The 57,671-nt window shown below is 39.5% G+C and carries 51 protein-coding genes (1 of these 51 running past the window's edge); 27 read left to right on the forward strand and 24 right to left on the reverse strand.

The genetic code is table 11. The annotated features are described in order from the left end of the window. Nucleotides 1–15: 15 nt before the first annotated feature. Nucleotides 16–465: an SRPBCC family protein gene (locus IQ236_RS11360; RefSeq protein ID WP_193869350.1), complete on the reverse strand. Its 450-nt coding sequence runs from the start codon at nt 463–465 to the stop codon at nt 16–18. 695 nt (nt 466–1,160) lie between these two features. Here IQ236_RS11360 and IQ236_RS11365 point away from each other — a divergent pair. Both IQ236_RS11365 and IQ236_RS11370 read left to right on the forward strand, forming a co-directional pair. Then, nucleotides 1,161–2,819 (forward strand): mechanosensitive ion channel, encoded by a 1,659-nt coding sequence (locus IQ236_RS11365; RefSeq protein WP_193869351.1) that lies wholly within the window; start codon nt 1,161–1,163, stop codon nt 2,817–2,819. Nucleotides 2,820–2,904: 85 nt separating this feature from the next. Then, nucleotides 2,905–3,192, forward strand: coding sequence for a hypothetical protein (locus IQ236_RS11370; protein WP_193869352.1), 288 nt, complete (start codon nt 2,905–2,907; stop codon nt 3,190–3,192). Here the strand turns inward: IQ236_RS11370 and IQ236_RS11375 are convergent. After that, nucleotides 3,189–4,175, reverse strand: a complete 987-nt coding sequence (locus IQ236_RS11375; protein WP_193869353.1) for a YdcF family protein — start codon at nt 4,173–4,175, stop codon at nt 3,189–3,191. The genes IQ236_RS11370 and IQ236_RS11375 overlap by 4 nt on opposite strands. A gap of 212 nt (nt 4,176–4,387) precedes the next feature. After that, a complete protein-coding gene (gene pap / locus IQ236_RS11380) occupies nt 4,388–5,875 on the reverse strand; it encodes a polyphosphate:AMP phosphotransferase (RefSeq protein ID WP_193869354.1) in 1,488 nt (495 codons plus the stop codon). Nucleotides 5,876–6,047: 172 nt separating this feature from the next. On the opposite strand from pap, the gene IQ236_RS11385 reads away from it, so the two are divergent. Together IQ236_RS11385 and IQ236_RS11390 are read left to right on the forward strand one after the other, a co-directional pair. After that, a complete protein-coding gene (locus tag IQ236_RS11385; RefSeq protein WP_193869355.1) occupies nt 6,048–6,716 on the forward strand; it encodes a phosphatase PAP2 family protein in 669 nt (222 codons plus the stop codon). A gap of 14 nt (nt 6,717–6,730) precedes the next feature. Next, nucleotides 6,731–8,512, forward strand: a complete 1,782-nt coding sequence (locus IQ236_RS11390) for an ArnT family glycosyltransferase (RefSeq protein WP_193869356.1) — start codon at nt 6,731–6,733, stop codon at nt 8,510–8,512. 47 nt (nt 8,513–8,559) lie between these two features. Here the strand turns inward: IQ236_RS11390 and IQ236_RS11395 are convergent, their stop codons facing one another. Further along, entirely contained in the window at nt 8,560–8,973 is a 414-nt protein-coding gene (locus tag IQ236_RS11395; protein ID WP_072719485.1) for a thiol-disulfide oxidoreductase DCC family protein, read from the reverse strand. Between the two features lie 394 nt (nt 8,974–9,367). On the opposite strand from IQ236_RS11395, the gene IQ236_RS11400 reads away from it, so the two are divergent. Further along, the gene (locus IQ236_RS11400; protein ID WP_193869357.1) at nt 9,368–12,763 is read left to right on the forward strand and encodes a diguanylate cyclase domain-containing protein; all 3,396 of its coding nucleotides are present in this window, start codon (nt 9,368–9,370) and stop codon (nt 12,761–12,763) included. Between the two features lie 213 nt (nt 12,764–12,976). Here the strand turns inward: IQ236_RS11400 and IQ236_RS11405 are convergent, their stop codons facing one another. Both IQ236_RS11405 and IQ236_RS11410 read right to left on the reverse strand, forming a co-directional pair. After that, a complete protein-coding gene (locus IQ236_RS11405) occupies nt 12,977–13,228 on the reverse strand; it encodes a MoaD/ThiS family protein (protein ID WP_228041568.1) in 252 nt (83 codons plus the stop codon). Nucleotides 13,229–13,437: 209 nt separating this feature from the next. Beyond that, a complete protein-coding gene (locus tag IQ236_RS11410; protein WP_072719488.1) occupies nt 13,438–13,560 on the reverse strand; it encodes a photosystem II protein Y in 123 nt (40 codons plus the stop codon). 447 nt (nt 13,561–14,007) lie between these two features. Here IQ236_RS11410 and IQ236_RS11415 point away from each other — a divergent pair, with 447 nt between their 5' ends. Both IQ236_RS11415 and IQ236_RS11420 read left to right on the forward strand, forming a co-directional pair. After that, nucleotides 14,008–15,843 (forward strand): vWA domain-containing protein, encoded by a 1,836-nt coding sequence (locus IQ236_RS11415; protein WP_228041569.1) that lies wholly within the window; start codon nt 14,008–14,010, stop codon nt 15,841–15,843. A gap of 201 nt (nt 15,844–16,044) precedes the next feature. Further along, nucleotides 16,045–17,949: an iron uptake porin gene (locus tag IQ236_RS11420; RefSeq protein WP_193869358.1), complete on the forward strand. Its 1,905-nt coding sequence runs from the start codon at nt 16,045–16,047 to the stop codon at nt 17,947–17,949. A 74-nt stretch (nt 17,950–18,023) separates the two neighbouring features. On the opposite strand, the gene IQ236_RS11425 is transcribed toward IQ236_RS11420, so the two are convergent. From IQ236_RS11425 to IQ236_RS11435, 3 genes are all read right to left on the reverse strand, one after another. Further along, nucleotides 18,024–19,547, reverse strand: coding sequence for a hypothetical protein (locus tag IQ236_RS11425; RefSeq protein ID WP_193869359.1), 1,524 nt, complete (start codon nt 19,545–19,547; stop codon nt 18,024–18,026). 88 nt (nt 19,548–19,635) lie between these two features. Next, nucleotides 19,636–20,292: a nitroreductase family protein gene (locus IQ236_RS11430; RefSeq protein ID WP_193869360.1), complete on the reverse strand. Its 657-nt coding sequence runs from the start codon at nt 20,290–20,292 to the stop codon at nt 19,636–19,638. Nucleotides 20,293–20,369: 77 nt separating this feature from the next. Continuing rightward, nucleotides 20,370–21,353, reverse strand: coding sequence for a GntR family transcriptional regulator (locus tag IQ236_RS11435; protein ID WP_190519437.1), 984 nt, complete (start codon nt 21,351–21,353; stop codon nt 20,370–20,372). A gap of 311 nt (nt 21,354–21,664) precedes the next feature. Between IQ236_RS11435 and IQ236_RS11440 the strand changes: the two genes are divergently transcribed. From IQ236_RS11440 to IQ236_RS28315, 9 genes are all read left to right on the forward strand, one after another. After that, entirely contained in the window at nt 21,665–22,405 is a 741-nt protein-coding gene (locus IQ236_RS11440; protein ID WP_193869361.1) for a dienelactone hydrolase family protein, read from the forward strand. Between the two features lie 211 nt (nt 22,406–22,616). After that, the gene (locus tag IQ236_RS11445; protein ID WP_072717726.1) at nt 22,617–23,501 is read left to right on the forward strand and encodes a S1 RNA-binding domain-containing protein; all 885 of its coding nucleotides are present in this window, start codon (nt 22,617–22,619) and stop codon (nt 23,499–23,501) included. Nucleotides 23,502–23,593: 92 nt separating this feature from the next. Next, a complete protein-coding gene (locus IQ236_RS11450; protein WP_193869362.1) occupies nt 23,594–24,568 on the forward strand; it encodes a BadF/BadG/BcrA/BcrD ATPase family protein in 975 nt (324 codons plus the stop codon). Between the two features lie 28 nt (nt 24,569–24,596). Continuing rightward, on the forward strand, nt 24,597–25,163 hold the full coding sequence (locus IQ236_RS11455; RefSeq protein WP_193869363.1) for a Uma2 family endonuclease: 567 nt from the start codon (nt 24,597–24,599) through the stop codon (nt 25,161–25,163). 72 nt (nt 25,164–25,235) lie between these two features. Next, complete coding sequence (locus IQ236_RS11460) at nt 25,236–25,745, forward strand: GNAT family N-acetyltransferase (protein WP_193869364.1); 510 nt, start codon at nt 25,236–25,238, stop codon at nt 25,743–25,745. A gap of 166 nt (nt 25,746–25,911) precedes the next feature. Then, nucleotides 25,912–26,649: a hypothetical protein gene (locus tag IQ236_RS11465; RefSeq protein WP_193869365.1), complete on the forward strand. Its 738-nt coding sequence runs from the start codon at nt 25,912–25,914 to the stop codon at nt 26,647–26,649. A 131-nt stretch (nt 26,650–26,780) separates the two neighbouring features. Next, nucleotides 26,781–27,551, forward strand: a complete 771-nt coding sequence (locus IQ236_RS11470; protein ID WP_193869366.1) for a HepT-like ribonuclease domain-containing protein — start codon at nt 26,781–26,783, stop codon at nt 27,549–27,551. 99 nt (nt 27,552–27,650) lie between these two features. After that, nucleotides 27,651–28,079 (forward strand): DUF2281 domain-containing protein, encoded by a 429-nt coding sequence (locus IQ236_RS11475; protein WP_193869367.1) that lies wholly within the window; start codon nt 27,651–27,653, stop codon nt 28,077–28,079. Nucleotides 28,080–28,084: 5 nt separating this feature from the next. Then, nucleotides 28,085–28,240, forward strand: coding sequence for an N-acetyltransferase (locus IQ236_RS28315; protein ID WP_407676151.1), 156 nt, complete (start codon nt 28,085–28,087; stop codon nt 28,238–28,240). Nucleotides 28,241–28,371: 131 nt separating this feature from the next. Here IQ236_RS28315 and IQ236_RS11485 read toward each other — a convergent pair whose 3' ends face one another. Next, nucleotides 28,372–29,658 carry a GH25 family lysozyme gene (locus tag IQ236_RS11485; protein WP_193869368.1) on the reverse strand — a complete coding sequence of 429 codons (1,287 nt, stop codon included), beginning with the start codon at nt 29,656–29,658 and terminating at the stop codon, nt 28,372–28,374. Nucleotides 29,659–30,100: 442 nt separating this feature from the next. Between IQ236_RS11485 and IQ236_RS11490 the strand changes: the two genes are divergently transcribed. Then, nucleotides 30,101–30,769: a leucine-rich repeat domain-containing protein gene (locus tag IQ236_RS11490; RefSeq protein WP_193869369.1), complete on the forward strand. Its 669-nt coding sequence runs from the start codon at nt 30,101–30,103 to the stop codon at nt 30,767–30,769. A 63-nt stretch (nt 30,770–30,832) separates the two neighbouring features. Here the strand turns inward: IQ236_RS11490 and IQ236_RS11495 are convergent, their stop codons facing one another. Then, on the reverse strand, nt 30,833–31,492 hold the full coding sequence (locus IQ236_RS11495; RefSeq protein WP_193869370.1) for a DUF1361 domain-containing protein: 660 nt from the start codon (nt 31,490–31,492) through the stop codon (nt 30,833–30,835). Nucleotides 31,493–31,667: 175 nt separating this feature from the next. On the opposite strand from IQ236_RS11495, the gene IQ236_RS11500 reads away from it, so the two are divergent. Continuing rightward, a complete protein-coding gene (locus IQ236_RS11500; protein WP_228041570.1) occupies nt 31,668–32,516 on the forward strand; it encodes a zinc metalloprotease HtpX in 849 nt (282 codons plus the stop codon). A 124-nt stretch (nt 32,517–32,640) separates the two neighbouring features. On the opposite strand, the gene IQ236_RS11505 is transcribed toward IQ236_RS11500, so the two are convergent. Beyond that, nucleotides 32,641–34,005, reverse strand: a complete 1,365-nt coding sequence (locus IQ236_RS11505) for a hypothetical protein (protein ID WP_193869372.1) — start codon at nt 34,003–34,005, stop codon at nt 32,641–32,643. Between the two features lie 23 nt (nt 34,006–34,028). Here IQ236_RS11505 and IQ236_RS11510 point away from each other — a divergent pair, with 23 nt between their 5' ends. Next, the gene (locus tag IQ236_RS11510; RefSeq protein ID WP_193869373.1) at nt 34,029–34,292 is read left to right on the forward strand and encodes a hypothetical protein; all 264 of its coding nucleotides are present in this window, start codon (nt 34,029–34,031) and stop codon (nt 34,290–34,292) included. Nucleotides 34,293–34,348: 56 nt separating this feature from the next. Here IQ236_RS11510 and IQ236_RS11515 read toward each other — a convergent pair whose 3' ends face one another. The 4 genes from IQ236_RS11515 to IQ236_RS11530 form a co-directional block, all read right to left on the reverse strand. Continuing rightward, nucleotides 34,349–34,786: a hypothetical protein gene (locus IQ236_RS11515; protein WP_193869374.1), complete on the reverse strand. Its 438-nt coding sequence runs from the start codon at nt 34,784–34,786 to the stop codon at nt 34,349–34,351. Further along, on the reverse strand, nt 34,773–37,817 hold the full coding sequence (locus tag IQ236_RS11520) for a CHAT domain-containing protein (protein ID WP_193869375.1): 3,045 nt from the start codon (nt 37,815–37,817) through the stop codon (nt 34,773–34,775). Before IQ236_RS11520 ends, IQ236_RS11515 begins: the two co-directional genes overlap by 14 nt. Nucleotides 37,818–38,154: 337 nt before the next feature. Continuing rightward, nucleotides 38,155–39,000 carry a M28 family peptidase gene (locus IQ236_RS11525; RefSeq protein WP_193869376.1) on the reverse strand — a complete coding sequence of 282 codons (846 nt, stop codon included), beginning with the start codon at nt 38,998–39,000 and terminating at the stop codon, nt 38,155–38,157. 171 nt (nt 39,001–39,171) lie between these two features. Continuing rightward, entirely contained in the window at nt 39,172–39,405 is a 234-nt protein-coding gene (locus tag IQ236_RS11530) for a hypothetical protein (protein ID WP_193869377.1), read from the reverse strand. 483 nt (nt 39,406–39,888) lie between these two features. On the opposite strand from IQ236_RS11530, the gene scpB reads away from it, so the two are divergent. Further along, nucleotides 39,889–40,416 carry an SMC-Scp complex subunit ScpB gene (gene scpB / locus IQ236_RS11535; protein WP_193869378.1) on the forward strand — a complete coding sequence of 176 codons (528 nt, stop codon included), beginning with the start codon at nt 39,889–39,891 and terminating at the stop codon, nt 40,414–40,416. A gap of 112 nt (nt 40,417–40,528) precedes the next feature. Then, a complete protein-coding gene (locus tag IQ236_RS11540; RefSeq protein ID WP_193869379.1) occupies nt 40,529–41,497 on the forward strand; it encodes a glycosyltransferase family 4 protein in 969 nt (322 codons plus the stop codon). Nucleotides 41,498–41,615: 118 nt separating this feature from the next. Here IQ236_RS11540 and IQ236_RS11545 read toward each other — a convergent pair whose 3' ends face one another. Further along, complete coding sequence (locus IQ236_RS11545) at nt 41,616–42,389, reverse strand: putative sugar O-methyltransferase (protein WP_193869380.1); 774 nt, start codon at nt 42,387–42,389, stop codon at nt 41,616–41,618. A 213-nt stretch (nt 42,390–42,602) separates the two neighbouring features. Between IQ236_RS11545 and IQ236_RS11550 the strand changes: the two genes are divergently transcribed. Together IQ236_RS11550 and IQ236_RS11555 are read left to right on the forward strand one after the other, a co-directional pair. Next, entirely contained in the window at nt 42,603–43,877 is a 1,275-nt protein-coding gene (locus tag IQ236_RS11550; RefSeq protein ID WP_193869381.1) for an ABC transporter substrate-binding protein, read from the forward strand. A 256-nt stretch (nt 43,878–44,133) separates the two neighbouring features. Further along, a complete protein-coding gene (locus IQ236_RS11555) occupies nt 44,134–44,466 on the forward strand; it encodes a DUF760 domain-containing protein (RefSeq protein ID WP_193869382.1) in 333 nt (110 codons plus the stop codon). A 68-nt stretch (nt 44,467–44,534) separates the two neighbouring features. Here the strand turns inward: IQ236_RS11555 and IQ236_RS11560 are convergent, their stop codons facing one another. Next, a complete protein-coding gene (locus IQ236_RS11560) occupies nt 44,535–45,755 on the reverse strand; it encodes an HhoA/HhoB/HtrA family serine endopeptidase (protein ID WP_193869383.1) in 1,221 nt (406 codons plus the stop codon). A gap of 480 nt (nt 45,756–46,235) precedes the next feature. On the opposite strand from IQ236_RS11560, the gene iscB reads away from it, so the two are divergent. Continuing rightward, a complete protein-coding gene (gene iscB / locus IQ236_RS11565; RefSeq protein WP_193869384.1) occupies nt 46,236–47,513 on the forward strand; it encodes an RNA-guided endonuclease IscB in 1,278 nt (425 codons plus the stop codon). 80 nt (nt 47,514–47,593) lie between these two features. Continuing rightward, entirely contained in the window at nt 47,594–48,481 is an 888-nt protein-coding gene (locus IQ236_RS11570; protein ID WP_228041571.1) for a LysM peptidoglycan-binding domain-containing M23 family metallopeptidase, read from the forward strand. A gap of 10 nt (nt 48,482–48,491) precedes the next feature. Here the strand turns inward: IQ236_RS11570 and IQ236_RS11575 are convergent, their stop codons facing one another. The 3 genes from IQ236_RS11575 to IQ236_RS11585 all read right to left on the reverse strand — a co-directional run bounded on the left by IQ236_RS11575 (nt 48,492) and on the right by IQ236_RS11585 (nt 51,530). Further along, on the reverse strand, nt 48,492–48,755 hold the full coding sequence (locus IQ236_RS11575; RefSeq protein ID WP_190519400.1) for an MDR/zinc-dependent alcohol dehydrogenase-like family protein: 264 nt from the start codon (nt 48,753–48,755) through the stop codon (nt 48,492–48,494). Between the two features lie 341 nt (nt 48,756–49,096). Next, complete coding sequence (locus IQ236_RS11580) at nt 49,097–49,888, reverse strand: calcium-binding protein (protein ID WP_193869385.1); 792 nt, start codon at nt 49,886–49,888, stop codon at nt 49,097–49,099. A gap of 511 nt (nt 49,889–50,399) precedes the next feature. After that, the gene (locus IQ236_RS11585) at nt 50,400–51,530 is read right to left on the reverse strand and encodes a class I SAM-dependent methyltransferase (RefSeq protein ID WP_193869386.1); all 1,131 of its coding nucleotides are present in this window, start codon (nt 51,528–51,530) and stop codon (nt 50,400–50,402) included. 146 nt (nt 51,531–51,676) lie between these two features. Here IQ236_RS11585 and IQ236_RS11590 point away from each other — a divergent pair, with 146 nt between their 5' ends. Then, complete coding sequence (locus tag IQ236_RS11590) at nt 51,677–52,057, forward strand: DUF3110 domain-containing protein (protein WP_193869387.1); 381 nt, start codon at nt 51,677–51,679, stop codon at nt 52,055–52,057. A gap of 463 nt (nt 52,058–52,520) precedes the next feature. Continuing rightward, nucleotides 52,521–53,408, forward strand: coding sequence for an XDD3 family exosortase-dependent surface protein (locus IQ236_RS11595; RefSeq protein ID WP_322744126.1), 888 nt, complete (start codon nt 52,521–52,523; stop codon nt 53,406–53,408). 476 nt (nt 53,409–53,884) lie between these two features. Here the strand turns inward: IQ236_RS11595 and IQ236_RS11600 are convergent, their stop codons facing one another. The 3 genes from IQ236_RS11600 to IQ236_RS28320 form a co-directional block, all read right to left on the reverse strand. Then, the gene (locus tag IQ236_RS11600; RefSeq protein WP_193869389.1) at nt 53,885–54,598 is read right to left on the reverse strand and encodes a hypothetical protein; all 714 of its coding nucleotides are present in this window, start codon (nt 54,596–54,598) and stop codon (nt 53,885–53,887) included. Nucleotides 54,599–54,867: 269 nt separating this feature from the next. After that, a complete protein-coding gene (locus IQ236_RS11605) occupies nt 54,868–57,042 on the reverse strand; it encodes a molybdopterin oxidoreductase family protein (protein WP_193869390.1) in 2,175 nt (724 codons plus the stop codon). Between the two features lie 177 nt (nt 57,043–57,219). After that, nucleotides 57,220–57,671: the final stretch of a nitrate ABC transporter ATP-binding protein gene (locus IQ236_RS28320; protein ID WP_193869391.1), read on the reverse strand. The gene runs 1,474 nt beyond the window's last position; 452 of the gene's 1,926 nt are visible here — the last part of the coding sequence; the start codon falls outside the window, past its right edge — the gene reads right to left on this strand; it ends in the stop codon at nt 57,220–57,222.

Below are 57,671 nucleotides of genomic sequence, written 5' to 3' on the forward strand. Positions count from 1 at the left end.
CCCTTGTCCCCCTGCTCAATTTTTAACTTGTTCAGCGACTTGTTTTAAACGTCTTAATTGAGCTTCCATGTCTGATTTTGTCAGACCAGCGGCGAAACGGTTAAACCCAAATTCAATCAGAGGATTAGGGATTTCAAATTCAAATCGATTTAATAAGTAAGTTCCTGCAAGTTCCGGCACACATTCCCAGCGATCGCAGCCTTGAAAATACCCTTCAAATCCCCAAACAATTAACCCCGGTTCCCGTTCTAAAACCACCGTTTTTAATGTAGGTTGAAACAGAGGAAGTTTAATCACAAATCGACAACGACCCCCTACATTTGTATCCCAGACCTCAAGGGGTTCACAACGTAACATAGGATTCAACCATTGGTGCATGAGTTCCAAATCGGTAAAACATCGTTCTACAACCGTTGCACTGGCCCGAATTAAAATGGATTGTTCAAAAACTTGACGAGATGGCATGATAACCTTCAAGCTATAGGCAGATTTTTTTCATGTTAAACGTGAAAAAGCCACGCTATTAACGAGGGAATGAGTGGAAAACCCCTAATAACGTTCAAAAATTCCCCTGTTTTCCGCTATTATAACCAGACTTTAAGATGCACCCTCGTTAAAACAGGAGAGCCAGGACTTTGCGAAGAACGGTTCATGTTCCTGTGAGACCAAAAACCTCCACTTTAGGAATTGACAACCGTTCAACTCTACAGAAAGGTCGGGAGAATCACAACCTTGCCGACGTTTGGACATCCAATAAGTAACTGGAACTATTGTCAGCACCCCGCTCTAAAGAGACGGGGCTTCATGCCTCTCCTTTGGATAGCTGACCAGCCTAAGCCTTAACTGGCTACGTTATCGGGAAGCGTTAAAGTTCTTACCTTGGGATGCGTAGCTAGTCCCAAGCTCTAAAACTCGGGCATTTAAACAGTTTTACGAGGGGTAAGACAGTGATGATCGAGATAGTTACCGACCGATAACATTGGCGAAGCTAACATTACCTGAGAAATCAGTGGGGTAGAAATACCAAAAAACCGGGAATCGGCAAATACAACAATTTTTGTCGGTTCCCAATCTAGTATTCACGGAGAATAAATTCTCCTGAGTCGTTTTTCCTCCGCGCTCTGAACAGACGCGGTTTCCAAACTTCCCATTTTTTTATTATGAATGGAACATTTTACCAAATAGCACCCTTGGGAACGGAATTATCTTCCTTATCCCCGCTTTATTTCGCTCAGGACAATCCCCTAGCGGTTCCCTTAGACTTAAATAACCTCAAGTTAGGTCAAACTTCCGTAGTGGATATTGCTTTAGCTTGTGGGATTTTATTGGTTGGCTACCTCATCGCCTTATTTGCTCAATCTTTAGTGAAAAGCCTGTTTAAAAAAACAGACTTAGATAACCGAATTGCCGCTTGGGTTTCGGGTTCAACGGCACCAGAAGATAAACTTCCGGTAGAAGATTGGTTGGGGACTACCATATTCTGGATTATTTTTATCTTTGCAATTGTTGCGTTTTTAGATAAGCTTCAGCTAACCGCAGCATCGACACCCTTAACCAGTTTACTGAACCAAGTTACCAACTATTTACCCCGAATGTTTGGGGCGGCAGTTTTAATTGCTATTGCTTGGATTTTAGCAACCATTGCCCGAACTTTATTAATTCGAGTCTTCCGAGCCTTTCGTTTGGATGAACGCTTAAATCAACAAGTGAATGATGCAGCTACGGATCAATTTTCCCTGAGTGAAACTTTAGGAAATGCTCTGTATTGGTTCATCATTCTGTTATTTTTGCCTGCCATTCTGAGTACGCTTCAGTTACAAGGATTATTAGAGCCCGTCCAACAAATGCTCTATCAAATCCTTTCGATTCTCCCGAATATTGTTGCGGCTTTAGTCATTGCAGGTGCGGGTTGGTTAGTGGCTCAAGTTGTTAGTCGAATTGTGACCAATCTTTTGGCGGCGGTTGGGATTGATCAATTTGGCAGTCGTTTAGGTTTAAATCGGCTCACGGGAAATCAAAGATTATCATCCCTGATTGGATTGATTGTCTACATTTTAATTCTGATTCCTACGGCAATTTCTGCCTTACAAACCCTGAAAGTCGAGGCGATTTCTGGGCCAGCCATTTTAATGTTGACGGAAATCTTTAACGCCTTACCCCAAATCTTTTTAGCAATTTCAGTTTTAATTGTTGCTTATTTGATTGGGCGTTTTGTAGCGGATTTAGTCACTAATATTCTAACCAGTATTGGGTTTGATAATATCTTTCGCTGGTTAGGGATTCATTCTCCCCAAACTCCTCTGGTTGAGGAACGTATTATTACGGAAGAAACCATTCCAACGGAACCCACCGTTTCTCCGGTTTCTACCCGCTTACCCCAAAACACACCGTCTGAATTAGTCGGAATTATTGTGTTAGTGGGGATTATGTTGTTTGCGGCCGTCACCGCAACGGATATTTTAGGGTTAGCCGCCTTAACTTTAATTATCAATCAAATTATCGTGATTGCGGGTAAAGTTTTGATTGGTATTATTGTATTTGCCATTGGTTTGTATTTTGCCAATTTAGCTCATGATTTAATCGTGAGTTCTGGAACTCGTCAATCCAATCTTTTAGCACAAGCGGCTCGAATTGCGATTATTATCTTTGTCGGTGCAATGGCGTTACAACAAATGGGAATTGCCAGCGATATTGTCAATTTAGCCTTTGGTTTGTTGTTAGGGGCTGTTGCGGTAGCAATTGCGATCGCTTTTGGTTTAGGGGGACGAGATGTTGCGGGGGAACAACTTCGCAATTTCCTCTCTAAATTCCGGGAATAAATCTTAATTTTGATCCCGAATTCAGGTGAACCGAGTTGTAGTTGATTAGCGAATTGCTCTAAGACTAACAATTCAGGAAAGCACCATGTCTAATCAAGATAATATCGCGGATCAAATTACCTGCAACAGTATTAAACTGCATGGCCCTTTACAGGGGAAAAAGATAGAAGTTAAAGTGGATGTTAAATCCGTTAAAGAGGAACAGAAACCAAAACCTGAGAAAAATTCCGATTGGGAAACTCTAGGATTTTTATTTCTGCTCCTCTTTTTCTTAGTGGCTATGGTGGGAAATTCTGTCGGGTTAGGTTCCTCTTCCAGTCCTGTTTCACATCCGAGTTCTGCTGTTTATCGCTTTCAAAATGCTCGATTTTAAATACTGGGAGCTAACCAACCGCGAATAAAATAATAGAAGGTTAAGAAATATTCATCTAAAACCCGTGTTGTTAATAATAAGGCTTCTGCACTGGGCGCGAAATCTGCCCCAGTAATATGACGAACATATTTTTTCTGATGAATAAAGGTATAAAAATTAGTGGGGGCGGGAATAACTTTAAACCCAACTCGGGCAAAGGTTAAACTCGCCCGACGCATTTCTAAGGCAGACGTGACGAGAATAATCGTTCGACCTAAATGATGTTTCTGCATAATTTGATAAATTTCAACAGCATTATTATAAGTGGTTCCTCCATGAGATTCGAGTAGAATTCGTTCTGCGGGAATTCCCATATAAATTAAAAGTTGTTTAATATCATTGCCTTCAATAATTGGATTAATTAACTCCTGACGAGGCCCTGCACTGACAATAATAAACGGCCCTCGATCTTGTCGAAAAAGTTGGGCTGCGTAGGGAATGCGATCGCCTGTATCGGTTAATTGAATTTGCTTGCGATAGGGTAATTTGGGTTCTGTGGTTCCCCGTCCTAATAAAACAATAGCCCCCGCCCGTTCTCCACAACATAAATCCGTTTGTACGGTTTTTAAGGCGACTTTTTCCACTTGTTGAGCCAGCCAATTCGCAAAGACGGGGGTACTGGCTACAATTAAAATTAATAAAGCGACTAAAATTAAGGTTGGCCCTGGTTTATCGATTTTACCATTTTTAATAAAAATAGAGGCAATTAATAAAAGTAAAATTGATAATCCCAAGGGACGAAAAAAAATTGATAAAATTCCTAATACCACTAAACCGACTTGACTATCGGGTGAAATCAAGGCAGAAACAATTAAGACTAAAACCAGGATAAATAATAACCGACTAATTAAGCTATTATCCTTACCTCCCAAAATTTGCCAGACTTTAAATGCAATGGCTCCTACCAGTAACAGAAATAAAAGTTGAGTCAGGATAATAAACATAGCATTAGAGGAATTTTTATGATAATATCGCTTAACTTGAATCAATCCTTATTAGAACACAGGTTGAGCGTAAAGAGGGTTTGGAAACCAAACCCCTACAGAACTTTTTCATAAATCATTTAGGATTGCTATAGTCCTACGGATTACAAGTTCCAATTTAACATTCTCCCTCGTCATCAGTTAACGGGGGAGTGTCAAAAATCTTTCGGAAATTAGTCCTGTTTTAACCGACGGCGAATTGCCTCAACAACGGTTTCCATGACTTTCACACGGGCATAATATTTATTATTAGCCGCCACTAACGTCCAAGGCGCATGGGGGGTATGGGTGCGTTGAATCATTTGATTCGCGGCTACTTCATACAACGGCCATTTTTCACGGTTGCGCCAATCTTCTTCCGTAAGTTTATGTAATTTATAAGGGTTGTCTTTTCGTTCCTGAAACCGTTTTAATTGTTCTTCTTGATCAATATGTAACCAGAATTTAACTAACACATAGCCCGCACTGGTTAACTGTTCTTCAAATTCATTAATTTCTTGATAAGCTCGTCGCCATTCTAATTCAGTCGCAAAGCCTTCAACTCGTTCGACTAACACTCGACCATACCAACTGCGGTCAAAGACTCCTAATTTACCCCCAGGCGGCAACCCTCGCCAAAACCGCCATAAATAATGATGGACTTTTTCTTCATCTGTGGGTGCAGCAAAGGTATTCACTTCATAACTACGGGGATCTAAAATATCCGTTAATCGTTTAATCGCCCCGCCTTTACCCGCCGCATCCCAACCTTCAAATAAAGCTAAAACGGGAATTTGTTGGTGATGAAGAGTTTGTTGCAATTGACTTAAATTAACTTGTTGTTGACGTAACTGGATTTTGTAGTTTTCCGAGGATAAGGTAGCATTCAGATTAACCGTAGCTAGGGGGTTAGGTTCTGTGGGTTGTAAACGGTCTTGGGGCGTTGTAAAGGCGGGAGGTAACTGAATATACAAACGGTCTAAGGCTTCTTTAATGGAGGCCACCATTGTTGATAACACCTTCACCCTGGCCCAGCGTTTACAGTCTCCTTCGACTAATATCCAAGGGGCTGAACCTGTCCCGGTATGAATCACCATTTCTTCTGCTAGGGTGCTATAGGTATCATAATTTTTAGCCTGTTTCCAATCTTCAGGACGCACCCGCCAAGCTTCTAACTCATCTTCTGAAGCTGTTTTTAGACGTTTTTTCAGTTCTTTTTTACTCAAATGTATCCAAAATTTGGCCATCACCGCCCCATCATCCACAAGCTGACGTTCAAAGGCGTTAATTTGTCGCATGGCCATGGGGACATCCGGTTCTTCCAGTCGCCCAAACAACCGATCTTCTAAAAGATGGGTATACCAACTATGATAAAAAATGCCAATACTGCCTTGAGAAGGTAATTTTTGCCAAAACCGCCACAGAAACGGATAACGGGATTCTTCATGGGTTGGGGGCCAGATGGGATGAACCGTAAACCCCCTGGGGTCCATGTATCCTACCATTTTCTTCACGAGTCCACCTTTTCCCGCCGCTGCCCATCCTTCTAATACAATAATAATCGGTAATTTTTTATCTCGGCAGGTTTGCTGAAGCGATCGCAACTCCTTCATTAAAGCTTCTATCTGAGTTTTATAGCTTTCTTTATCCAGCGATAACGTCAGGTCAAGGGTATCTAACATTGACTCTTTGATCCTCATGAAGTCCTGATTCAATATTCTAATTCTGATTAGGGCATGACTGAAAAACCTAAATAACTTTTTTAACTTTTGGTTTGAGAACATTCACCGGATTGGGATCACATATTGTATAATCAAAACTCACTCAACTACGGATTAGTAAACGTGGGAGATAATGCGTTTAACTTTCAATCGTCGATTTATTTCGTTTAAAAAAGCAATTCCTCAACAGCAAGCTTGGATTTGTCTGGTAATTTTAGTTTCTTTTATCTTACTTTCTGTTCGATTTAATTTTAAAGAAGATTTATTACTAGATCAAATTTTAATTCAAGTCCCCCATCAAATCTTTCCCCAGAGTTGGGATGATGTTTTTCGGTTTTTTTATTTATTAACCGGGGTTAAAGGAACAGCCGTTATTATTGCTTTAACCCTAGGGTTACTCGTTTGGAAACGCTATTGGATTGAAGCCAAAGTTTTAGCGTTTTCCACCTTGGGTATTTTAATTGTAGTTGATGATATCCTGAAACCGCTAATTTCTCGCAGTCGTCCCCCAGATCGATTAGTTGAATCTGTCGGAAGAAGCTTTCCTAGTGGTCATGCGACGGGGAATGTTTTGTTTTATTTTTATATAGCTTATCTCCTCGCAGAACGTTATCCCAAATCAACCCCCTATATCTATGGATTTGCTACCCTCTGGGTATTGATTATTGGTTTTAGTAGTGTTTATTTAAGATGTCATTGGCCGAGTGATATTCTCGCCGGGTATGGTTTAGGCTATATTAGTTTAACCCTGAGCTTGGCGTGGTTAAAAATATCGCGTGAACATCATAAAATCAGAAAATAGTCAACCGTCAACCGATGTTATTGAATCAATCTTTTAAAACCATCTGGAAATCCTGGGAAAATTATCCGAAATTCCTTTGGGGGATTTCGATTCTAGGATTATTATGCCTGAGTGCGATCGCATTTTTAAGTCATTTAGGCGATATTGGGTTAATTGATAAAACCGAACCCATGTTTGTTGAAGCCGCCCGACAAATGCACCTCACAGGCGATTGGATTACGCCCTACTGGAATGGGGAAACTCGTTTTGATAAACCGCCCTTAATTTATTGGTTAATGGTGATCGCTTTTCAAGCTGTAGGAGTCAATGAATGGGGGGCACGATTACCTTCAGCTATAACCGCAATTTTATCAACTTTTTTGGTATTTTATACCCTGCGTTACTTTGGAAAGCCAGCCTCTTTACTAGGGGAAATTAAATCTTCTAGCCTTCGTCAACAGTGGATTGGAGCCTGGTGGGGAATGGCAATGATGGTGTTAAATCCGGCTTGGATTGCTTGGGGACGCACGGGGGTTTCCGATATGCTTTTAGCCAGTTGTTTAACGATTTCATTATTAGCATTTTTCTTAGGCTATGCTCAACCCAAAACTCGCCAACAAAAAGCTTTGTATTTTACATTTTATACCTTTTCTGCTTTAGCGGTTTTAGCCAAGGGGCCGATTGGAATTGTATTCCCTATTTTAATTATTGGTGCATTTTTAATTTATACCCAACAATGGCAAAGAGTGATTTGGGAAATGCAGTTATTCCCCGGAATTTTAATTTTTCTAATCATAGCAATTCCCTGGTTTATTTTAGTCACCCTTGCCAATGGTCAAGCTTATTTAGACACATTTTTTGGACATCATAATTTAGAACGATTTACCAGTGTGGTTAGTAATCATCCTGGCCCTTGGTTTTATTATTTCCCTGTAATTTTAGTAGCGTTATTACCTTGGTCTGTCTATTTACCGATCGCAATTTATCAAGTCAAATTTTGGCAACTTCCAGAGTGGCGTTCTCAAGATCGTTCTCAACAGTTAGGTGTATTTGCTTTATTGTGGTTTGTGATTATTTTCGCTTTTTTTAGTGTATCTGCAACCAAACTACCCAGTTATGTTTTACCCTGTATTCCCGCCGGAGTGATTTTAATTAGTTTATGGGGAAATCAACAGAATAATATTGAGTCAAATCAAACTAAAATATCTCTCCCTTTTTTGATTACAGGCAGTATCAATATTCTAATATTATTAATATTAGCAATTGCCAGTTTTTTAAGTCCGAAACTGGTGGGAGAAGATACTCCTAATTTTGATCAATTATTACAAACCAGTCATTTACCAATAATATCAGGAATTATCTGGTTAATCGCCAGTGGAATTACTGTTTATTGCCTTTTTCAACCTCGATGGAGACGAACAGTTTGGATCGGAAATGTTTTAGGATTTTTAGCATTTATGAGTTTAGTCGCCTTACCAGTGGGTCAATTATTAGATACTCAAAGACACTTACCTCTGCGACAATTATCCCTACGAGTTCAACAAGTTCATCAACCCAATGAACCCCTGATTACCATTGGTGTCTTTAAACCCAGTTTGGTATTTTATACCCAACGCCGGATCTATTTCATGACCTACGATATTAAACAACGATTATTAGAATTATTTCCTTTAAATCGTCCCATTGATACCATTTTAATGATTACAAAACCTAAAGAAATCGCCAAATTAGGATTAAATTCTTCGGAATATCAAGTTTTAGAAAATCAAGGCGGTTATCAATTAATTAGAATTAAGCGAGATGTGCTATTAAAATAATAGAGGTGGAGAAACCCCACCTCAAATAGTTCAGCCAGAATTTGGTGTTAAAGATTACATTTACCCTTTGTACAACAACTGGGATAAGTAGACTGATAAGGAGTTGAGCGTTTACCAAATAATAGATATCGATGATCCCGAACTTGTTCATAAAGGCGATCGCCGATCCATTTTAACCCAGGTAAGGCTCGATAAGTAGCGACAAAAATTCCTCCTGCGGGTAAAAGTCTGCCAATTTCTTCCGCCGCGTCACTTCCTTGCCAACGGTGGTTCGGTTGATTTCCATCAATTAAAATCATCCCTAAGTTACACTCGCCGGGAGTAATGGCAAAATGGCTTAACCCTTGCTCATCCTGCATAGGAATATAGGTAAACTGGTGTCCTTGATCTAAAATTTCTAACAGTTGCACCAAGGTAACACATAAGTTGCAATTTCCGTCGTAGATTACATGATATGTCATTAAATTAGCCCAGAGTCACAATCCGATAGTGTTACCATGCTCTTATAGGATAAAACATTTCTAACCATCCAGGGAATTAAGAAGTGATATTGATTCAAGAATCACCTCTATCTAAAGAAATAGGGGAATTCATCAGTATTTTTGTACCAGTACCGTATCAAGCCTAATCTGTACAACGCTTAAAGTTCCGTAATATCACTGTTTCCGACAGATATTTTTTTGAGTAAACTAATAAGTTTATCTCGAAAAATTTTTGTGAGTTAGGATCGTTTAAATCCTCATCTTAAAATCCTTTTTTTTCTGTATAAGCCAGTTTTCTTAGCTATAGATAGAGGGAAATACCGAAAGATTGAGGTTAAAATTGATAGCCATCTCAAAAACTGGAATTGTCAATATGAATCAGAATGGAAGCCATCACTCTTGGCAACTCAAAACTCATCTACAACAATCTTTTTTTGAGAAGAAAAAGACGGATTTTGAGCGTTTTTCCCGGTCAATGGGTTTAGACTTAATCAGTTTAGTGCTAAGTGTGCTGTTAGGTTTGTATTTGAACAGTTCGGTTTTGAATATTGTCTTACGAGATTTTTTCAATATTCAACTTGATAGGGCGTTTTGTCTGGTTTTAGCGGGAATCAGTTTATGGCTATGGTATCAAAACTCTTCATTTGTTTTTCAGAAATTTACACTATTTTGGCTTAAATTTCAGGGCGTGTATCAACTCGCCTGTCACATCCTCCAACAGTTTTTACCCAGAATATTTTTAATGGGGTTATTCCTACGAGGATTAATCTTTTTAGGGTTCCATTATCCCCTCTACAGTCGTGAACCTCAAGAGATGATCCAAAATCTGACGAATTGGGTTTTGTTTCTAATCTTTATTGGGTGGATCATCCATCACGTTAATTATATGTCCTACGGCCATTCTCAAGCTGAAGACTCAAACCCTCTGGAACTAAAACAGAACTTACCACCGGGGGAAAATGACACCTCCCAACCCCAAGAAAAGCTTTATCAAGCTCTTTTATCTGCCCCCCATCCCCTGATGCTACACACCGAAGATGGCGAAGTCATTGAAATTAATCAGAGTTGGGCAGAAATTACAGGCTATACTGTGGCTCAATTACCCACCATTTCAGCCTGGAGCCAACGGTTAACCAACCCAGAACCTCTTCCCAGCACTAAAAATTTAGTCGGGGGATCTCGTTTACCTGAACTTTACCGAGATTATCTGATTACAAATCATCAAGGCTATCTGAGAATTTGGGAATGGAGTTCCCTGACCTTGGGACAATTGACCGATGGTAGAGCATTACTGCTGAGTACAATCGTAGATATTACAGAAGATCAACCCACCCAAACTTTCATTCAACAATCTCAACAATCTAATGAACAACTACAACTTTCTTTATTACAATGGACAGCCGAATTAACTCAGGCGAATGATGGGTTACAAGAAGAACTCCAACGTCGTCAACAAATGACATCGGAACTTTATCAAGTGAGTGAACGCCTTAAACAATTACTTCGCAGTAGTCCGGCGGTGATTTTTAGTTGTCAACCCCAACCCCACTATCAAATTACATTTATTAGTGACAATGTATATACGCTTTTAGGATATGAGGTTACTACTTTTTTAAAGGAAGAAAATATTTGGCACAACTATGTTCCAGAGGAAGAAAAATCTCAATGGCAGGATGCTTTTATTCAGGTGTTAACAACTGGAACCTATATTCATGAAGCTCGTTTTTTACACGCTCAAGGTCATTGGCGTTGGTTACGGTTAGAAATGCGATTGATTAAAGATGGGCGCGGAAATCCCTTAGAAATTGTGGGTTATTTCGTTGATATTACTGATCGCAAAGAAGCTGAAATGCAACTTTTAACAACACAAAATCGGTTAAAAACAGTGATTGAAACTGTGGGCAATGGAATTATGCTCAGTGATGAACAGGGGAATTTTTATCTGTTTAATCCTCAAATGACAGAAATTACCGGATATACCTTAGAAGAAGCTCAATCTCATTCCGATTTTCTGGCTTTATTATATCCAACATCTGAAGGTTATCTGAAGGCGCAAGAGCGATTAAAAAGGGTGGTTGCAACGGGTTCAATTTTTAATTTAGAAACCACAATTCAAGCAAAAAATGGGCAGTTAAAAACCTTACTGTTATCAACGGTGATGATGCAAGATCAGCAACATCGGTTATTTTTATCGACGTTTCAAGATATTACACCCCTCAAACGCGCCGAAAAAGCATTGTGTCAACTGATTGTTCAAGAACATTTAATTTGGGAAATTACCCATCAAATTCGTCAATCCTTGAATTTAGATGATATTTTAAATGCAACGGTTAAAGAAGTGCAACAGTTACTCGAATGTGATCAAGTTTTAATTTATCGAATTTTTCCGGATCGGCGAGGTAAAATTATTGCTGAAACAGAACCCGATGAATCGTTAAAATTCTTGAGAAACCGACAATCTGAAACCCCTTTAATTCCGGTGGAATGCTATGAGAATTTTAATCAAGGTCGGATGCGAGTGATTAATGATATTAATCATGATCCGATTCATTCAGGAATGTTAAAGGTCTTAAAATATTGGGGAATTTGTTCGGCGATTATGGTTCCTTTATTTGAACAAAATCAACTTTGGGGACTCTTAATAATTTGTCAAAATCATGGCTTACGCCATTGGTTACAGTGGGAAGCAACGTTACTGCGACAAATTTCCGAACAAGTTGGAATTGCCCTACAACAAAGTCAACTTTATCAACAAACTCAATATCAAGCTCGTCGTGCCCAAACGTTAAATCATGTGATTCAATTTATTCGTCAATCCTTGGATTTGGATACCATTTTTTCCACGGCCGTTGCTGAAATTGTCACCTTATTACGGGTGGATCGCGCTTGTATTTTACAACATCTTCCCCAAGAAGAACAATGGAAAGAGGTGGCTTCCTATAGTTATGATCGCAATACAACTCCTGCAATTCTTTCCCCTATTCAGCAACTCAATCACTCAGAAAATGAAGATCTAACTGTTCCAAATTCTCAAGAAATTCAACATTTAACCGGAATTTCTGGAACTTGGTTGCCGATTCCTTTGCGGGTGGGTTCTCAAGTTTGGGGCTGTTTGGGGTTACTTAAACATCAACATTTAAGGGGGTGGAAAGAATCGGAAATCGAGTTAACTTGTGCCATTGCTGATCAATTAGCGATCGCCATTCAACAATCTGAACTTTATCAAGAATTACAAGTTGCTAACCAACAATTAAAACGCCAAGCCACCGTTGATGGTTTAACTCAAGTCGCCAACCGTCGCCGCTTTGATGAATATTTGGAACAGGAATGGCAACGCTTACAACGAGAACAAGGTTCTTTAGCTTTAATTATGTGTGATATTGACTATTTCAAACAATATAATGATTACTATGGACATCCGGCTGGAGATAGTTGTTTGAAACAAGTTGCTCAAGCAATTGAGAATACGTTACGACGCCCTGCGGATTTAGTCGCTCGTTATGGTGGAGAAGAGTTTGCCATTATTTTACCCAATACCAATCAGGATGGAGCGATTCATGTCGCACAACACATTCAAGCGGCGGTTTTACAACTAGAAATACCCCACGATAAATCAACAATAAGTCAGTGGTTAACTTTAAGTTTAGGGGTGGCTTGTACCCTTCCCTCTCCTTTAACGTCTTTCTCTGTGTTAATTGAGGCTGCTGATCAAGCCTTATATCAAGCCAAACAACAAGGACGGGCCCGTTATTGTGTTCAACCTGTGTAGAATTTACTATTTTGGAGAAATATCGATTCCCAATGAGAATGTAGGGTATAAAATTTTATGCCTAAAAGGGGTTTCGTTTTTAAAACAGGTGTGATAATATACTATTGTGATGAAATTTTGGGGACTGAGCGCTCTGTTGAACTGAAAGGGGGAGAGCGCTCTTCATTAATTCCAACAAATCAATAGCGGTGAATCACCTCAATTCCCTTAAAATTAACCGCCACTAACCGGGGGAATTAAAACAACTTCATCTCCATTTTTTAGAGGTGTCTCAGCACTGGCAAATTCTAAGTTAATGCCAAATTGCGTTAGATTTCGCCATTTCACCAGTTCAGGATGCTCCTGAATACAGTGGTCTAAAATTGCAGATACAGGTGTTTGAGGCGGAAGGTGTAACACTAATTCGGAAACACTGTAGGCTTCTTGAAAGGCTGCAAAGAGTTTAACCGTAACGGTGATTGACATATTGAGAATCAAGACTTAAAAAATATTATGATAACAAAAAAAGCAGCTGATCGTGGCTGGGAATGAAAAATCAAATTGTTATTTTTTTCCCTAGAGAAAACTTTAAAAATTAGCTGATCTTAACGTTAATTTGAACCTTTTTAAAGCTAATAAAAACCCTACCCTGTAGAATTCCAGGATAGGGTAAAGCATCGCTTAAGAGTTAATATTTAACTTTTATTTAAAAATCCTTGAACTTGTCTGAGGGCGATGGCACCAATATTATAGACAGCCCATCCCGCCGCAGCCAGCAAGGGTAACAGAACAATGAGAATCCGAAAATCGAAATCCATAGATTTTCCTCCTAAAATTTTTTAAACGTCTGTCATCTTTTTATTGTGATCGTATTTTTGTCTTGACTGGTCTTAAATTTCCTCTCCGAGCAGAAGTTGGGGTTCCCAAGACCCAAGACCCAAAAAACTGATCTTTGACTTTTTACCGATTAGCTAAGGTTTCGCTAATAGCCTAAAGTCAAGCATGATAAGGAGATTCTATCAGATTTCCAGGGGGATGGAATGAGAACTCTCCTTAAAAATGTGAAGTTTTGTTAATTATCTTCAGGGAAAGTCCCCAAAACCGAGCCCAAAAAAGCAAATCTTAAATTTTGAGGGATTTGAACCTTGACTGGGCACAATAGAAACCAGAGCAATTGGGAGATAGCCTATGTTAACCCGATCACACTTGTGATGACAGCTTTTGATAAATTTTGAAGTTTTGGCTGATCTTTAGGAGTTTAAATCATGATTCAGGTTAACTATTCGCTTTCTCATTCATTAATTGCGACGAATACGGCTGCTACTGTTGATTTAATTCTAAATTTTAATGGAGAAAAAACAGCGAGTGTTTCTTCTCGACGACCGTTGAATTTAAGTTTAGTCATTGATCGTTCGGCTTCAATGGCGGGCCAACCTTTACGTTATGCTATTCAAGCCGCCCAAAAATTAGTTGAATCCTTAACAGATCAAGATATTGTTTCTGTTGTCATTTATGATGATAATGCTGATTTAATTTTACCTCCTCAACAAGTTAAAAATCCATCGGAAATTTGTAAAATCCTGGGCAAAATTAAAGCCGGAGGTTGTACCAATTTAAGTGGGGGTTGGTTATTGGGTTGCGAACAAGTGAAATCTTGTCTTAATCGTGAATATTTAAACCGGGTTTTATTATTAACTGATGGACAAGCCAATGAGGGAATTACCGATCCTCAAATCTTGACAAAAACGGCTTATAAACAATCAGAACAGGGTATTATCACAACTACATTGGGATTTGGAACCTATTTTAATGAAGATTTATTGATGGGGATGGCTAAGGCGGCGGGAGGAAATTTTTATTTTATTCAATCTCCCGATGAAGCCACGGATGTGTTTCGGATTGAATTAGAAAGTTTAACCTCCGTAGTCGGCCAAAATTTAACGGTAACATTACACCCCGAATCCTTGATTGAACTCCGAGAAATCTTAAATAATTATCGAACAACTTCCACTGAAAAAAGCTTAGAAATTTTTGTCGGGGATGTTTATGAAATAGAAGCCAAACAGTTAGCCGTACAATTAGTAATTCCGGCTCAAAATACTATCGGTCAACTCCCACTGATCTCGATTCATTATCAATACCAAACCCTTGTTAATGACAGTATTGAGCAGCTTTCGGGAGAATTACCCATTACCATTAATATTGGTTCTGAAGCAGACGCTCAACAAGTTCAACCCGATCAATCCGTTTTTGAACAAACCAGTAAATTGAGAATTGCTCAAGTTAAAGAACAAGCGATCGCCTTAACCGATAAAGGAGAGTACCAAAAAGCGGCGGAAACCTTACGATCTGCGATTCAAGACATTCAACAAAAACTCTTAAACGAAATCTTTGAAATTGCTGAAGAAATTGAACAATTAGAATATTATGCTCAACGGATTGAAACCCAAAATTTTGATTCCGTCAGCCGGAAAGAAATGCGAGATCAATCCTATCAAACCCGAACTCGCAACCGAGAAGACTTAAATTTACGAGGAATTGCAGCCGGAGATGCTGATAGTTTAGAGGCCATTTCCAGTTTTGAACAAGGGGTATTAGTCGAATGTATCCGACAGGGCGGAAAATTAAGAGTTCGAGTCATTTCAGACGGGTATAATCCAGAGTTTAATGTGCAGTTTCCCCGCCATCTTCGAGAAGAAGGAGTTACTTATATTGTCGAAGAAATTAAACTTTCAGCCAATGGAGATTTTTATCGAGCTTCGGGAACCATTAAACGGTTAGTCAAACCCGGAGAAGAACGTAAAGCTGGAACACAGAAAACCCCAAAAACGACTAATTTACAAGCCGCTAAAGCCCCTAAATCCTTTGCTGATTTAGAAACCACAGATACCGTCGGAAATGGCGTGATTATTCAATGTGTGAAAGCAGGCAGTAAACTTCGGGCGCGAGTCGTTTCCGATGGTTATAATCCTAATTATAATATTCGCTTTCCCCGTGATATTCGCGCTGAAGGCGTACTCTATGTAGTTGATGAAGTTCGGGAGTCTTCCGATGGCAAATCCTATGTTGCTTATGGCAAAATTCGCCGTCTGATTCAATAGAATTGGAGGCTAACCGTTAACCGTCAGTCATTAACTCTGTAACTCTTGACTATCAACCAAATAGTGATACTCTCTGAATGGGTATTGCTAGAACTGCCATCAAGTTCTGAATCCATTGAGTCGCCTGGAAAAAATTCAGGTAGAATGGGGGCAGACTTGATAAAATTTATCAAACCTAGACCCGTGTGAGGAGCAAATAGAGTGTCGAAAATACTACTGAAAGCATGGCTACTCAGTCCTGCCGTCCTAGGAGCGAGTCTAGTCGCTCCAACAGCAGCATTTGCCGAGTTACCCGTGACTGAGGCTCAACCCAGTGCAATTGCAGCAGCAACCGCAGCACCTGTCTCGGCAGAAACCGCCCTGGAGCCCACCCAAACCGAGTTAAAAATTAGTGAGCAAGTCTCTGTGACTCCTCTGGACACATTGACCCTCACCCCACCACAACAGTTAGCTCAGGTTCCCGTGAATCCTCATGCTGGAGTTGGGCCAAGTAGAGGCATCGAAACTCCTGCTAACGCGGAAATTCCCATGGCGGATCTCGACGCAGCACCTCAAGCCGATACGGTCACCAATGCCGAGGTGATGCAACAACTGAATCAGTATGGACGTGAGGGAAGAGGCAGCAAACGTCAAGCTCAAGTCACATCCGTATCCCAACTGTCTGACGTCGAACCCACAGCTTGGGCCTTCCAAGCTCTACAATCCTTAGTAGAACGCTACGGTTGTATTGCCGGATATCCTGATGGCACCTTCAAAGGAAATCGGGCTTTAACTCGTTTTGAATTTGCCGCCGGGGTCAATGCCTGTTTAGAGCGGATCAATGAACTGATTAATGCCTCTACAAAAGATTTAGTCACCCGTGAAGACTTGGCCAAACTGCAACGCCTGATGGAAGAGTTTGCAGCCGAATTAGCCAGCTTACGGGGACGGGTCGCTGTATTAGAAGCTCGTAGCGCAGAACTTGAAGCCAATCAATTCTCCACCACCACTAAACTGCGGGGAGAAGCAGTGTTTTGGGCAGGCGAGGGTGAAGGAAATCGGGCGAGTCGCAACGTTGTAGGTCAGTTTGCTGATGATAGCGATGATCCCACCCAAGCGTATTTAGGCTACCGCGCTCGTTTAAACTTTGATACCAGCTTCACGGGTCAAGATTTACTGAGAACCCGTTTACAAGCCCAATCAATACCAACGTTGAGTGATTATGATCTCTTCAACACTCAAATGGCTCGGACTGCGATTGATGGCAGTTCTAGTAATGTAACTTTGGATCTCCTAGCCTATCGTTTCCCCTTCTCTCAAGGAAAAGGTTTGGTTTGGATCGGTGCAACAGGGTTAGCCTTAGATGATATTCAAGATGTTCTGACTCCCTTTGGGGATGATGCCAGTGGCGCAATTTCCCGGTTTGGACGGTTCAACCCGACAACCTTCCAAGGCCCTGCGGGTACAGGCGTCGGTGTGGAATATGCCTTTAGTCATGCCTTTAAAGCCAATGTTGGCTATATGGCGGATGGCGCTTTTGCTTCTAGCGCCAGAGAAGGTGACGGTTTATTCAATGGCAATTACAGCGCCATGGCGCAGTTAGTCTTTGCACCAAGAAGTAATGTAGCTTTCTCTTTAGATTACAACCACCGTTACTTCAGCAACGATAACGTATACGTCACAGGCAATACGGGAAGTTGGGGCGCCAATAAACCCTTTGGTGAAAATGCCACAACCACCGATAACTTAGGCTTCCAAATGAACTGGAGGGTCGCCCGCAGTTTCTCCATCGGGGGCTGGTTTGGTGCAACTTGGGCTGATCAGAAACGCGGTGGTAATGCCGATGCGACGATTATCAACTGGGCTGCGGTGTTAGGGTTCCCCGATCTTCTCCGTGAAGGAGATAGTGGTGCTTTAATTGTGGGGATGCCCCCTAAAGTGACCAGTCATGATATTAGCGCTTTAGAAGATGAAGATACTTCTATTCATATTGAAGGTTTCTATCGCTTCCCCTTCAGCGAATACGTTTCGATTACACCCGGTTTCTATGTTGTGACCAATCCTGATCACAATAGCAACAACGACACCATTTTTGTGGGGACTCTGCGGACAACCTTCCGCTTCTAAATTCCCCTTGAATTTAACCTGTCAAAAAACCCAGTTTCCTTGAGAAGCTGGGTTTTTTTAAGGGGTAATTGGGTTTATGGTAACGGAATGTGGGTGGCCATTTTTTCGTTATTCGCTCCATAAACTTCTAGGGGAATTTGGGCATTTTGACTAATCGTTTCTAAAGCAACTGTCAGGACTTGAACATGATTTTCAGCTTCAGAACGTTTTTTAGAATCTCCCGTTTGATCTGCGGTTTTAGCCGTAGATTGGATTTGATTCACATAATCCGATGTTAAACGAACTGTGATGACATTTTCATTGATACTGTAGTTACAAACTTTGGGATTTCCACTACATAATTTACTTAAATCTTGACGCGCTTTAGTTAAACGAGAGGCAACGCGATTTTGAACATCCGCCCGTTTCCACGAATCATTATAGGTAGTTAAAAGCGGTTTAATTTTAGCAGCATAAGAACTACTGGCCGGAACTTGTTTGCCATAACTCACCGCCCGACTCCAATAGGTAACGGCCTCTGACCAAGCCCCCCGTTGTTCTAAAAGTTTGGCTTGTTCGGCATTATTAACCGCTTGATTATAAGCATCTAAACCCACTTGTTCAATGGTTTTGCGATCGCGGGCTTGCTCTAATTTGGGTTGATACCGGGCTAATAAAACCTGTGCAGATTGGTAAGCGGTTGTCCCATAGGGAATGGTTGATAAGGTATTAGCAGCCGTTTGCCAAGTCTCAAACACCTGTTGCCAACTTTCTGCATATTTTGCCACCCCTTGTCGGGCCTCTGCCACTTGGGCTGCTTTTTTAGCTGTGGTTAAAATTTGTTCTCCATCCCGTTCTAATTTTAAGCGACCTCTGACCTCGGCTAAATTCCCTCGATATTGTTGCCATCGAGCTTGAGCAAAGGGATAAACAATACTTTCACTCGGAACTTGTTCTAATAGAGCGATCGCTTCTTCCCATAACGATTGCATTTTCACCCAATCTTCGATGGGATGGGGAGGATTTTGACTCACGGCTGAAGCTTGGGCTGCGGTTTTTAAAGCTTTAACCACCGCGTTAAACTCATTAGATTCTTTCTGATAAATCGATAAAAGGGCTTTCGCTTCAGGATAGTGGGGCGACCAAAAGGGAATGGTTTTTAAGAGTTTAATTCCTGATTGTAAATCCTGTTGAGCAATTATAGGAGCTTGAGCAGAACTAACCGTTTCAATGGTTTGTTTAGATCTTTGACTCAACTCTCTGGCTGCATCAACTTCCTGACATTCTCCCATCACACAGGGGCGAGTTACTGTATAAACACATCCAAAAACTACGACTAAAACCGCCGCCACTTGAGTGAGAAAAACAGGATTAAATCGTTGACTCAGGGGGTGTTTTTGTTCTTCTTCTGTTTCTTCAGAAATTGAAGGTTCTGAATCAGCAGATGAACTTAAATTCTCTAAATCCTGGGGATCAAACGGATTATCGTCTAAGATTTGTTCGTTTTCTTCCTCTTCTAAAAAAGGATTTTTAGCTTCTCCCTCAGAAGAATTTTGCAGATCTTGTTCTTGTTCGAGGTTGTGTTGTTTTTGCTTGGGTTCTAAAATTGCTGTTTTCATAATTTTGCCTGGAGTCTAGGAAAGATTCTACAACTTGAAATTTTAGATGATAAATTTTATAAGGGTCTTCTGGAAAACAAATGAAAAACTAGCTTTTCCAGTCTTCCCCATAGGATTCTGCATAACAGAGTTGTTCAACGGAAAACCTTCCCCCATATTTTTTAAAAGGTTTTGCTGCATATCCTAAAGCCAGGAGACAACAAACATCAACTGCTTCTGGGATATTAAATTCAGCTTTGACTTGAGAGGCGATAAATCCCTCCATCGGACAACTATCGACACCGTAGGCTTGTGCCACAATCATAATATGAGCAACGGCTAACATGGCTTGGCGGTTTGTCCAGGCTTCGATCCCTTCAAAGGAAGGATGTTTCTCAAAGGTATTGGAAATGGCGGTACGAATATGATCGGCATAGGTATCGTTAATCGCGTCTTGATCTCGACCGAGTTGAATTACCGATTCAATATAATCCGGTTCTGTAACACGGCGATCGCTACAACAAATTAACACAATAGGGGCTTCTGTTACTTGTCGCTGATTAAAGGCACAAGCCTGGAGCTTTTCTTTACTATCGAGATGGCGTAAAATAATAAACCGCCAGGGTTGTAGGTTAAATCCAGAGGGCGATCGCATTCCCAAACGTAAAATTTCTGAGAGAATTACTGAAGGAATCAAGGTCGGTTCAAATGACCTCACAGCCCGACGTTGCTCAATCGCGTGTCTCAAATTAATCGATGGTTCCATAGGATCGTTTGATGAGTGGTTCAATTTTATCTCAAATGTTGCTCATCGCAGGAGACTAGAGAACAAGGAAGAGGATGTCAATTTAAACCTAACTCCCGTTTCAGTAAATTAATTGACTCTGCGCCAATATAATTGGGACAGTAGACTAATTGGGGTTGACGAATCAGTTCCTCGCGGTTGGTATGAACCAGATCTTTAACTATGCCATAACTGGCTTGATCACAAACAACAACCCGGGCTGTGCGAATAATAGAATTAATTTTATAGTTATCCGTTAATTGGGCTGTCATTACCAAAATATCTTCTCCTCGGAGACTGTGAATAATCACTTCTGTTGCGCGTAATAACCCGGAACTGAGGCTGACAATTCCTAAATAAGTTCCTTTCGGTAAATCTCGAACTAATTCAATTTCTTTGGCAAAATTATAAATATCAACGGGGATGACTCGCACGGATCTTGGAGCCGCGATCGCTTCAGCTTGTCCAATAAAATAGCGACTGGTAACAACAGTTCCCGATGGCACTTTTTCTAAAAGATTGGTTAACTGTTCAATGGGTACTAACTGCACGGGAATTTTTAAGGCTTCTTCTAACTCCTGAGCCATTAATTGTCCAATGCCAATATCTTGAGTCGGGGCGGTAACTAGGACTCTCGCACTACACCGTAATCTCCAATCAATTTCCCCTAAAAACATTTCTCTGGCTTCATTTAAGCTGCATCCCTGAGACAGCAATTCATCTAAGCTACGTTGAATAATTTTATTAGCTTCGGGATACTGGTCTAAAATTGGTGAATTTAACCGAGATCCGCCTTCATGACCTAATGCTCGGACATAAATTCCTGATCCCGCCTGGGCGTCAACTAAGCCATGCTCTTCTAACTGTCGATACACTTTGCTAATAGTGTTGCGGTGTAATCCTGTTTCCATCGCCAATTGACGAGTGCTGGGTAAACGGTGTCCAGGGGGAAATTGACGAGATGCGATCGCAAACCGAATTTGATTAAATAGTTGATTAGATGCGGGAATATCGCTATCCGGCTGAATATAAAATCGAACCATCTTTACATCTCCAAGGCAATTCCAATAAAATCAACAAACACTAGCATTTCTTCCCAAGACTGCTATATTTAGATTTATTTCCTAACTCGCATTAATTGATCTCCTCATTATTCCTCACTGTTTGGATAACAAAAGCTTAATATAATGGGATTCAGGTTTAACCTCTTTGTTTTTGATGTTTAATTTCTAAGATATTAGAGTTATTATCTCCTAACTAAACTATTAACATTGATAATAATAGTTTCTATATTACCTGATTTTGGTATATCTGGGTATAGGATTAACAATTATTGATAACGCCGTGAAAAGTTATGACAAATCAACCCATTCGTGCCACTCAAATTCAGGTTCCTAACGGAGAATTACAGATTGATGCCTATCTGGCTGAACCCACCGCAGAGGGTCAATTTCCAGCTATTGTGGTCATTCAAGAAATTTTTGGGGTAAATTCCCATATTCGAGATGTCACCGAACGCATCGCCAAAGAAGGATATATTGCGATCGCACCCGCCATTTATCAGCGTCAAGTGTCCGGTTTTGAAATCGGTTATACTCCAGCCGATATGACATTAGGTCGAACCTACAAAGCTAAAACCACCGCCCCAGAACTATTAAGCGATATTCAAGCCACCCTGAACTATTTGAAAACCCTCCCCAACCTTAACCCAAAATTCGGTGCCATTGGGTTTTGTTTTGGCGGTCATGTTGTTTATTTAGCCGCTACCTTACCCGATATTCGAGCTACCGCTTGTTTCTATGGCGGTGAAATAGCCACAATGACTCCAGGTGGGGGTGCGCCAACCCTGACTCGCACAAAAGATATTAAGGGGGTTCTCTATGGCTTTTTTGGTACAGAAGATCCCCTCATTCCCAACGAACAAGTTGATCAAATCGAAACAGCCCTGCAAGATTATCAAATTCCCCATAAAATTTTCCGCTATAAAGCTGATCACGGCTTTTTCTGCGATCAACGCAGTACCTACAACGCCGAAGCAGCCCAAGATTCCTGGACACAGGTTAAAGAACTGTTTGATCAGCAGTTAAGAGGTTAGGGAAGCAGGGGAGTGGGGGGAGCAGGGGAAGCAGGGATAACTGATGACTGATGACTGATAACTGATGACTGATGACTGATAACTGATAACTGATTACAGTCAACCCGTCCAACTATGTTATGCTCAAAGGATTGCCGTGTTGTTGAAGACGAAAGCAACGTTATAAGCAGGTTCCTAACAGATTAATTTTTGTTTTTCTTTACTTTTTGCTATGGCTACTAAAAACCCGTCCTTTTCTCTTGATGATTTTGCCAAAGCCCTAGATCAACACAGTTATGATTTACATAAAGGGCAAATCGTTAAGGGTCAGGTAGATTCATATACCAGCGATGGTGCATACATTGACATTAAAGGTGCTAAATCTCCCGGCTTTATTCCCAAAAAAGAAATTTCCGTTGTAGACGTTGAAGATATTTCCGAAATTCTTCCCTTAAAAGAAGAACGGGATTTTCTGATTATTCGGGAGCAAAATGCAGATGGTCAAATATTACTTTCTATCCGACAATTAGAAATTAAACAAGTGTGGGATGATCTGATTGAGATTCAAAATAAAGGTCAATCTTTACAAGCAAGAGTCACGGGAGTAAATCGAGGGGGTGTTACCGTGGAAGTTCATTCCTTACGAGGGTTTATTCCGCGATCGCATCTGTTAGAAAAAGACAATTTAGAATCGTTAATTGAACAATCCTTAAGCGTCACCATTTTAGAATTAGATGTTGAACGGAATAAAATTGTTTTATCCCAACGGTTAGCCTCTCAATCCCTGGGTTTTAGTCAATTAGAAGTCGGTCAACTGGTAGAAGGGAAAGTCATGGGTGTTAAACCCTTCGGTGTTTTTGTGGATATTGAAGGAGTGACGGGACTAATTCATATTAAAGAAGTCAGTCAAAAATATGTTGAATCTTTAGCAGAACTTTTTCCGATTGGTCAAATGATTAAAGCAATGGTCATTAGTTTAGATGAAGGTCGCCATCGGATTTCTCTATCCACCCGAATTTTAGAAAATTATCCGGGTGAAGCCGTTGAGAAATTATCCGAGGTCATGGAATCTGCTGAAGCTCGTGCAGAACGTGCTAAAAAGTTAATTAATCTGTAATTCAACTTTCGGGTTCGTGGAACAGGCATCTTGCCTGTTCCACACAGCCAACACTTGGCTTACCCTATTCGACCTTTTAAATTACAACTTTCATGATTCATGTATTAGGAATTGATGGTGGCGGTTCTAAAACGGTTTGTGTGTTAATGAGTGCTGATGGCAAAATCTTAGGACACGGACAAGCTGGGCCATCGAATTATCAAACCATTGGAATTGAGGCTGCTAAAATAGCCATTATTTCAGCGATTCAACAAGCCGTTGAACATAGTTTTTTAGCCTTAGAAAGGTTCGTTCCCATTCAAGGGATTAGTTTAGGATTAGCCGGGGTAGGTCGTTCAGAAGATATTGAATTAATCCGCAATTTAATTGCAGAGATTCAAACCTCCTCAGAATTACCGATTGACTGGAAATTAACCCCAGAAAATATTATAATTAATAGTGATAGTGTGATTGCCTTAGTAGGTGGTTTAGGTCACTTTGTTGGTATTGTTGTAATAGCAGGAACAGGTTCCCATATCTTCGGAAAAAATCATCACCGAATCAGTAAACGAGTCGGGGGTTGGGGATATCTGTTAGGAGATGAAGGTAGTGGTTATGATATTGCGATTCAAGGGTTAAAATCGGCGTTACGTTCTTATGATGGTCGATTAGAATCAACCCAACTAATTCCTGCCTTTCAAGACGCTTTAAACTTAAATTCCATTGAAGAATTAATTCCCGTTGTTTACCGTCAAGGATGGGGAGTTAAAGATATTGCCAGTTTAGCACCAATTGTGGATCAAGTTGCGGCTTCCGGTGATCCGATTGCTGAAAATATTATTAAAAATGCAGCCCATGAATTAGCCTTAGCTACAGAAGTCGCCATTAACCATTTATTTGAACCCACAGACTCCTTTGAAATTGTGGTTATGGGAGGGGTTTGGAAAGGATTAGCGAATTTTCGCCGTCAATTTGAAGCAGAAATTAATGCGATCGCACCTTTAGCAACGATTATCTCTCCCCGTCATGAACCTGCCTATGGTGCAGGATTGTTAGCATTAGAAAGTAGCAGCGTTAAATTAAAATAAACGGAACCTGCAAAGTTGAGGTGAGAACATGACAAAAACCCATGTAAAGCTAACATTTGAGGAGTATCTGACTTACCAGGACGGAACAGATCAGCGATATGAATTTGTTGAGGGAGAATTAGTTGAGATGCCGCCAGCAACGGGTAAACATGAGGCTATTATTACCTTATTATTAGTGTCTCTATTTTTAGAAATTAAACGTCAGCAATATCCTTATCATGCCAGACCCAATGGAATTGAATTTTTCACGGGGATGAGAACCCGTCGTCCTGATGTTTCTGTGATTAGCGAACAACAGAAAATTGAAATTGAACAAACATCAGCGATACTTTATACCCCCCCTTTGTTAGCAATTGAAGTGATTAGTCCTGACTATCGAGATGTACATATTAAGGATAAACTGGCTGAATATCAATCCCTAGGAGTTCCCGAATATTGGACAGTAGACTGGAATTGTCCAACGCCCAATGTGACGGTGCGAGTTTTGAGTCTTGAAGGTTTTTATACAGAACAAGTATTTACTGGATTAGAGAAAATTATCTCCCCAATCTTCCCAAAATTAGTATTGACAGTTCAGGATATTCTCAATGCTTGATCGACAGACTGGCTTAATTCTTCAAACTCAGGTTAAACCGGAAACAACTTTAATTTTATATTCAAACACGTTATGATTTATCTACGATCGGCTACTCCCGATGATTTGGATTTGTTGCGACACTGGGATGAGCAACCTCACATAATTTCCTCAGATCCTAACGATGACTGGGGTTGGGAAGTGGAACTTCACCGCAGCCCCGACTGGCGGGAACAATTGATTGCGGAAATGGATGGTCGTCCTATTGGATTTGTTGAAATCATCGATCCAGCCCGTGAGGATGACCATTATTGGGGTGATATTGCAACGGATCTTCGGGCTATTGATATTTGGATTGGAGAAAAACAGGATTTAGGTAAAGGTTATGGAACACAAATGATGCAGCTTGCCATTACTCGCTGTTTTGCAGCATCAACTGTAACGGCTGTCCTTGTCGATCCCCTAGCTAATAATACTCGCGCTCACCGCTTCTATGAACGTCTTGGCTTTAAATTTGTCGAGCCACGGCGGTTTGGTGACGATGACTGTTTTGTGTATTGTCTAAATCGGGAAGATTGGCAGTCTAACACCAATTTAGCTTAACTGTAGTTGCAGACTCAATTTATTTCAAAGGGATTGAAATTTTGATAAAATTTGGAAGAGGATTTTTAGATAGATTCCCAAATGGGGCTAGAAGAAGCTTCCAAAAGGCTAAAAAACCCTTAGTCAAGTTAATCAGTGAGAAAAAATTAATATAAGTTACCGTACTATGCTTAAAAAGTTTAGAAAAATTAACTATCAACTTCTAAATTTATTTATTTTATCTATAGGAGTTATATTTACATTAGCATCTTTAATGTTTGATAAAAATAATAACGAAGATTTAAAAACAATACTTATCAGTATTGGAACTTCTATAATTTCTAGTTCTATAATAGTTTTTTTATCTTCTCGTTATCTTATTAAAGAAAGTGAAACTAATGAACTGATTAATGAATGGAGGCTTTCTGGAATGTATTTAACCAGGGCGGAAATGAATAGAGAAACAGATGATATTTTAGACAAATGCCAAAAACAAATTGATATTATTGCGTTTGGATTAAAAAGCTTGAGAGAGGAGAAGTCTTCTTTAATTAAGAAAAAAGTAAAAGCTGGTATACACATAAGAATTTTAACGATAAATCCGAAGTCAAAGTATCTGGCTCAGAGAGAAAAAGATGAACAGGAGATCGAAGGTCAAATTAAAAACACAATATATGAACTCGAAAACTGGGTAGCTCAGCTTAAAGCAATAGCATCTCACCCAAGTAATATTGAATTAAAATATTATAATTGTCTTCCGTTAGACTTTTACTGTAGAGTTGATGATAACGTTTTTTTGGGGCCTTATATGTATGGCAAATCCAGCCAAAAAACATTTTCCTATGAATTTAGATATGGGGGCTTAGGTTTTGATTATTGGACTCGATATTTTGAAGAGCTTTGGTCAAAAAATGACTGGGAATAAAATACAGAATAATCATTCTGATTCTTATCATAAGCAAATAGGGCTTCTAGCTAATGGGGTGTCTACACACTTTATTACCTAAATTAATGAGTGGTCAAATTCGAGTAAAAAACTAAACAAAGGAGAACAACATGACACATTCCACCCTTCTTCAATACGCCAAGAAATATGTTAATAAACTAGAAAAGCTGATCCAACAGGGGAATGCTTTATATATATCTTTGATGAAAAATGAAGAACGCATAATTTATGGAAGATTAAACAGCATTGATAATTATGATGATGATAGTGTTTATATGACCAGTAAGCTAGATCAAAATAAAGCAGCTTTGTGGAAGTGGCAGAAACAATGCTGCAATATACTTGAACAGTTACCCATTAAGGGGACTATTTATGAACACATACTTAATGAAATGCTAGAGATTGATTTCAAGAATGTTAGAGGCGTTGAAATCCAAGAATTAACTCTTGATTTAGAAGCTTTAAAAGAAGATTATCAGGAAGGATTTCTCGATAGTTTAATGTTACAAGCAGAAGGCGAGGTTCTATCTGATTATTTATTACAGGCGAAACAATTTTTTGACGACAAATATTATGTCGCAGCAGTTTTAATAGCAAGTTCGACTTTAGAATGTGCTATTAAAAAGGTTTGTGAAACGAAATTTGGCAAAGAAACACAAGGTTTATCTACAAAAAAATTGGTAGAGATTAGTAATTTTGCAAAAGGTAAGGGATTAATAGATAAGAAAGCACATGAAGAAATAAAAAAAATAGCTGATTTAAGAAATAAGGCTGCACATGGAAATTTTGAAATCTTTAATCCTGAATTTGAAGAAATAAAAGAAACAGTTCGAGAATTAATTTTTAAAATAGAGGTATATATTGAAAAATATATGCGTTAAATTTATGAAATTTATCACAGAAACGGTTTGGATGGTGCTATTTGATGAAGATATTGCTAGGTTTGTCACAGCAGTACCCGATAGATTAGGAGGATTGTAATGGTTCAATTTCAGCTATTTGATGGGGTTAAACTTATTGAAGATATTCCCTTAACCGATGGGGGAGCGGCTAATGAGGGAACCATCGGTACAATTGTGGAAGTTCTGGGAGAGGGAAAGGCGTATATTGTTGAATTGTTTGGGGGTTGGGTTAAGTACGATGAGAATGGTAAATTTATGTCAGCGACTCAGGATGAAGCTGAATCATTTATGGAGACAATCGGGGTAGAAACCGTTTATCCGCATCAATTAGTTTTAACAATTCCTGCTCGTGAAACGATGGGAGTACGCGAACACTTAACAGCAGTTTTAGATAATTTATCGGATGATTTAGTTGCTGAAGTTCGGGACTTTGCGGAATTTTTACAGCAGAAACAGCAACAAAAGCAAGTCAGTCCATTGCTCGCTGTTTTGCAGCATCAACTGTAACGGCTATCCTTGTCGATCCCCTAGCTAATAATACTCGCGCTCACCGCTTCTATGAACGTCTTGGCTTTAAATTTGTCGAGTCACGGCGGTTTGGTGACGATGACTGTTTTGTGTATTGTCTAAATCGGGAAGATTGGCAGTCTAACACCAATTTAGCCTAAGTGTAGTTGCAGATTCAGTTGATTTCCAAGGGATTCAAAAAATGTTCCCTGCTATAGCAGAATGATAATTAATTTTAGTTGCGGGGGTGGGTGCGCTTCTGCTGACGCACCCGACGATAGGGAGTGAGCGGTTATTTTTTGGGTGCAGGTTGTCGCCACTTCTTCCCAAATTCATCTAAAGTAGCAGGAGGAATTTGACTTTGTAACCAATCTAAAGCCGCTGCTTGGTTGGGTAAACCTTTGTAATATTTACAGACATCTTGTAATTTAATACTGGGTGTTGGTAAGGTTTGTTGATTCCATTGTTGAGCTAATTCACTTAAAATTGAGGGGGCAATTTTTTCCTGTAACCAACGCAAGGCTTGATCTTGACTCGGTAAACCCCGATAATATTTACAAACATCAATTAACTTAACGGAAGTGGTTTGAGCTTTGGGTTGATTTCGCCAGAGTTTAGAAAATTCTAATAACGTGGCTGAGGGAATTTGTTGTTGTAACCATGTTAATACTTGATCTTGACCTGGATTTCCTTTGTAAATTTTACAAATATCAATCAATTCAATACTAGGAACAGGTGCAGGTGTGGGTGTGGGTGCAGGTGTGGGTTCTGGAGTCGGTTCAACGTTCCCTACAGGTAATACAAAAGAATCTGAACGTCCCATTAATGCTGTCCAGGTTTTTAACCCAGCAATTCCATCTGCTCCTAACTGTTTAGCTTGTTGAAATTTGATTAAAGCTGTTTCAGTTCCAGTCCCAAAAGATCCATCAATCACCCCTGGATCATAACCTCGATTTTTCAGTAAGTTTTGAATTTTTTCAACTTTTGCTCCCTTATCTCCTTTGCGAACACTTTCAAATAAATTAACATCTACACCGCCACTAATTCCTTCTATTTGACCTTGATCGGTAAATTGCCAAAAAACCCAACTTTTCCAACCGCCAGGAATCATCGGTTGTTCGGCTGTGGTATAGTGAGCAATCCAGAGGGGATAATCAGAAAAACGAGTGGTATTGAGTTTTTGCCAAAATCCAGGATAAGTGTAGATAATAGGACGAAAACCGGTTTCTTTTTCCATCACATCTATCCATTGTCCTAGCCGATCACACAACGTTTTGGCGTCTAATGTTCCCATGGTTTCAATATCTAAAACTGGAGGCAGATCACCCTCTTGAAGTTTAACAATTTTCAGGAAATGATAGGCTTGTTTAATCGGATCTGTATCCGGTCTAAAGAAATGATAAGCACCCCGAATTAAACCATTGGCTTTTGATTGTTCCCAATAGCGCTTAAAAACCTCACAAACAAAGGTTTCTCCTTCCGTTGATTTGATAATAGCAAAGGCAATACCAGAACGGGCAACGGCTTGCCAATCTACGTTAGGCTGGTAATCAGAAACGTCAATCCCGCGAATACTCATTGGTTTAGATGTTTAGGAATTAGGAAAGTTAGCGATCGCTGTGTCAATTGTTATTTTAATCGCAATATTTTACAATACAGTTTCTATTTTAAACGATCATTCTCAAAATTAAAATTATCGGGTTCGGACTTTTTGCCTCGACCCAAGTGGCTGACTCACCGCAGTGATCGTGATGGCGCTAGGAGATCCGCAAAAATTGCCCCAGACCCAATATTGAAACTGTTGCTTGTTCGTCAGTTACAGCTTTTGAAGCTATTCCTGGAACAGGAGAGCCATGATCTGACAGACAACGGGAATCAATGATTATTGAAAAATATCCTAACTTCGGTGATATGCTACCCTAACAATAGGACAACTCAATGGAGTTCTAAAACGCTCTATAAACTCCATTAAAACGTCACTTTCCAGACTTGAATTCAACCTTTTAGCAGGATTTAAACCCATGAATCAATTATTAGAGAAAAGGACATTTAAACAGAAGCTAGGGGGGCTTTTATTATTGTTCAGCGTTGTGGGTTTTCCGGCTGCAAGTTTAGCACAATCACAACCGGATACACCTAGTTTTAAAACCTTTCAAGATTGGTGTTCTAATCGTCAACAGTTGTCACGTGAAGCTAGGAGAACTGTGGATGTTTTATTACAACAGGTGGGAACTTCCGATTGCGATCGCGCGAATCAAATGCTTTCTCAACAAGAACGGTTAGATTTAAGTACCTTTCTGATTTCTAATTTAAGTCCCTTAAAAGGATTAACTCATTTAACGTCATTGAAGCTTAATAATAACCAAATTTCTGATCTCACTCCCTTACAAAGTTTGAATAACTTACAAGAATTGGATTTAAGTTTTAATCGAATTACGGATATTAGTCCATTGCAACCTTTAACCCAATTAACCCGAATCAATTTAAGTTATAATCAGATTTCTGATATTTCCCCCCTTCAGAGCTTAACAAGTTTAATTGAAATCTATCTCAACCATAATAAAATTGTTGATATTAGCGATTTAAAAGATTTAACAAAACTTCGTTTCTTATTTATTCAAGATAATCCCCTCACCTCTACTCAATGTCCAATTAATCCCAAATATGTTTGTCGCTTTGATCGGGAATAATCTAGGCGTTGTCCAAGCCATTAAGAGATTCAAAATGGCTTTCATCCTGTCTCCTATTTGAATTTATCGCTTGATAATTTCTTCAGGATCTAATTCATCTAACCCTAAATAAAGTCGTCGAAACTGAAGCATTAATCCAAACGTAACCTGCTTCATTAAAGTATAGAAGATTGTAATCGCAACAAAAGTAATAAAAATGACAAATAAAGGCTTTTTAGTCGTTAAATCATCTAAGGTTTTAATGAAAACCACATCCGGCTGAGTGACTAAATCCCAACTATTAAAGCGCCGAAAGCGTCCCATGAATACTCCAATAGCACACAAAATATGGGTCAAGATTTCCGACAGAAAAATATATTGTTTTGCTCCTTCCTTTCTGAGATAATGATTTTGATTAATTAACGAGACAACATAAGCTTCTAACCCACTCAGAATGGCAAAAACATGAAGGGGAATAAAAATTAGAGTAATAATCCAAATCGAATATCCCGCACGAGTGGCGCGAATTAAATGAATAATATCCGTCAGTAAATAAGGCGCGTTAGGTAAAAAAGCAATAAAAATGACATAAATAATCCACCAAAACCAAGTTCGAGAAATATTTCTCCTCCGAAACAGCCAAAAACTTAAGACTAAAGGAATAAACGCCAAAAACAGATTCCAAATAATCCAACCACTGTGTCGATCAAAGACCTCTACGGCATCCGCTAACAGTTCTCTCATAGATTTCTGCGTTTATGGTAAAATTATGTTTGTTTAGTATAACAACTCCGTTCTCAGGAATTCCGTAAACCCGTATTATTTGGGGCTGTATTCCCTCCTAGTGTTAGCAACTTTCAGGTTAAAATAGAACTGAAAATAAACGGTTACAGCGAATCCTTAACCAAAAGAAGTGGGTATGAACCAATTTAAAACAGTTGCTTTACTAGGATTATTAACTGCTCTTTTAGTCAGCATTAGCTATTGGGTCATTGGGGGAACTAATGGCTTATTGGTGGGTATTCTGTTCGCCGCCGTAACGAACTTAGGGAGTTGGTATTTTTCCGATCAAATAGCCCTTAAAGCTTATAATGCTCAACCCGTTACCCCCGAACAAGCACCCGGTTTATATGCAATGGTACAACAATTATGCGATCGCGCTAATTTACCGATGCCTGGAGTGTATATTGTTCCCAGTGCGGCTGCTAATGCTTTCGCCACAGGTCGAGATCCTCAACACGCCGCCGTCGCTGTCACCCAAGGCATTATGAGTTTGTTACCCGAAGATGAATTAGAGGCCGTTATTGCCCATGAATTAAGCCATATCTATAATCGAGATACCCTCACCCAAGCGGTGGCTGCAACCGTTGCTGGCGCTATTTCTGGGTTAGCACAATTTGCGAGTTATGGGATGTGGTTTGGGGGGTCACGGGATAATAATCGCGGAGGAAATCCCATTGGATTATTATTAACAATAATACTAGCTCCGATGGCGGCAACGGTGATTCAATTAGCAATTTCTCGAACACGGGAATTTTCCGCCGATGCAGGTGCGGCTAAATTAACTGGAAATCCTAAAGCTTTAGCGAGAGCTTTGCAACGGTTAGATTTAACGGCCAGACAAATTCCCATTGCCGGAAATCCAGCCTTTGAACCTTTATTAATTATGAATAGTTTTTCGGGAAAAACAATGGCAAATTTATTTTCCACTCACCCGTCTACAGAAGCTCGAATTCAAGCATTAATGAAGTTAGAAGAAAAAATCTGATTCCTCTATAGCAAGTCTAAATAATTTGTGATCAAAACCCGTAGGGGTGGCGTCCCTCCCAACCCAGGTGACAAGAGGGTTGGAAGACCCAACCCCTACACGGATTATTATAAATCTTCATTAATTATCGAAAAAAACGAGATAATCCTAAAATTATTAATGAAATTAATACAGGTAAACTACTAATAAAAAAAGCCGGAGAAGTCATAAAGGAAAAATCGCCATGAGATTTAGGACGTTCGGGTTGGGTAGATAAAACACTCGCGGTAACGCCACTCATGGCTAATGCTGTACCAACGACACCAATCGTTAAATTGAGATTGCGATCGCTTTTTGTTTGTTCAATACTAATAATTCCTTCTATCGTTTTAATCGCATTTTCTAATAGTTTAAACCCACTATTTAAACTTCTTAAATCCGATTTGGTTTGTTCTAAATATTTTTCTTCAACATAATCACTAAAAAAACTTAAAAATTTTCGCGTTGCTTCTGGATTAGAATTAAAGTCTAATTCAGCAATACTGTTAACTCGTTTTTGATAATTCTTTAAATTCGTTTTAATCGTTGATTCTTGTTGCTCTAAACTAATTAATTTTTCAGAATAACTCCATAATACTTTCAATATCTTCGCTAATTCTTTCTGTAACTGGTTTAAATCTAACTGAGGTTGATCAACTTGTTTCTGTAGATCCTTAACCCTTTTTAGAATAATAGGATTGGCTTTTTTGAGTTCAATTTTTAATTGACGACTTTGACAATATGACCAAACAACCTTATTTCGATAGCAAAATAATCGCATCAGTTGAGGATAAATCTGTTCAACTTTTTTTGAAAGCTCTGACCAAGAACTATTGAGTTGAGCATCAAATAAACAAATGATTAAATGCACAGAATCACAAGTTTGATGTTGATGGGATGGCGGTTTCCAAAGTTCATAAAAATGCGCGCCTAAAAATTTACCTCTTTCTTTTAAATCTCGTTCCCAATTACCATCAGGAAATAAGTTGATTTGTTGATAACAATTTTTGGCTGTTTCTAAAGAATTTTGTTCATCAGAGGTTAACAAACCCCAGACAAACCAACTTTGTCCAATTGTTCCTTCACAGGAATTGAGTTGATTTTTAATCAGGGTTTTGATTTCTGATAAACTTTTTAAAGGTTTAGGAAAAAGCTTTTGAGGGTCATTTTGTTTTTCTCCAGAACAGTCTATTTGTAACCCATAGGTATCTCCTAATTTAACCGGGTAATAATAACCATCCCCCTGCTTTAACGGTTGTACACCAGACAATAAGGGTAAATAATCCCCATCTTTTTCCTCAACACGTTTAATTTTATTTAAAATTTCTGTATCAAGTTTCTCTCCATAAATTCGGGTGAAAAAATTACTCCTATTTTCCTCAATTTGGGTGTCTAATTCCCCCAACCCCTCCCCTAAATCATACAGAAATAAATCCACAGTCGGATAAATTAACTGCTCATTATCAACCATAATTAACTCTCCCCAATCGTAGGGTGCGTAAGCAAAGCGCACGCACCAAACCCAAATCTAAAAAGCAAAGCGCACGCACCAAACCCAAATCTAAAAAGCAAAGCGCACGCACCAAACCCAAATCTAAAAAGCAAAGCGCACGCACCAAACCCAAATCTAAAAAAATCCACAGATTAACCTCAAAAAAAATTTACACCTCAACCCTGGAAAAACCACACGCATCAAAACCCATAATAAAACACGCACCCAATAAAAAATTAAACACCCAACAATTTATTTTAAATTAATATGATTATTGATTATAAACTGTGGGTTGGTGCGTGCGCTTTGCTTACGCACCCTACTAGATACCGGAGGTTAAGAATAAGAGGGTTTTTGCGGCTTCAATTGGGTTAATATCCCCTAAGATTTTTTTTCCTAAAGATTCATTTTCATGAAGTCTGGTTTCAATCTGATGCAGAATTTTATCTAAATTTTGTTCGGGAATACGACTGGCTAAATTCTCAACTTCTGTACAAGTTGTGTTTTCAACCTCAGATTTATGATTCGGAATTACATCTAATCCTAAATTGCGAAAACTTGATTTAGACCCTAACCGTTTATAAGCAATGTGATAATTTTCTCGTAAACTAGAATTAGTAATTAACTTATATAATTGGCTTATATTTAAAGTTTCACTAATTTCATTTAACTGAACAACGAAATCCGCAGGTAACGGTTCAGATTGTTGAGTTAAGACGGCAAAAAACGCCGTTAATATTTCAACTTCAGAATCTTTCATAACCGCTTAAAATAAATGCAGCCCAATAGTAGGGATGCTGTAAAGGTGGATTTTGTTCTATTTTAGCAAGTAGGCCATCGACTTTGGATTTAAGCAATTCCCCGAAATGGGGTAACTCCGCTATTCTCGCTTCACACCAGTCTTTTAACTCCTGATGGGTTGCTGTTTTTAACCAGGTTTGGGTTTGGGTAAAAGCCTCAGTTTTTGATAACTTCAAAACTTGCCAACGATAATAAAATTCTATCACAAATAACGAACAAGTGAGGGACTCAACGGCCCATAATGTCCCTAGAACATGGTCAACTTGCTGCATTAAAAACCCGCTTGCGAGTCCCACATATTCACTCAAAATGGTTTGGTTTCCAGCAACGGCCGTTTCACAGGCTGCTAAACAAACTAATTGATAGGAATTGAGACAATAATTGGGTTGAATAATTTCTTCTAGGGTTAAGCGATCGCTCCCTTTTAAAAATAACATTGATGATTTAGGATCGTTCGTGTTATAATTACCATGACCTGCAAAGTGCAGAACTTGGTAATTTTGTTTTAACCCTTGGCTAACTTTTTCTAAGGTCGTTTCTTCTTCAGATAATCGAGTGGGATGATCAAATCTGAGACTAACAAATTCCGATTCAATATCCGCCACAGGTAAAGGCATTAATCGTTTTTTATTTCCTTCTCCCGCTTGAATAATACTAGGGGGATTTTCAATATTGAGTAAAGTTTGATTCGCCGGAATTCGAGGTGTTGATTGTAAGTTTTGACCAATTTTTAAACTCGGTAAACGGGTTAAACTGAAAGAAGGAGGAGCAGAATTACCCAAGGAAAATAGAGATTCTAGGGGTAAATAGTGTAAATCTCGATGGGGAACTAAAATAACATGATTAATTTTATCGAGTTTTTCGATAATTTCATCAATTCTGAGAATTTCTTTTAACGCTCTCAGGTTAGGAATCATATTTTGTCGCCAGTCACGGGATAAACGGTCATTATCAGGTGTTTTTTCTCGATATTCTTGATAACTTTTATTCCAATCTGTTAACCAATCTTCAAAATCATTTAAAGTTTGAATACTCGGTTGTTGAATCACTTCTAATTCGGGGTTATCCGGTTTTAAAATAAAGGTTGTTAAAGCAATAGGGCTAAGATGCCAATAGACAATAGCGGTTTTCTTCCCAGAATGACAGGTTTGCAAAAATTGTCGCATTTCCCCATAACTAAACTTGGGAATATCATCACTCCACCCCAACAACATCCAACCCAAACAGGTATTTTTCCCTGCTTCTGCTAACTCCAACCCTTTAATAAAATCCCCAGATTTCACCGCTAAATCAACAGTTAATTGATTAAATCCAAAAAACTCTAGGGACAGTTGTTGTTTTTTATAATTAGAAGGCGTTTCTTCAATCAACCGACGCAACCCATCCGTTGCTTCTCGTTGTAATTCCTCCGCTTTTTCAGTTTTTCCTGACTCCCATAAGACTTTAATATAATCTCGTAAAACCTTTAAATAGCTTTCAAGAAAATTGTTTGCTGTCAAGACCGTTAGGGCAGTATCATAACTCTTAATCGCTTTATTATAGTAATCCCTTACCTTTTGTCTCCGACCTTCAAAATAGTGCGCCCGACCCATTACATAATGCAACAGTCCCCAACCTTCCGGCTGTTTATCCTTTTTAACATAAGTTAATCCGATTTCACAACAAGTTATTTCTCCCAGATAACCTCGTTGATTCAGTTCACGATGTTTAGCAACAATTTGACTGAAAGAAGTTAAGAATGGATTAGGATGGGAAGATATTCCAGCAGCAATGCCTCGGTTTAACCAGGCTTCGTGTAAGTCCGGTTTAAATTCTAAAGCCTTGTCATAAGAATTAATCGCTTCCTCAAACCTTCCTAATTTATATAAAGCAGTGCCTCGGTTGCACCAGGCTTCGTGTAAGTCCGGTTTAAATTCTAAAGCCTTGTCATAAGAATCAATCGCTTCCTCTAACCTTCCTAAATCTCTTAAAGCATTGCCTCGGCTGTACCAGGCTTCGTGATAGTCCGGTTTAAATTCTAAAGCCTTGTCATGAGAATCAATCGCTTCCTCTAACCTTCCTAATTCAGCTAAAGCAATGCCTCGGCCGAACCAGGCTTCGTGATAGTCCGGTTTAAATTCTAAAGCCTTTTTATAAGAATTAATCGCTTCCTTAAACCTTCCTAAATGCTTTAAAGCAACGCCTCGGTTGTGCCAGGCTTCGTGTAAGTCCGGTTTAAATTCCAAGGCTTTTTCAAATGAATAAATCGCTTCCTGATACTTCCCTAATCTATCACATAAAATCGCGCCTCGGTTTAACCAGGCTTCGTATCCGTCCGGTTTAAATTTTAAAGCCTTGTTATAACAATCAATCGCTTCCTCAAACCTTCCTAAATCAGCTAAATCAACGCCTCTGTTGTTCCAGGCTTCGTATCCGTCCGGTTTAAATTCTAAAGTAGGACTCAAAATAACTTCTGTAGTGTTAGTATCGTCTGGTTGCAATTGAATGGCTTTTTTAAAATAAGAAAGAGCCTTATTAAAGTCTCCTAATCTAACTTGTTCAAGACTTTGATCAAGCCAAAAGTTATTAGAATCTTGTTCTAAAGAATTAACCGTTAACTCACTATCTGATCTTGAACTAATTCCCTCTAAAATTTCTCTCCCAATTCTTCCCGCAACAATTCCTAATTCTCCGCTCTCCAAATTCCCCAATAAAACCATCCGCCGTGCTAATTCTTCCTGGGGAGTTGGGTTATCTGCGATGCGTTGTCCAAACCCTTCCAACCAGGCGACAAACTCCCCCTGTTTCAGTTGATTTCCCATTAACCATCCCTTCACCTCACCCCGACTTGCACCTTGATGCACCCTCTCCAACAATTGCAAAAATAACCCCTCATATTCCGTATCGCTACGGTTAGGATGAACAGGGTTTGAGGGTGGCGGAGGCGGTGGTTGTCGGTTCAGGAGTCGTTGCAGTAATTGTTTAAAAAACCGAATAATTCGTTGCAACATACACCCAATCCCCTCCGCACATTCATTATTATTATGACTATAGCAAATCTGAATAATTTGTGATTAAAACCCGTAGGGGTGGCGTCCCTCCCATCAGTGTTAACTTAACGCCAAAACCCTTGAAATAAATTTCAGGCGTAGGGGCGAGGTTACCTCGCCCCTACAAACCCGTTAAAACGGGTTAAGAAAAACAGGTATTTAGTTATCTTTAGATAACGTAGAGACGTTGAATGCAACGTCTCTACAGCCCGAAATGCAAGTTCAGGGCATTATGACTTGCTATATACTAATCATAACAACCCAATTTTTCTATATTTTTTTAGCTTATTCCTCCAATTTAAACTCGCCGTAAACCTGCCATTAAACCTTGACAAACTCTCGTGAGAAAATCTAAATCTAAAGTTTCTAGGGTATCTGTTGGTTGATGGTAATGGGGATTTCTTAAATTTGCCGTATCTGTCACCATAATTGCTGAATATCCTAAATCCCAAAAAGGAACATGATCACTGCGTCGGGTATCAGGAACTATCATCCCTCGGTTGGGAACCGGAAGCCATTCACAAGGGGTTTTTGTTTGGCGAATTCCGCGACTAATCTTAATTAAATCAGGAATGGTTTTTAAATTACCAATTAATGCAATATAGTCGCCAGAATTCGGATAAAAATATTTTAATCCAGGGGGATAAATTTGAGAATTCGGGTTAGAATTACAATACCCTAACATTTCCAACGATAGCATCAAGCGAATCGGTTGGTTTTGCTCTTTTAAACGTTGAGCATAATGTTGACTTCCGACAAAACCATATTCTTCTAAATCAAACGCTACACACTGAACCGGATATTTGAGGGGATGTTCCGCAATGGATCTCGCTAATTCTAATAAAACCGCAACACCTGTAGCATTATCATCAGCACCCGGACACCCTGGAACAGCATCATAATGGGCACCAATTAGAATAATAGAATCTTTTGATTTTGATAAAGCGGGTAAATTTAGAATTAAATTTTGATGGGTTCTTCCAGTTTGTTGAAACTCATCTGTAATTACCGTTCCCCATGGTTGGAGTTGCTGACGAATATATTCTCGGACATAAAAATGACCCTCAGAAGCTAGGTAAGGGTCACGTTCCCGAATCATCTGTTGTAGATGTTGAGTTAATTGGGCTTTTAAAGGAAACTGCATTCAATCATCTTAAAGAAAGTTTTTCTTTAGATTTATTTTAACATGAATTGGAAAAAATGAGCTTGAGCAACTTACTAAAAACGAATTGATTTTAAGAGACAATCATAAACAATTTTTATCAAAGTTTCCTCTCCGATCCCAGAAATTATTGATTAGGATGAGAGATAGGAATTATCCGATATTATCTCTTAAACGAACTCTGGGATCTTTGCCATCTTGTACCCCCTGAAATTCAGTATCCACTTGATCCCATAAGTAAATAAAAGGTAAAGTTGCTAAGGTACAGGATTTCCAATGACTTTGAACGGGAGCATGAAACATTTGACAAATTCCCCCCCGTCGCCCCTCTGGCTTATAATACCGACAATTGCGACAATTTGAGGGAACTGTATTTTCCCTGGTCATGTTGAACTCTCCCAAATCCTATATAAATTCAATTGTCTATGATTAATAGGTTTTACTTTGTTGTCTAACTTACAATTACTCTATATTTTTGTTAAGTTTAATGAAGCTTAGTCTTGAAGGAAAAATCTTTATTAAGACGGTTGACAAAAATGCCCTTTTCTACAGGGAAGGGATCTAATAGAATTTCGTTAAAAAAGATACAAAAATTCTCTCATGACCCGCCGATCTTCGTCAACCTTAACCAGAAATTAAAGTTCTGCCCTGATACCTGTCGAGGTTTGCGGTAAAATTGTCAAAAGTTTCCTGAAGTTAAAATTAAAAATTACCCAGTTTTGAATCAGATTGATTTGATTGAATTTTTCTGGAGTCAATAAAAATTAAAAACCCTCAAAGCCAAGCCCTTAAAAGTTGACGGTTTACAGATAACTGTGTACAGTCAACAGTTAGGGACTCCAAACCGTGATCTGTCATCTGTTTTTGAACATGAGTTTATTGGCAAAAATTGAAGCAATTTTGTACTTAAAAGGTCAACCCCTTTCCATTGGAGGACTAGCAGAATTAGCCCGGTGCGATCGCAAAGAAGTTGAAGAAGCATTAATTCAACTTATGTCTGACTATGCCCATCGAGATAGTGCCTTAGAAGTGGTAGAAACCGACTCTGGATATACCCTGCAACTCCGAGAAGCCTATATGGAGTTAATGCACACCTTAGTCGCCCCAGAGTTAGGAGTAGGGGCCTTAAGAACTTTAGCGGCCATCGCCCTGAATGGAGGGATTACCCAAACGGATTTAGTTGAATTAAGAGGATCAGGAGCCTATCAACAGGTTCAGGAATTGGTGGAATTGGGGTTTGTGCACAAACGCAAACAACCCAACGCCCGCTCCTATTGGCTACAAGTCACGAAAAAATTTCATCAGTATTTCCAGGTCGATCAGCTTCCCAAGCAATTATCTTTGAATTTTACCGAGGATCTACCCCTGGATTTACCCCTAGATTCGACCGTGCAGTAGTATTGACACTGATTGGGAGCAACAATTTCTTGATCAATTGCACCCAAAGATGGTATTCATTTATCAATCAGACATCTTTTGCACCGCCGATTTTTCCAGAGGATATTTTGTGATGAGAATTGCTCTTGTTGCTTGGGGTTACATTCCGGTTCCACCCTTATCAAATTCTATTTATACCCTACTCTTTGAGTATCAATCATTTCTTGAAAAACTAGGACATCAAGTTGATATCATAGATGAAGTAGATGTTGATCAAGCCCTAGATTATATCAATAACAAAAGTTATGATTTCGTACATCTACACGCCTATAATTTTGTCGATGATTTTAATCGAAAACTCAAGCAGAAATATTGTTTTACCTGCCATTATGGTTACTTGCTGAAAGAAGATAAATGGGAGGAAAACTTTCGACAAGCCTTTAAACCTTATATAGATGTGCCAGGTATAATTGCTGCTTCTCATCAAACAAAAGAGTTTTTTCTAAACAAAGGATACTCTGGGTTTATGAGAATGCAACCGAATGGTATTGATACTCAGAAAATTAATTTTAAGGAAAGAGGCAATAATAAAGCCATTTGTTTAGGTTGGATTCAACCCAGAAAGCGACAGAGATTATTGGCAGAAATTGTAGATGGAAAGTTATCCTTAGATTTTGTTGGCCCCTTGGATGATCCTGATTTTAAAGAAGGGAACACAACTAAATATTTAGGAATTTGGAGCTTACAACAGGTGTATACCCAACTCACTGATTATAATTGTTTAGTTCTTATTAGTGATGGGGAAGTTGCCCCTTTAGTTGTGCTTGAAGCTTTAGGAGCAGGCTTATGTGTGGTTATTTCTGAATCAGCGAGTGCTAATTTACAGAACAAAGAATTTATTAAAGTTTTACCTGATGACATTCTAACGAATGTGACCCCAGAAAATCAGAAAATTGTCACGGAAGCCATTCAGGAAATGATTGAAAAAAATCAAGCGTATCGTCAAGATATTGTAGAATATGTCAAAGACAATTTTGATTTTAGTCACCTGATTAAAAACTATATTAGAATTATTGATGAATTTACCAGCTTTTATTACTAAAGGCTAGGTTGGTTAAGTGATTTAAACCCGGATCATGAAAAGAAAAAAGGATGAATAAAGAAAAATTAGGGTTCGCAAGAACCCTAATCCATATCCTACTCTACAGGAAAGGGTGAGTTTACCAAGCTAAAGTACAATCTTTAGGGTGTAATATGCCAACTTCAGGCTTGATTCTAATTTGGGGAAGGATTTCAATCAACTCTTCTTTTGTATAAGAATTAAAATCTTCTGGGTTGATTTCATTGTACGTAATGTAGCCTCTTTTTGCAGACAAAAGCACTTTTTCTAAATAAATTTGTTGTACTTCTCGTCTAATCTCTGTAAAGGCATAATTGCTAATCACAAGATCATAACTGTCTTTGCATAATTCATTCATTGTCTTATAGATCAGCGTCGTGTTTAATGGGTAATGGTCTAAATACCTTTGTGCTAGTAGAAGAACAGGTTTCAAGTCAACTAATGTATAGCTTTTAACATAAAAATAACTACTGATAATTCTGCACAGACCTCCATAACCTACTCCAATTTCACATATATCACAGTTGTCTAAAGTTCCGAATTCAGATTCCAAATCAGACAGGATTTTTATGTATCGCAGGGTCGTTGGTGCAATTGTGCCAATACCTTCGTAATCAAAAACTCTAGGATTTCCAATTTGATCATTTTTCAGAAATTCATGAATTTTACTCAAGACATTAGATCCAGATTTTTGGGTGGCTTCAAAATACTCTAGACCTTGCTCGAAGGAGTCGTGTTCTAAGGTGATATTGTATATTTCATTTCGACGAAAATCTCGGAATGTGGCATCATCTAAACTGGCTTTCAAACAGAATTCAGGATAGTCAATATTGTCACTCAGGCTAGTTTTAAAAACCTTATCTTTGCAATCCATACTTATATTTCCCAATATCCTTTAGGCTGGTATTATGGCTCACAATATCATAGATGAGTTAAATCTTCAAGATTTTGGAAAAAATATTCCAAATCAACAGAATTATTAAGTTTGTCAGAAAAAACCAAATGATGTAATGATCAGTAAATACCGAGAGTACATTAACTGAGGTAACGAATGATATGGGCGATCACAGCATAGGGGTCTTTGTGAATGATAAACTTTGCTAGGCGGTTATCACCACTGGGAATTGTTCTTAGTATATGTCTCATATTTTTATCGAATTGTCAGGGCATTTATCAAAAACCGGATAGCTCCATTCATTTAAGCCTCTGGCAATCCGTCAATCCGCCTCCAAATCGGGATGTGTTTGAAAGATTAGTCGATAAATTTAATCAAACCCATACCGATATTCAGATAGAATCTATCTTTATTGGTCAGCCTCAATTGCCAAAAATATTAACAGCCGTTGTCGGAAATTCTCCACCGGATTTGTTAGTACACGACCCCCAATCCACAGGACAGTTTGCAGAATTAGGGGCAATTCTACCGTTAGATAATTGGGTGGAAAATTTACCCTTTAAATCTGATATTGTTCCCGGTTTATTTGAGCAATTGAGCTTAGACGGTCATATTTGGTCAAGTCCCTTATATACGGCTAATCTCGGTATTTTTTACCGACCGAAGTTGTTTCAATTGGCAGGAATTACAGAACTTCCTAAGACTTGGGAAGAATTCAGACAAGTGGCAAAAAAGCTAACAATTGACCGCAATGGAGATGGAAGACCTGAACAATATGGAGTGTTATTGCCATTAGGAAAAGGAGAATGGACGGTCTTTAGTTGGTTCCCGTTTTTATTAAGTGCTGGAGGCGAAATCTTAACGAATAATCAACCTAATTTTATCAATCCAGGGGCTATTCATGCCTTACAGTTCTGGCAGGATTTGATCAAAGAAGGTTCAGCGACTCTTTCTCAGCCAGAACGGGGTTATGAAGAGGCGGATTTTATATCAGGTCGAGTAGCCATGCAAATTACAGGCCCTTGGACTTATATTACCAAGTCTAACGTTGATTATGATGTCTTTCCAATTCCTGCGGATCTTAAACCCTCTACGGTTACAGCAACGGGCAATATTTATGTCATGAAAACTACTCCAGAACGAGAAAAAGCCGCTTTAAAATTCTTAGAATTCGTGTTAAGTGAGGAATTTCAAACCGAATGGGCAATGGGAACAAATTTTTTACCCGTTAATCTCAAATCTGTGGAAAGTCAAGACTACCAAGAATACCTCAAATCAAGACCCTGGTTAAAAGTATTTGTAGAGCAAATGTCCGTAGCGGGTTCTCGTCCGATTATCGCTGGATATACTCGAATTTCTGATACTTTAGGTAGCGCCATTGAGGCAACCTTATTAGGTCAATCTTCGGCTGAATCGGCATTAAAAGAAGCACAGAAACGATTAGAAGTGATTTTGGGACGAAAGTGACCGGAAATCAACAAACACCAGCCCCTCAATTCATTGATCACGAGCAGTCCAACCCAGAATTGACTCCCTTTGCCTAGCGCTTTTGATAGGGTGTGATAAGATGGAATTCATAATGATAAGCTGGTGGAGAACTGTAAGACTTGTTAGCAATTTTGCTAAACAGCGAGTTTCCGTCAATCAAGACTCCTTCGCGACACCGTGTTTGTCAGCGCAGGAGTCTCAACAATAGCATAAGCCTGACATAGAGACGCACATCATGGTTTTTAACCCTGACTTTCTCAGATCTGATGTTCAAGAGACCGCCGAAAACCCGTTGTTGACCTACCTGCAAAGTCAGCATCCTGATGTTTTGGCAACGGTGGCTCAGTCTGCCAGTTCAGAAATTAAAGAAATTATTAGTAGAAACGTTCAAGGATTAGTCGGGGTATTACCCTCCGATCACTTTGACGTGCAGATTACAACCAACCGGGAAAACTTGGCAGGTCTGTTAGCATCGGCAATGATGACGGGTTACTTTTTACGTCAGATGGAACAACGGATGCACTTAGAAGAAAACCTCTGTCGAACTAATTCCATTGACTCCAAGTAATCCGGTTTACACCCAAGGGCGGGCGGGAGTTTGGTAGCCTCGCATCTTCAGAGCGAGGTGGAAAAACCCTAATTATTAAATTCCCCGGCTAAAGCAGATTCGGGGAATACCCCGGTTTTAAGGATTAGGGTTTTTTGTTGACCCTGGCGATTAATTTCAATCGGAAGTTCCTCTCCGACGGCTCTGGTTTCAATTTGCTCTTGAACTTGAGACGGAGTGTTGACCGCAACACCATCTACTTTCACCAAAATATCTCCCTTGAGAATTCCGCCTTGAGCCGCCGGAGACTCTTCTACCACTCGTACCACAATCACCCCGGTATCTTGGGTGAGACTAACTTCCAGTTGTTGATCCATTTCCGCTTTGACCGTCGGACTTAGTTCCACCATTTGCACCCCTATATAAGGATGATCGGCTTTACCCTTAATAAATAGTTGACTAGCGATGCGAATCGCTGTTTCAATGGGAATGGCAAATCCTAACCCTTGAGCATTCGCGCGAATTGCCGTATTAATCCCAATTACATGACCTTGATCGTTTAACAATGGCCCCCCAGAATTTCCAGGGTTAATGGCGGCATCGGTTTGAATGAAGCGAACTCGTTTATCAGGAATTCCAACCTGGGTACTAGAACGACCTGTGGCGCTAATAATGCCAATGGTAACGGTATTATCTAATCCTAAAGGATTGCCAATGGCGATCGCCCACTGTCCCGGAACTAAATTCTCCGAGAACCCAATGGGGGCTGTGGGTAACTCCTTACTGTCAATTTTCACCGCCGCTACATCCGTTATGGGATCAACCCCTTTAACTTTCCCTTCAAAAACGCGACCATCATTTAACGTGACTTGAACGCTATCCGCCCCATCCACAACATGAGCATTGGTAATAATTCGGCCATCGGAATGCAGAATAAATCCTGAACCGGTACCTCGACGAACTCGTTCTTCTGGGGTGGGGATTTGAGTCCCAAAGAAGCGTTTAAACAGAGGATTTTTAAAGGCATCGGGGACATCTTGTTCTGTTTTGCGAGTGGCATCAATGCGAACCACCGTTGGGCCAACAATTTCTGCGGCGGCGGCAATAAAATTCGGACTACTACGGTCAATGACCTGTTGTTCTAAAACCGTTGGAGGGGCAACAGTTGGCAAGGGTTTGATGACGGCGACGGTCGCCGATAATTGGGTAGGGTTGTTGGTTTGGACATAGCGACTTCCTAACCATCCCGCCCCTCCTCCGAGGGAGAGTAAAGCCAGATATACCGTAAACTGTTTGAAAGATAAATCCATCTGTGTTGCCGTCTGGAAATACAATTCTGTTGGGGGTCTAGCGGAACAGGTTCTGTGTCCTCTAATCTTAAGACGAAGAGTATTGAATAACGACTCTTTAACTTTAATTAGCACATCTTGAACCTTCAGTTTGTGATCTGTGCGCCACAATGTTGATACAGCGACTCGCCCAAACCAGAGTGCTGATCACTCACTGGGGGAGCCAAAGGTGATCCGCTCATTTGAAGTTAAGTTTAGTAAACAACCCCCACTGACTTGAGTACAAGTACAGTGGAGGCTTTGAAAGAAGCCGATAGTTTACCAGCCCAAGTCTTAACTGACTACGTTTTTTGAGTCACGACACCAGAGGATGCGTAGCTAGTCTTCTGCTCTGTCTCCAGTGATTAAACATCTTTATCGGGTTAAGGACGTGTTACTGGACTAAAAAGCTCTTAAAACATTGGCGAAGCTAACATTACCCTAGCAATAGGAGAGGCAGAAATGTCCAATTACGCATTAGTAATTGACAACAAAAAACAACCCTTAAGTCCCTGCCACCCCGCGGTAGCCAGGAAGCTTCTTAAGGAAAAGAAAGCGGTTATTTTCCGAAGATATCCGTTCACAATCATCCTCAAGAAAACTCTTGAAAATCCTCAATCTGAGTCAATAGAATTAAAATTAGATCCCGGTTCTAAAACAACCGGAATTGCTTTAGTTCAAGGTAAAAAAGTAATTTGGGGAGCAGAACTCACTCATCGGGGTCAAGCGATTAAAGCTAGTTTGGAATCTCGTCGGTCATTGCGTCGTTCCCGAAGAAACCGTAAAACCCGTTATCGTCAAGTACGGTTTTTGAATCGCACCCGAAAAGAAGGTTGGTTAGCACCCTCCTTACAACATCGAGTAGAAACAACTTTGACTTGGGTGAATAAATTGATTAAATTTGCACCCGTTAATTCAATGATTCAAGAGTTAGTCAAGTTTGACTTACAAAAACTTGAGAATCCTGAAATCTCAGGAGTTGAATACCAACAAGGGGAATTACAAGGATATGAGGTTCGAGAATACTTACTGGAAAAATGGAGTAGAAAATGTGCTTACTGTGGAGTAGAAAATATTCCTTTACAAGTAGAGCATATTCATCCTAAAGCTAAAGGAGGTACTAATCAAATTTCTAATCTTTGTTTAGCTTGTGAAAAATGCAATCTAAAGAAAGGGACTCAAGAGCTTGAGAAATTTCTAGCCAAGAAACCCGATGTCTTGAAGAGAATTTTGTCCCAATCCAAGCGTCCTTTAAAAGATGCTGCTGCGGTTAATTCAACCCGATGGGCTTTATTTACCCGATTAAAAGAAACGGGTTTATCTGTTTCTACGGGTAGTGGGGGTTTAACTAAATTCAATCGAACTCGGTTAAATTTACCGAAAACCCACTGGTTAGATGCAGCTTGTGTTGTCCAAGTTGACTCACTCCAAATTCTAACCCGTCAACCGTTATTGATTCAGGCAACAGGTCATGGCTCAAGACAAATGTGCAGAACAGATAAATTTGGTTTTCCCTCTCGTTATGTTCCTCGTTTTAAATTTGTTAAAGGATTTCAAACAGGTGATATTGTCAAAGCCATTGTCACTAAAGGAAAGAAAATTGGAACTTATATTGGGCGGATTGCGGTTCGTTCAAGTGGGAGTTTTAATATCAATACAAAACCAGGACTAATTCAAGGAATTAGTCACAAATATTGCACAATGATTCACAAAAAGGATGGTTACTTGTATGCAGCATAGAACCCGACCTCTGTTTCCTCTCACCACTGACCTGATTACAGGTTCAGTGGGAGTCTCCACAGAGGAGGAAAGATGAATCCATGATCATGAGGTTTGAACGCTTAGGAATAGTATTGTTGGGATTGATCGGAAATCTGATGGGGATATTCGCGAGTCCTATACCCTCGGTGCAGTCACAAGAAGCTCAACAAGAAGCTCAAGCGGTTTGTCCATCCCCGGTTTTATCTCGTTTAAAACGTCATCGTCTGGCTGCTGGGGAAACGGTGGAAAGTATCGCCCGTCAATATAATTTAATTCCTGCAACGTTACTGGGGATGAATCCGATTTTACAACGGGGGTCAGCACCTCTGGGAGCAGAAATTCTGATTCCACCTTACAATGGCATTCAAGTGGAAATTCCGGCGGGTCGGTCTTGGCAAGACGTTGTTAAAGCTTATAATGCTCGTCCTGATGTGGTTTTTGAAGTCAATGGGTGTCAAACTCAACCTATAGCGTTGTTTCTTCCCGGTGTGAATTGGTCGCCCAAAGGCCCCCCTGTTCCGGCTTTCTCTGTCCTATCGGGCTATCCCCTCCCCCAACCGACCCGCATACAAATGGGTTATGGTTGGCAATTAAACCCGGTTTTGGGTCGCGTGGTGTTCCACAGTGGTTTAGATTTAACCGCAACGGTGGGAACTCCAGTGTTATCCGTTGGAGCCGGAAAAATTGCTTTTGCAGGACAACGGGAAGGTTATGGAAAATTAGTGGTTGTTAATCATGGGTCGGGGAAACAAACCCGTTATGCTCATCTGGATACAATTAATGTAAAAGTCGGTCAACCTGTCAATTTAGGGGATGGATTAGGGACAGTGGGAACTAGCGGACAACCGGATAGTGACTCACCCCATTTGCATTTCGAAATTCGTTATAATTCCGAATTAGGATGGATTGCAGAAGATCCCAATCCTTATTTTAATGGGAGACGATAAAAGCACTGAATTATTTTAATCCCTTCGGCAAAGTTCGACTGACTTTGGCCGGACAGCAAATTCTATCGCCATCTCGATATCCCACAAAACGAACATAAACCCTTTCTCCCGGCTGAATATCGGTAACATCCGGTTGATGAAATTGGGGATTATATTCTACTTGTTGCCAAGGAGTGCCAATCCGTTTATAACCCCAATTTTCTAATAAACCATCAATAGAACTTACGAAAGAAATTATATTTCTATTCAGTAAATTAGGGCTTGATTGTATCATTTTTTCACAGTATAATTTCCTATTTATAATAAGGATGAGAATGGTTATAAGATTGGGTGAGCTTTCCTCCTGCTTTCTTCCATCTGGGATTACTTAATATTGTAGTTGCCGTATCATTAATTAAAGGAGAAATGAATCGGATTACCCGAAAATTTTATAAAATCTTTAAAAATTAACTCAAAAATCGAGGAATAGCTTTAAAATAGTTCACATTTGTTTACATCAATCTTTAAGTCCCTAGAACCCTATAACAGTCAATTTTTAGATGTTTTTCAGCCAAAAATTTGAACCCACCCCCCCTACTCTTGAATTGAGGGGGTGGCTTTAAGTTCAGGGAAGGATTAAATAAAGACATATTGATTACTATCAAACGTCGATGCAATATCTCCTTGAACAATGGCTAATAATTGTTTTGAACCATCTATATTCTGTTTGAAAATAGCAACCCCTTCCGGTACATTTCGAGGAGAACTATCAATTGAATACAACTCGGGAACACCCCCTAAAAGTAATTTATCTTCATCTCCATTAAAATCAGTAATTAAAGTATATCCTAAACTATCACTAGAAATCCCTAAAAGCGTATCATTACCGCGATCTCCTAATAGTAAATCGTTTCCTGTCCCCCCAATCAAACTATCATTTCCTTGACCTCCATAAAGACTATCATCTCCACCATCCCCGAACAGGGTATCCTGATCATTATTCCCAAACACAAGATCTGGGTCTGGCCCCCCATAAACCGTATCAACTCCGACATCACCAAATAGGGTATCAATTCCTGAATTTCCGATGACTAAATCATTCCCTTGACCTGAAAATAGAATATCATCTCCATTTTGTCCTTCAATAAAATCATCTCCTAGGAAACTGGAAATCATATCATTTCCATCTCGACCTGTAATCACATCACGATTAATTGTTCCAACTAAAGTATCATCTTCGTTTGTACCAATGAGTGATGTAGCAGGGCTTAAGGGGGAAATTTGATCTCCATTTCGACGCAAAAAGAACGAATCTGCACCATCACCTCCAATGAGAGTATCGACTTCACTATCAAATACAGTCACAATTGGGTTAGAGGTTATTGTTTCTCTAGCAACTGGGTTAGATACGGGTTCAAAACTTAGCATTGTACTTCAGGGTAAACAACAAAAGGGTTACAGAGGAAGACAACATTTTAATATCGATTAACCCGATTTCAGGAAGTACAAACACATCCCTGAAATCTCATCTTGTTTTCTAGCCTCTGCCTCTGGAATAGTAGACTCTTGTTAGCTTACAGAATCAGGATGATTTTTAACAATCTTTTAGAGATAATTCGTAAAATATAGGTCAAATTTTGGTAAGATTTTAATAGATATGTTAAAATTCTGATAAATTCAAACTATAACAATAATTTTTTGTGCTAAAATTATAAATTCACACGCTATTCAAACAAATTTACGAAAAAATCCTATATAGAGCAATCCTAATTAGGTTATAATCATTTACAACTGACATGAAACAACCAGAAGTATTATCTGGCGTTCCCAATTCCCAATTCGTAATTCGTAATTCGTAATTCGTAATTCGTAATTCGTAATTCGTAATTCGTAATTCGTAATTCGTAATTCGTAATTCGTAATTCGTAATTCCCTTTACTCAAATAGGATTACTATAGATTTGAATTAAATTTTCTACCGTTGTGGTTTCAAAAACCCATTCTAATCCTTGGGAATTGATAGCTTTAATTAAAATAATAGATTGTTGAGAATTTTTACCCAGAGGAACTTGACAAGACCAAGACCATTGAGATTCAGTTGCTGAGGGTTGAATAGATAATAAACAATTTTGTATTAACGTCCCATTGAGAAAAACTAAAATTTCTTTTAATTGGCTATGAAGATTAATTTCTGATACCCATCCTTTTAATAAAAGGCTTCCCTCTGAGGTTAATTCACACTGTTCTATTTTTCCTTGGGGGTTGTGACTAAATTTTAGGGAAGATAAGGGTTTTTGAGGATGGCGGGTAACTAAATATAAATCTTGATAGCGACAAATTCCGTGAGGAATTCGAGAATAAATTGCTTCTCCTTTACTAATGGTATTTAAGCAATTAGCCACAAAGGTTTCACCGACATAGGTTGTGCCATATTCATTAACATCTAAGCTGCGACTTTCACTATTAGGAATAAATAAAATATCCGAGGATGAAATGGCTAAATGAGAAGGTAATAAATCCCGATCATGAACACTAAACATTAACATTCCTTGGGGAGACAGCAAAGAATAGAGTTTTTGTAACCACGAGAAAAACGTAGCTTCAGGAAGATGACTAAAGAAAGAACAAGCTAAAATACAATCAAAGGATTGTTGAATTGGATAATCCTGGGGATAGGTTGTTGAAACAATTCCTTGAACCCCAAATTGTTCGGTTTGGAATTTTACCGCTTGAGCATAAATATCTGAAATCCAGATCTTTTGAGGAGGAATATCCTGAACTAAAAATCGAGTGAAACGTCCATAACCACTGGCAAAATCTAAAAAGGATGAAATTTGATTCAAATCTTCAAAATTCCAGTTTAAAACCTGACGGACTGTATCTAATATTCGACGACCATTAAAATAATAACGAATACAGGCGCGATCTGGTGTACTGTGATTAGCTAAAGCAAATAAATACATCTCATCCTGATCACAAATAGCGGAATTAAATGTAGCGGGAAATAAGGTTTGATCTTGAATAAACCGTTGCAAGGCTAAAGATTGACAAGATAAATCAACAAGCTGCATTGACTGTTATAAAAAATAAAAGTTTTTCTCTCAATGTCATCTTACAGAAGACTGTTACCCAAAACAATCAGGCAGACCCTGGAAAAATTTTGACGGTTTGGCTGTAAGATAGTAAAGCTATAGTTATTACAACTTCATGAAAAGCTATGCGAGTTTACGTGCTGCTGTTCAATGCGGGAACAGAAAATGAGGGGATTCATACGATTCAGATGGGCGATCGCAATAAAGTGTTAATGTTTGAAGATGAGGATGATGCCACCCGCTATGGCTTGCTGCTGGAGGCTCAGGATTTCCCGACGCCATTGGTTGAAGCTCTTGATGCCGAGGAAATTAAGGACTTTTGCCAAAGCGTTGATTATGACTGGGAACTAATTGCATCTGGAGAGTTAGCCATTCCCCCGGAACAGAATGTGGATAAAACCGACTGGCAAATTGAAGCCGCCCCGTTACAAGAGGAAGAGGAAGAACCCGAATTTGCCTCTCCTGAACTGGATGATATTCGGAAACGACTTGAAGGATTATTGTAAATGGGGTTATTGGGACTTAAACAAATATTAAGCCAAATCAAGCCTAAACTTGCTTTGTAGGCTGCAAATAAATCCTTATATAAAATCCTTAAAAGTAGAGACGCGCCATGGCGCGTCTCTACTTGGGGTTTAGGGTTCATCTTAATCATTATCTTTATCTTTCAAATTTTTGTAAGTTGCTCCCATAAACAAATCAGAATTCCTTAATATTTGGAAAATCCATAGTCTGGCTAATTTTCCCTGAGTATCTAAAATTATAGCATGAATATGAACTTTATGAACTTTATGAATTGAGAAGTTTTTCGATTCCTCAAAAAAAGCATGAACTTTATGTATTTACCTTTTAATAAACTTAATCGAATATAGATTTAATCAAAGTTTTAAGGGGTATTGACTATCAATAACAATAGCTCTCCTCTTGAATCAGTAAAGCCTAAATTTCTATTACATGGAGACTGTCTTGATGTATCCTTTAAACCTCAAAACAATCAGTTTAAGTGTGTTAATAGCCAGCCTATTCAGCTTAACAATTGCCAGTCAACCATCCCAAGCAGCAGTTTTTTATAATAATTGGAATTATTCTATGGATAGTTCCAATGATGCCATTGATGATTATGGAGTCGGTGGCGGACATTCAGAAATCTATGGGATGGGATATACCGTTACTGATACCGATGTAATTTTTGCTGTCAATAGTAATTTTGCGCTTCAGGGAATGAATAGTCATTGGGCGCAAGATGGTCATGTTGCTTGGGGTGATTTACTGCTAAATTTTTCAGGTCAAAATCACGATACTGCTAGTAATAATGGTCTATTATACGGGATTAAATTTTCTCCCAATAACCCTTCTGCTATGGGTTTATATAGCAATGTAACAGCGAAAACTGTTGCTTACGAAAATGGTTTGTTGTTACAAGATCGCAGTTTGAGAGGTTATAACAATTATGTCACCAGTAAGGGAGGTAATCCTTCTATGGGTGATCTCAGTAGTTATGATCCCTATTTTTCTCAAGATCATCATGTTCAAAATGCAATCAATTCTGGAACAAAGATTGGCGATATAGAAATGGTTTCAGACTTAGGAAGTTTAGGCTTAGATTTTGGTCACTTCGGAGGAGTTGGCAGTCAAACTTTTGGATTTAAACTATCTCGTGAATTATTGCCCTACGGTGAATTTTTAGCATTCTTAGCGGAAGAATGTGACAATGACATGAGTACAATTATTGGAAGTATAGCAGCTAAACCAGAACCACCTGTTGATGTTCCTGAACCTTCTACGGCAATGGGTATTACCCTACTGGGTTTACTGTTAATGAGTCGTTATTTACGAGAAAAAAAACACTTCCAGTAGATTAGCATTCTTCGATTTTATTCGAGCTTTATTCATCGTAAATCCTCGTCATCATAGGGGATTTCTGTATATTCTTTAAGTTTTTCTTGAATAATATGAAATCCCTAAATGTTTGCTACAAATCCCCCTCCTGTAGAGACGTTGCATGCAACGTCTCTACAGGAGGGTTAGGGGGAATCATCTGTAGCATCTATAATGGGATTTGATATAATTTCTCGATATTCAACTAAACTATCCATTGAACAATTTCCTCCTTTTTACTTTCAAAAATTAATAAATTAACTTAATTTTTACTCCTGAATACTAAAAACTTTAGTCAGTTTTAACCAACTAAAGTTTTAGCTTTATTAATTTTTTAACCTATTTTAATAGGGTTGAGCTTTGAGCTTGGATTTTAATTCAAGGCTGTTTTTTCTAGTTGATTAATCATCAACTCACCTTAGATGGTGCGTGCGCGTTGCTTACGCACCCTACAATTAACGATTGTAACGACCATTATTGGGATAGGGTTGGGGATAGGTTTGATTATTGCGATCATAACGATCATAGCGATCGCTTCCATTATAGTTTCCTGAATTATACCCACCGTTATAATTTCCGTTGGTATCACCCCGTTTCCAGGCTTCATATTCTTGATCTAAACGTTGATCTAACTGAGTATGAGAATCTCGAATCATTTGGGCTTTTTGGGCTGAGGTTAAATTGTTATATTGAGGTTTTTTCACCTCTTGTCGCATTTGCTGTTCTAACTCCGCATGACGGCGTTGACGATATTGATCAAATGATTGTTGGTTATAGCGATCGTTGCGATTATTGTTATTATAACGACCATTATTATAACGACCATTGTTATTATTACGACCATTATTAGATTGCCGTTGTTTCCAGGTGTCATATTCCCGATCTAAACTTTGATCAAGGCTATTATGAGCATCCCGAATCATTTGAGCTTTTTGGGCTGAAGTTAAATTGTTATATTGAGGTTTTTTTACCTCTTCCCGCATTTGCTGTTCTAACTGTGCATGACGCTGTTGACGATATTGATCAAAATTATTTTGAGCTAGAATTAAATCTTGAGAGGATTGTCTTGAAGAAGTTGTGTTAATGGGGTTATTAGGCATCACAGCATACGCTGGAAGCATAGAACTGGCTGCTAATACCAATGTCGCTAAGGTTAATGTCGGTTTCATAGGTCTACTCAACTTAAGAAAATGGTGGATTCTTTTCCTGATTTTAAACTAAAACTTTATGGGGTAGTTTACATCATCCTGAGAGATGATTGTAACAGTTGTGATCACAATTCCGAGGCTATCTGGGGAAAAGGCAAGTCAGCAATTTTCCTAACTCCTGACTTACTTTAATAGTCGCTGGACATCGCAAAAGGTTCCCTCACCAGCGAGAACCCAAGAAACCCGTTTTCTATCGGTGTTCAGTTATTAGTAAAAGCGTTAACAGTTAATCAACCATCCACTTCTTGACTGATAACTGATAACTGATAACTGATAACTGATTTAAGTTGGACAGCACAGGCTTTTAATTCCGGTTGGCGAGAGTCGGGGCACGCATGAGGGTGGGTTAACGTGTTAACTTCTGCGTCCGATGCCCATAATGTCCCCCAGTGCATCGGGACAAATACAGTTCCAGGGGCGATAAAAGCGGTAATTTTAGCCGGAAATTGACAACTTCCCCGTCGAGAACGCACTTCAACAATATCACCATTTTCAATCCCTAAATTCCCTGCATCTTTGGGATGAATTTCAATAAAGGGGTCGGGGTGCATTTGTTGGGTTTTGTTGGTTCTTCCGGTGCGGGTAAGGGTGTGCCAATGACCATACAAACGACCTGTTGTTAATACATAGGGATAATTTGGATCACTGGGTTCGGCTAACCCTTTGGAATGATAGCCCGCAAAAACTGCCCGACCGTCGGGGGTGGCAAAATAACCATCGGTGTATAAGCGTTGACGACCGGACTCCGTACTTCCTTCTGGACAAGGCCATTGGGTCGGCCCCTGATGTTGCAAACGGTCATGGCTTAACCCCGACATATCACAGGGACGACCCTTGGTAAGTTGCACAAATTCAGCATAGACATCCGCCGAGGTTTGAAAGGCAAATTGTTCTTTAAACCCTAAGCGTCGCCCGACTTCAGCAAAGATTTCCCAGTCATGTCGGGCTTCTCCTAACGGGGTATCAAACCCCGGACAATAGGTAACACGGCGTTCTGAGTTGGTCATCACCCCGGTTTTTTCACTCCATTGGGTAGCGGGGAGGAGAACATGGGCGTAAGCGGAGGTTTCGGTGGGATAGTAGGCTTCTTGATAAACGGTAAAAGGAGATTTTAACAGGGCGGCTTTGGTACGTTCGAGATCGGGTAGACTAACAGCAGGGTTTGTGGCGGCGATCCAGAGAAACTGCACTTGATCTTGTTCTAAACCGATAATCATATCCCAAACGGTGCGTCCGGGGGTGGGAGAAATGCGACCTTCAGGAATTCCCCAAAACCGTTCAACTTCAGTTCGGTGTTGAGGGTTGTTGACAAATCGATAACCGGGTAATAGATGGGCTAAACCTCCGGCTTCCCGTCCTCCCATAGCGTTGGGTTGTCCGGTGAGGGAAAAGGGGCCACAACCTGCTTTACCAATTTGACCTGTCATTAAGTGTAGGTTAATGAGCGATCGCACTTTTGCAGTTCCTTCGGAAGATTGATTTAACCCCATTGACCATAACGATAAAATCCGTTTAGACTGTTGCCAATAACGGGCGGCGGTTTCTAAATCTTCAATGGCAATTCCACACCGTTCGGCTACAATTTCAGGGGTATAGGATTGTAAAAGTTGAGCATATTGTTGAAAGTTGCGAGTGCATTCATCAATAAAAACTGCATCAATATCTCCCCATCTCAATAATAAATAACCAATACCATTAAATAAATCAATATCCGTTCCGGGGCGAATGGGTAAATGTAGATTGGCTGCTTCTGCGGTTGGGGTATATCGAGGGTCAACAACAATTAATTTAACGTCAGGATTTTTTTTATGATATTTGGCGAAACGATTAAAAACAATCGGATGACATTCGGCGGTATTACTTCCGACAATAAACGCACAATCGGTTAATTCTAAATCATCATAACAACAAGGGGGGCCATCGGAACCTAAGCTTTGAACGTAACCAGAGACAGCCGATGACATACATAACCGAGAATTGGCATCAAAATTATTGGTTCTTAAACACCCTTTCATCAGTTTTTGCGCTACATAATAATCTTCTGTAACAAACTGACCGGAACCATACATACATAAAGCATCGGAACCATAATCACGGCGAACCGTTTGTATCCGTTCTACGATTAAATTTAAGGCTTCATCCCAACTCACTTGTCGGAAGGGTTGATCTAAGGTTTCTCGGATCATTGGGTGTAAAAGGCGATCACGGCGAATGGATTCTGTTACCGTAGCTCCTTTAACACACACCATACCTTGACTAGAGGGATGTTGGCGATCGCCTCGAACTTTCCAAATCGGGTTTCCGTGTTGATCCCGTTTAATCTGTTGATCAGCCGTTGGTGTAGAAACAATTTCTAAACCACAACCCACACCACAAAAGGGGCAAAGTGTTTTAATTGTGTTCATAATGTTATCAGAAAAAATTCTAAATTCAAAAAATGAAGTGAAAATTTAAACAAACTTTTATAGCTGAAATATTTGCTGATTGATGTTGAATTAACAGCGTTTATTACCCATGAAAATCCAGAAGAAAAGAGAGAAATTGGGAACTGATTATGATCCCAATTCCTCATCATTGAGGCTCTATTGAGCCGATTTGAGTTCTAAAGTTCCTGCGGGGGTAAAAGTTGCCTCAAATTGAGTATAGGGAGTTTGGGTAACATCCGACTTGACTAACTTTGGCAGAGGGGTATTATTAACATTTTGAGTCGCATCAGGAGATTTAGCTTCATAACTTAAAATATCCCCGGCTTGACTCACTTTAACGATATAAACAGAGACGGCTGTTACTGGAGTGCTTGTCCAAGCTTCATTAATGGTGGCAAAAACCTCTTGATTTAACTGTTCAAGATCCTCAGCACTAGGGGTTGCTGTTGTGCTACTGGTGGATGTTGCTGATTCAGTTGGCGAGGTGGTAGCCACCGGAGAAGGAGAAACCGAGGGTGAGGCCGTTGTGGTAGGTTCGGTTGCTGTTCCAGAGGGGGAAGTTGTCGCCGCCGCTAAACTCTCAGGGGTTGGGGATGCAGTCGCAACGG

The sequence above is a fragment of the Planktothrix mougeotii LEGE 06226 genome (assembly GCF_015207485.1).
GTDB lineage: Bacteria > Cyanobacteriota > Cyanobacteriia > Cyanobacteriales > Microcoleaceae > Planktothrix.

Coding starts and splice junctions, on each gene's coding strand:
- IQ236_RS11505 (WP_193869372.1), bottom strand. CDS start 34,005: ATGGTTGATAATGAGCAGTTAATTTATCCGACTGTGGATTTATTTCTG.
- IQ236_RS11545 (WP_193869380.1), bottom strand. CDS start 42,389: ATGGATTGCAAAGATAAGGTTTTTAAAACTAGCCTGAGTGACAATATT.
- IQ236_RS11475 (WP_193869367.1), top strand. CDS start 27,651: ATGGTTCAATTTCAGCTATTTGATGGGGTTAAACTTATTGAAGATATT.
- IQ236_RS11600 (WP_193869389.1), bottom strand. CDS start 54,598: ATGAAACCGACATTAACCTTAGCGACATTGGTATTAGCAGCCAGTTCT.
- IQ236_RS11360 (WP_193869350.1), bottom strand. CDS start 465: ATGCCATCTCGTCAAGTTTTTGAACAATCCATTTTAATTCGGGCCAGT.
- IQ236_RS11375 (WP_193869353.1), bottom strand. CDS start 4,175: ATGTTTATTATCCTGACTCAACTTTTATTTCTGTTACTGGTAGGAGCC.
- IQ236_RS11560 (WP_193869383.1), bottom strand. CDS start 45,755: ATGGATTTATCTTTCAAACAGTTTACGGTATATCTGGCTTTACTCTCC.
- IQ236_RS11460 (WP_193869364.1), top strand. CDS start 25,236: ATGATTTATCTACGATCGGCTACTCCCGATGATTTGGATTTGTTGCGA.
- IQ236_RS11575 (WP_190519400.1), bottom strand. CDS start 48,755: ATGATACAATCAAGCCCTAATTTACTGAATAGAAATATAATTTCTTTC.
- IQ236_RS11490 (WP_193869369.1), top strand. CDS start 30,101: ATGAATCAATTATTAGAGAAAAGGACATTTAAACAGAAGCTAGGGGGG.
- IQ236_RS11530 (WP_193869377.1), bottom strand. CDS start 39,405: ATGACCAGGGAAAATACAGTTCCCTCAAATTGTCGCAATTGTCGGTAT.
- IQ236_RS11425 (WP_193869359.1), bottom strand. CDS start 19,547: ATGAAAACAGCAATTTTAGAACCCAAGCAAAAACAACACAACCTCGAA.
- IQ236_RS11495 (WP_193869370.1), bottom strand. CDS start 31,492: ATGAGAGAACTGTTAGCGGATGCCGTAGAGGTCTTTGATCGACACAGT.
- IQ236_RS11595 (WP_322744126.1), top strand. CDS start 52,521: ATGTATCCTTTAAACCTCAAAACAATCAGTTTAAGTGTGTTAATAGCC.
- IQ236_RS11585 (WP_193869386.1), bottom strand. CDS start 51,530: ATGCAGCTTGTTGATTTATCTTGTCAATCTTTAGCCTTGCAACGGTTT.
- IQ236_RS11570 (WP_228041571.1), top strand. CDS start 47,594: ATGATCATGAGGTTTGAACGCTTAGGAATAGTATTGTTGGGATTGATC.
- IQ236_RS11410 (WP_072719488.1), bottom strand. CDS start 13,560: ATGGATTTCGATTTTCGGATTCTCATTGTTCTGTTACCCTTGCTGGCT.
- IQ236_RS11415 (WP_228041569.1), top strand. CDS start 14,008: ATGATTCAGGTTAACTATTCGCTTTCTCATTCATTAATTGCGACGAAT.
- IQ236_RS11385 (WP_193869355.1), top strand. CDS start 6,048: ATGCGTTTAACTTTCAATCGTCGATTTATTTCGTTTAAAAAAGCAATT.
- IQ236_RS11525 (WP_193869376.1), bottom strand. CDS start 39,000: ATGCAGTTTCCTTTAAAAGCCCAATTAACTCAACATCTACAACAGATG.
- IQ236_RS11550 (WP_193869381.1), top strand. CDS start 42,603: ATGATAAACTTTGCTAGGCGGTTATCACCACTGGGAATTGTTCTTAGT.
- IQ236_RS11440 (WP_193869361.1), top strand. CDS start 21,665: ATGACAAATCAACCCATTCGTGCCACTCAAATTCAGGTTCCTAACGGA.
- IQ236_RS11390 (WP_193869356.1), top strand. CDS start 6,731: ATGTTATTGAATCAATCTTTTAAAACCATCTGGAAATCCTGGGAAAAT.
- scpB (WP_193869378.1), top strand. CDS start 39,889: ATGAGTTTATTGGCAAAAATTGAAGCAATTTTGTACTTAAAAGGTCAA.
- IQ236_RS11485 (WP_193869368.1), bottom strand. CDS start 29,658: ATGAGTATTCGCGGGATTGACGTTTCTGATTACCAGCCTAACGTAGAT.
- IQ236_RS11520 (WP_193869375.1), bottom strand. CDS start 37,817: ATGTTGCAACGAATTATTCGGTTTTTTAAACAATTACTGCAACGACTC.
- IQ236_RS11455 (WP_193869363.1), top strand. CDS start 24,597: ATGACAAAAACCCATGTAAAGCTAACATTTGAGGAGTATCTGACTTAC.
- IQ236_RS11430 (WP_193869360.1), bottom strand. CDS start 20,292: ATGGAACCATCGATTAATTTGAGACACGCGATTGAGCAACGTCGGGCT.
- IQ236_RS11540 (WP_193869379.1), top strand. CDS start 40,529: ATGAGAATTGCTCTTGTTGCTTGGGGTTACATTCCGGTTCCACCCTTA.
- IQ236_RS11405 (WP_228041568.1), bottom strand. CDS start 13,228: ATGTCAATCACCGTTACGGTTAAACTCTTTGCAGCCTTTCAAGAAGCC.
- IQ236_RS11370 (WP_193869352.1), top strand. CDS start 2,905: ATGTCTAATCAAGATAATATCGCGGATCAAATTACCTGCAACAGTATT.
- IQ236_RS11450 (WP_193869362.1), top strand. CDS start 23,594: ATGATTCATGTATTAGGAATTGATGGTGGCGGTTCTAAAACGGTTTGT.
- IQ236_RS11465 (WP_193869365.1), top strand. CDS start 25,912: ATGCTTAAAAAGTTTAGAAAAATTAACTATCAACTTCTAAATTTATTT.
- IQ236_RS11470 (WP_193869366.1), top strand. CDS start 26,781: ATGACACATTCCACCCTTCTTCAATACGCCAAGAAATATGTTAATAAA.
- pap (WP_193869354.1), bottom strand. CDS start 5,875: ATGTTAGATACCCTTGACCTGACGTTATCGCTGGATAAAGAAAGCTAT.
- IQ236_RS11435 (WP_190519437.1), bottom strand. CDS start 21,353: ATGGTTCGATTTTATATTCAGCCGGATAGCGATATTCCCGCATCTAAT.
- IQ236_RS11605 (WP_193869390.1), bottom strand. CDS start 57,042: ATGAACACAATTAAAACACTTTGCCCCTTTTGTGGTGTGGGTTGTGGT.
- IQ236_RS11365 (WP_193869351.1), top strand. CDS start 1,161: ATGAATGGAACATTTTACCAAATAGCACCCTTGGGAACGGAATTATCT.
- IQ236_RS11445 (WP_072717726.1), top strand. CDS start 22,617: ATGGCTACTAAAAACCCGTCCTTTTCTCTTGATGATTTTGCCAAAGCC.
- iscB (WP_193869384.1), top strand. CDS start 46,236: ATGTCCAATTACGCATTAGTAATTGACAACAAAAAACAACCCTTAAGT.
- IQ236_RS11500 (WP_228041570.1), top strand. CDS start 31,668: ATGAACCAATTTAAAACAGTTGCTTTACTAGGATTATTAACTGCTCTT.
- IQ236_RS11400 (WP_193869357.1), top strand. CDS start 9,368: ATGAATCAGAATGGAAGCCATCACTCTTGGCAACTCAAAACTCATCTA.
- IQ236_RS11555 (WP_193869382.1), top strand. CDS start 44,134: ATGGTTTTTAACCCTGACTTTCTCAGATCTGATGTTCAAGAGACCGCC.
- IQ236_RS11590 (WP_193869387.1), top strand. CDS start 51,677: ATGCGAGTTTACGTGCTGCTGTTCAATGCGGGAACAGAAAATGAGGGG.
- IQ236_RS11395 (WP_072719485.1), bottom strand. CDS start 8,973: ATGACATATCATGTAATCTACGACGGAAATTGCAACTTATGTGTTACC.
- IQ236_RS11580 (WP_193869385.1), bottom strand. CDS start 49,888: ATGCTAAGTTTTGAACCCGTATCTAACCCAGTTGCTAGAGAAACAATA.
- IQ236_RS11515 (WP_193869374.1), bottom strand. CDS start 34,786: ATGAAAGATTCTGAAGTTGAAATATTAACGGCGTTTTTTGCCGTCTTA.